The sequence below is a fragment of the Bartonella sp. CL436QHHD genome, from assembly GCF_042195105.1.
Taxonomy (GTDB): domain Bacteria; phylum Pseudomonadota; class Alphaproteobacteria; order Rhizobiales; family Rhizobiaceae; genus Bartonella.
The window spans coordinates 173,014-230,684 of record NZ_JBHINR010000032.1 but is presented as its reverse complement, the minus strand read 5'-3'; the positions used below and the strand labels follow the sequence as shown (position 1 = coordinate 230,684).

Annotated in this window: 43 protein-coding genes (1 of these 43 running past the window's edge); 20 read left to right on the top strand and 23 right to left on the bottom strand. The window is 36.1% G+C overall.

Going from position 1 to position 57,671, the window contains the following annotated elements; all coding sequences use genetic code 11:
• Window positions 1-144 precede the first annotated feature (144 nt).
• Window positions 145-612: a hypothetical protein gene (locus ACFIKN_RS04765; RefSeq protein ID WP_375630635.1), complete on the top strand. Its 468-nt coding sequence runs from the start codon at window positions 145-147 to the stop codon at window positions 610-612.
• A gap of 21 nt (window positions 613-633) precedes the next feature.
• Here the strand turns inward: ACFIKN_RS04765 and ACFIKN_RS04760 are convergent, their stop codons facing one another.
• The 6 genes from ACFIKN_RS04760 to rho form a co-directional block, all read right to left on the bottom strand.
• Window positions 634-1,530, bottom strand: coding sequence for a ParB/RepB/Spo0J family partition protein (locus tag ACFIKN_RS04760; protein ID WP_273790169.1), 897 nt, complete (start codon window positions 1,528-1,530; stop codon window positions 634-636).
• A 40-nt stretch (window positions 1,531-1,570) separates the two neighbouring features.
• Window positions 1,571-2,368, bottom strand: a complete 798-nt coding sequence (locus ACFIKN_RS04755) for a ParA family protein (RefSeq protein WP_273790170.1) — start codon at window positions 2,366-2,368, stop codon at window positions 1,571-1,573.
• Window positions 2,369-2,374: 6 nt separating this feature from the next.
• On the bottom strand, window positions 2,375-3,022 hold the full coding sequence (gene rsmG / locus ACFIKN_RS04750) for a 16S rRNA (guanine(527)-N(7))-methyltransferase RsmG (RefSeq protein WP_375630633.1): 648 nt from the start codon (window positions 3,020-3,022) through the stop codon (window positions 2,375-2,377).
• A complete protein-coding gene (gene mnmG / locus ACFIKN_RS04745) occupies window positions 3,022-4,890 on the bottom strand; it encodes a tRNA uridine-5-carboxymethylaminomethyl(34) synthesis enzyme MnmG (protein ID WP_375657984.1) in 1,869 nt (622 codons plus the stop codon). Before mnmG ends, rsmG begins: the two co-directional genes overlap by 1 nt.
• 106 nt (window positions 4,891-4,996) lie before the next feature.
• Window positions 4,997-6,304, bottom strand: coding sequence for a tRNA uridine-5-carboxymethylaminomethyl(34) synthesis GTPase MnmE (gene mnmE / locus ACFIKN_RS04740; RefSeq protein ID WP_375657983.1), 1,308 nt, complete (start codon window positions 6,302-6,304; stop codon window positions 4,997-4,999).
• A gap of 31 nt (window positions 6,305-6,335) precedes the next feature.
• Entirely contained in the window at window positions 6,336-7,601 is a 1,266-nt protein-coding gene (gene rho, locus ACFIKN_RS04735; RefSeq protein WP_015857121.1) for a transcription termination factor Rho, read from the bottom strand.
• 549 nt (window positions 7,602-8,150) lie between these two features.
• On the opposite strand from rho, the gene ACFIKN_RS04730 reads away from it, so the two are divergent.
• From ACFIKN_RS04730 to polA, 6 genes are all read left to right on the top strand, one after another.
• Entirely contained in the window at window positions 8,151-8,990 is an 840-nt protein-coding gene (locus ACFIKN_RS04730; protein WP_273790174.1) for a pyruvate, water dikinase regulatory protein, read from the top strand.
• The gene (locus ACFIKN_RS04725; protein ID WP_375611343.1) at window positions 8,987-9,583 is read left to right on the top strand and encodes a Maf family nucleotide pyrophosphatase; all 597 of its coding nucleotides are present in this window, start codon (window positions 8,987-8,989) and stop codon (window positions 9,581-9,583) included. Before ACFIKN_RS04730 ends, ACFIKN_RS04725 begins: the two co-directional genes overlap by 4 nt.
• The gene (locus tag ACFIKN_RS04720; RefSeq protein WP_375611344.1) at window positions 9,576-10,448 is read left to right on the top strand and encodes a shikimate dehydrogenase; all 873 of its coding nucleotides are present in this window, start codon (window positions 9,576-9,578) and stop codon (window positions 10,446-10,448) included. Before ACFIKN_RS04725 ends, ACFIKN_RS04720 begins: the two co-directional genes overlap by 8 nt.
• Complete coding sequence (coaE, locus tag ACFIKN_RS04715) at window positions 10,445-11,029, top strand: dephospho-CoA kinase (RefSeq protein WP_273790177.1); 585 nt, start codon at window positions 10,445-10,447, stop codon at window positions 11,027-11,029. Before ACFIKN_RS04720 ends, coaE begins: the two co-directional genes overlap by 4 nt.
• A 4-nt stretch (window positions 11,030-11,033) precedes the next feature.
• The gene (dnaQ, locus tag ACFIKN_RS04710; RefSeq protein WP_273790178.1) at window positions 11,034-11,741 is read left to right on the top strand and encodes a DNA polymerase III subunit epsilon; all 708 of its coding nucleotides are present in this window, start codon (window positions 11,034-11,036) and stop codon (window positions 11,739-11,741) included.
• Window positions 11,742-12,041: 300 nt separating this feature from the next.
• A complete protein-coding gene (polA, locus tag ACFIKN_RS04705; protein WP_375657982.1) occupies window positions 12,042-14,951 on the top strand; it encodes a DNA polymerase I in 2,910 nt (969 codons plus the stop codon).
• A gap of 5 nt (window positions 14,952-14,956) precedes the next feature.
• Here polA and ACFIKN_RS04700 read toward each other — a convergent pair whose 3' ends face one another.
• From ACFIKN_RS04700 to ihfB, 7 genes are all read right to left on the bottom strand, one after another.
• Complete coding sequence (locus ACFIKN_RS04700; protein ID WP_375643022.1) at window positions 14,957-15,820, bottom strand: endonuclease/exonuclease/phosphatase family protein; 864 nt, start codon at window positions 15,818-15,820, stop codon at window positions 14,957-14,959.
• A gap of 112 nt (window positions 15,821-15,932) precedes the next feature.
• Window positions 15,933-16,706, bottom strand: coding sequence for a Bax inhibitor-1/YccA family protein (locus tag ACFIKN_RS04695; protein ID WP_273790181.1), 774 nt, complete (start codon window positions 16,704-16,706; stop codon window positions 15,933-15,935).
• A gap of 1,119 nt (window positions 16,707-17,825) precedes the next feature.
• Complete coding sequence (gene lspA / locus ACFIKN_RS04690; protein ID WP_375630620.1) at window positions 17,826-18,329, bottom strand: signal peptidase II; 504 nt, start codon at window positions 18,327-18,329, stop codon at window positions 17,826-17,828.
• Window positions 18,319-19,173, bottom strand: coding sequence for a TrmH family RNA methyltransferase (locus ACFIKN_RS04685; RefSeq protein ID WP_375630618.1), 855 nt, complete (start codon window positions 19,171-19,173; stop codon window positions 18,319-18,321). The genes lspA and ACFIKN_RS04685 overlap by 11 nt, the downstream gene beginning before the upstream one ends.
• Window positions 19,174-19,175: 2 nt before the next feature.
• Complete coding sequence (locus tag ACFIKN_RS04680; RefSeq protein ID WP_375637260.1) at window positions 19,176-20,108, bottom strand: class I SAM-dependent methyltransferase; 933 nt, start codon at window positions 20,106-20,108, stop codon at window positions 19,176-19,178.
• A 173-nt stretch (window positions 20,109-20,281) separates the two neighbouring features.
• Window positions 20,282-20,578: a lipopolysaccharide assembly protein LapA domain-containing protein gene (locus ACFIKN_RS04675; RefSeq protein WP_273790185.1), complete on the bottom strand. Its 297-nt coding sequence runs from the start codon at window positions 20,576-20,578 to the stop codon at window positions 20,282-20,284.
• Between the two features lie 7 nt (window positions 20,579-20,585).
• Window positions 20,586-20,864, bottom strand: coding sequence for an integration host factor subunit beta (gene ihfB, locus ACFIKN_RS04670; protein WP_273790186.1), 279 nt, complete (start codon window positions 20,862-20,864; stop codon window positions 20,586-20,588).
• Between the two features lie 183 nt (window positions 20,865-21,047).
• Between ihfB and lptC the strand changes: the two genes are divergently transcribed.
• The 6 genes from lptC (at window position 21,048) to rlmN (ending at window position 28,138) form a co-directional block, all read left to right on the top strand.
• Window positions 21,048-21,692: an LPS export ABC transporter periplasmic protein LptC gene (lptC, locus tag ACFIKN_RS04665; protein ID WP_273790187.1), complete on the top strand. Its 645-nt coding sequence runs from the start codon at window positions 21,048-21,050 to the stop codon at window positions 21,690-21,692.
• A 76-nt stretch (window positions 21,693-21,768) separates the two neighbouring features.
• Window positions 21,769-22,368, top strand: a complete 600-nt coding sequence (locus tag ACFIKN_RS04660; protein WP_375643020.1) for an LptA/OstA family protein — start codon at window positions 21,769-21,771, stop codon at window positions 22,366-22,368.
• A gap of 6 nt (window positions 22,369-22,374) precedes the next feature.
• Window positions 22,375-23,169, top strand: a complete 795-nt coding sequence (gene lptB / locus ACFIKN_RS04655) for an LPS export ABC transporter ATP-binding protein (RefSeq protein WP_273790190.1) — start codon at window positions 22,375-22,377, stop codon at window positions 23,167-23,169.
• 891 nt (window positions 23,170-24,060) lie between these two features.
• Window positions 24,061-24,525: a PTS IIA-like nitrogen regulatory protein PtsN gene (ptsN, locus tag ACFIKN_RS04650; RefSeq protein WP_273790191.1), complete on the top strand. Its 465-nt coding sequence runs from the start codon at window positions 24,061-24,063 to the stop codon at window positions 24,523-24,525.
• A 1,840-nt stretch (window positions 24,526-26,365) separates the two neighbouring features.
• Window positions 26,366-26,869: an invasion associated locus B family protein gene (locus ACFIKN_RS04645; protein WP_273790192.1), complete on the top strand. Its 504-nt coding sequence runs from the start codon at window positions 26,366-26,368 to the stop codon at window positions 26,867-26,869.
• A 42-nt stretch (window positions 26,870-26,911) separates the two neighbouring features.
• Window positions 26,912-28,138: a 23S rRNA (adenine(2503)-C(2))-methyltransferase RlmN gene (gene rlmN, locus ACFIKN_RS04640; protein WP_375654291.1), complete on the top strand. Its 1,227-nt coding sequence runs from the start codon at window positions 26,912-26,914 to the stop codon at window positions 28,136-28,138.
• Between the two features lie 779 nt (window positions 28,139-28,917).
• On the opposite strand, the gene ACFIKN_RS04635 is transcribed toward rlmN, so the two are convergent.
• Entirely contained in the window at window positions 28,918-29,559 is a 642-nt protein-coding gene (locus ACFIKN_RS04635) for a LysE family translocator (RefSeq protein WP_375630609.1), read from the bottom strand.
• Between the two features lie 171 nt (window positions 29,560-29,730).
• Between ACFIKN_RS04635 and ACFIKN_RS04630 the strand changes: the two genes are divergently transcribed.
• The 3 genes from ACFIKN_RS04630 to ACFIKN_RS04620 all read left to right on the top strand — a co-directional run bounded on the left by ACFIKN_RS04630 (window position 29,731) and on the right by ACFIKN_RS04620 (window position 34,575).
• Window positions 29,731-30,966 (top strand): argininosuccinate synthase, encoded by a 1,236-nt coding sequence (locus tag ACFIKN_RS04630; protein ID WP_375630607.1) that lies wholly within the window; start codon window positions 29,731-29,733, stop codon window positions 30,964-30,966.
• A gap of 373 nt (window positions 30,967-31,339) precedes the next feature.
• The gene (locus tag ACFIKN_RS04625) at window positions 31,340-33,001 is read left to right on the top strand and encodes a lysine--tRNA ligase (RefSeq protein ID WP_375657981.1); all 1,662 of its coding nucleotides are present in this window, start codon (window positions 31,340-31,342) and stop codon (window positions 32,999-33,001) included.
• Complete coding sequence (locus ACFIKN_RS04620; RefSeq protein ID WP_375643015.1) at window positions 33,001-34,575, top strand: peptide chain release factor 3; 1,575 nt, start codon at window positions 33,001-33,003, stop codon at window positions 34,573-34,575. Before ACFIKN_RS04625 ends, ACFIKN_RS04620 begins: the two co-directional genes overlap by 1 nt.
• A 510-nt stretch (window positions 34,576-35,085) precedes the next feature.
• On the opposite strand, the gene ACFIKN_RS04615 is transcribed toward ACFIKN_RS04620, so the two are convergent.
• Window positions 35,086-35,238 (bottom strand): hypothetical protein, encoded by a 153-nt coding sequence (locus ACFIKN_RS04615; protein WP_375637353.1) that lies wholly within the window; start codon window positions 35,236-35,238, stop codon window positions 35,086-35,088.
• Window positions 35,239-35,556: 318 nt separating this feature from the next.
• On the opposite strand from ACFIKN_RS04615, the gene addB reads away from it, so the two are divergent.
• The 3 genes from addB to trxA all read left to right on the top strand — a co-directional run bounded on the left by addB (window position 35,557) and on the right by trxA (window position 42,656).
• Window positions 35,557-38,676, top strand: a complete 3,120-nt coding sequence (gene addB, locus ACFIKN_RS04610; protein WP_375657980.1) for a double-strand break repair protein AddB — start codon at window positions 35,557-35,559, stop codon at window positions 38,674-38,676.
• A 2-nt stretch (window positions 38,677-38,678) separates the two neighbouring features.
• On the top strand, window positions 38,679-42,155 hold the full coding sequence (gene addA / locus ACFIKN_RS04605) for a double-strand break repair helicase AddA (RefSeq protein ID WP_375657979.1): 3,477 nt from the start codon (window positions 38,679-38,681) through the stop codon (window positions 42,153-42,155).
• A 177-nt stretch (window positions 42,156-42,332) separates the two neighbouring features.
• Window positions 42,333-42,656, top strand: a complete 324-nt coding sequence (gene trxA, locus ACFIKN_RS04600) for a thioredoxin (protein ID WP_273790200.1) — start codon at window positions 42,333-42,335, stop codon at window positions 42,654-42,656.
• A gap of 689 nt (window positions 42,657-43,345) precedes the next feature.
• Here trxA and tsaE read toward each other — a convergent pair.
• From tsaE to accD, 6 genes are all read right to left on the bottom strand, one after another.
• Window positions 43,346-43,816: a tRNA (adenosine(37)-N6)-threonylcarbamoyltransferase complex ATPase subunit type 1 TsaE gene (gene tsaE, locus ACFIKN_RS04595; protein WP_273790201.1), complete on the bottom strand. Its 471-nt coding sequence runs from the start codon at window positions 43,814-43,816 to the stop codon at window positions 43,346-43,348.
• A gap of 51 nt (window positions 43,817-43,867) precedes the next feature.
• Window positions 43,868-46,333: a PAS-domain containing protein gene (locus ACFIKN_RS04590; protein WP_375657978.1), complete on the bottom strand. Its 2,466-nt coding sequence runs from the start codon at window positions 46,331-46,333 to the stop codon at window positions 43,868-43,870.
• Window positions 46,334-46,367: 34 nt separating this feature from the next.
• Window positions 46,368-47,765 (bottom strand): adenosylhomocysteinase, encoded by a 1,398-nt coding sequence (ahcY, locus tag ACFIKN_RS04585; RefSeq protein ID WP_375630596.1) that lies wholly within the window; start codon window positions 47,763-47,765, stop codon window positions 46,368-46,370.
• A 713-nt stretch (window positions 47,766-48,478) separates the two neighbouring features.
• Window positions 48,479-49,477, bottom strand: a complete 999-nt coding sequence (locus tag ACFIKN_RS04580) for a complex I NDUFA9 subunit family protein (protein ID WP_375657977.1) — start codon at window positions 49,475-49,477, stop codon at window positions 48,479-48,481.
• A gap of 43 nt (window positions 49,478-49,520) precedes the next feature.
• On the bottom strand, window positions 49,521-50,840 hold the full coding sequence (locus tag ACFIKN_RS04575) for a folylpolyglutamate synthase/dihydrofolate synthase family protein (RefSeq protein ID WP_273790205.1): 1,320 nt from the start codon (window positions 50,838-50,840) through the stop codon (window positions 49,521-49,523).
• Window positions 50,841-50,844: 4 nt separating this feature from the next.
• The gene (accD, locus tag ACFIKN_RS04570) at window positions 50,845-51,765 is read right to left on the bottom strand and encodes an acetyl-CoA carboxylase, carboxyltransferase subunit beta (protein ID WP_375630594.1); all 921 of its coding nucleotides are present in this window, start codon (window positions 51,763-51,765) and stop codon (window positions 50,845-50,847) included.
• A gap of 974 nt (window positions 51,766-52,739) precedes the next feature.
• Between accD and ACFIKN_RS04565 the strand changes: the two genes are divergently transcribed.
• Window positions 52,740-53,459, top strand: a complete 720-nt coding sequence (locus tag ACFIKN_RS04565) for a sulfate transporter family protein (RefSeq protein WP_375630592.1) — start codon at window positions 52,740-52,742, stop codon at window positions 53,457-53,459.
• A 1,856-nt stretch (window positions 53,460-55,315) separates the two neighbouring features.
• On the opposite strand, the gene coaBC is transcribed toward ACFIKN_RS04565, so the two are convergent.
• Together coaBC and ubiB are read right to left on the bottom strand one after the other, a co-directional pair.
• Window positions 55,316-56,737 carry a bifunctional phosphopantothenoylcysteine decarboxylase/phosphopantothenate--cysteine ligase CoaBC gene (gene coaBC, locus ACFIKN_RS04560; RefSeq protein ID WP_375657976.1) on the bottom strand — a complete coding sequence of 474 codons (1,422 nt, stop codon included), beginning with the start codon at window positions 56,735-56,737 and terminating at the stop codon, window positions 55,316-55,318.
• A gap of 68 nt (window positions 56,738-56,805) precedes the next feature.
• Window positions 56,806-57,671 carry the 3' portion of a 2-polyprenylphenol 6-hydroxylase gene (gene ubiB / locus ACFIKN_RS04555; protein WP_273790209.1) on the bottom strand. The gene runs 721 nt beyond the window's last position, so the window shows 866 of its 1,587 coding nt (coding positions 722-1,587); its start codon lies beyond the right edge, outside the window; the stop codon is at window positions 56,806-56,808.

Here is a 57,671-nt window from a genome sequence, read left to right as displayed (position 1 = left end):
GTGCATTAAAAAATCACCGTATTTTTATCATTCCTAATAATTGTTTTTATTTCGATTATATTTACAAATGTTTTTCTAAAAATAAAGAATAACAGACGGAAAAGTATTTATTGAAATTCAAAAAAGAAAGGATAATTTTTAGTCATGTTTAAACTTCTATTGTGTTTTTTCTTCATTTTTCCTTTTGTATCATACGCTCAAGAAAAAAAACAAGAAATAGATGATCCTTCTTTTATACCGACTTTCATTGCAAATTATCCCTTAACAGAAGATATTCTTTTAAAGCTGGAAAAAATCAAAGCAGAATGTAGAAATTTATCTTCAGAACCAGAACAAACAAATACAAAAAGTGATATCAATACTTATGATGATCATATTGAAAAATATGCTGCCTATATTTCTAATAATCCAAAACTTGTGAATATTTTAAAAGAAAATAATATCACACCAAAAGATTTTGTTGTTGCTCACCTAGCACTTAAAGCGACATTATATGTACTTACTGATGAGGAAAATTATACTTATGAAAAAAACTCTTTACCTTCAAGAAATCTAGAATTTGTTAAAGAACATATGTATAGAATAATCCAAATTTTAAGAGATAACTGTTAAAAATCTTTTTAGAACAATTGATTAACTTTGTAAACGCCGACAAATTTCATCTAATTGTTCTAATGAAGAGTAATGTATTTTTAAATCGCCACCTTTTTTACCATGTCGAATAATAACTTTCATTCCTATCACATCTGCAAGTAATTTTTCTAAAGATTTTGTTTCAGCATCTTTTTCCGTATTGGTACGCTTTTTAGTTTTAGGATTGGCTTTCTCATATGCAAGTATTTCTGTTTGACGTACTGAAAGCCCTTCACGAATAATTTTCTCAGCTAAATTTTGTGGATCATCAACGGTTATAAGACAACGTGCATGACCAGCAGAAAGTTGTCCATCCGTTAAGAATTGTTGTACTCTTTCTGGAAGTTTTAATAAACGAAGCGTATTTGCAACATGACTACGACTTTTTCCAATAACTTGTGCTAAATCTACTTGTGTATAATCATGCTCATTCAAAAGCATCTCATATCCTTTTGCTTCTTCGATAGGATTAAGATCTGCCCGCTGAACATTTTCAATAATAGCCAATTCCAAAGCGGTTTTATCGTCCACATCACGAATAATAACGGGTAATTGACTTAAATTTGCACGTTGTGCTGCACGCCAGCGCCGTTCACCCGCAATCAATTCAAACCGATGAGGATGATCTCTTAAAGGCCTTACAATAACCGGTTGAACCACACCGTGTTGACGAATTGATTGTGCCAAATTATCAAGCTCTGTTTCAGTAAAATGACGCCGAGGATTGTGAGGATTACATGAAATAGATTCAATAGAAATAAATCGCTCAGAAATACTACCGGATTCATTTAATTTATCAAAGCTTGATGAACGTGCAATATTGTTGTTTAAATTGATATCTCCAATCAATGCAGCTAATCCACGTCCTAGTCTTTTTTTTGAGAGATCATCATTCATAATTTTTCTCTTTGAATTTTTAGATTATTTTTTTATATTTTTAAGCAGCAGCGCGTGCTTGTTTTTCACGTTGTATCATTTCTGATGCTAGACGCAAATAAGCTTGGCTTCCAGCACATTTGAGATCATAAAGCAATACAGGTTTTCCAAAAGAAGGTGCTTCTGATACTCTTACATTTCGTGGAATAACAGTACGATAAACTTTATCTCCCATAAAAGAACGTACATCTTCAACAACTTGATTTGAAAGGTTATTACGTCCATCATACATTGTTAGAACAATACCTTGGATTTCTAAAGATGGATTAAGTACGGATCGCACTTGTTTTACTGTTTCAAGTAATTGACTTAAACCTTCAAGTGCTAAAAATTCACACTGCATAGGTACCAAAACAGAATCCGCGGCCCCCATAGCATTAAGTGTTAAAAGATTAAGGGAGGGAGGACAATCAATTAAAATATAATTGAATTTTTTTTCCATTTCCGGATCATCATAGAGAGCTTTACGTAAGCGTTGTATGCGATCTTTTGATGAAGAAATTTCCATTTCCACACCTAAGAGATCAAGTGTAGAGGGAACTATATAAAGATTGGGTACAGCTGTCTTTAAAGCCGCCTGTGTAATTGAAACGCCCGAAACCAAAACATCATAAGACGATAAAGGACGGCTATTACGATCAATCCCCAAACCAGTACTTGCATTACCTTGTGGATCAACATCCATAATAAGAACATTTTCACCAATGGCTGCTAAAGCTGTTGCAAGATTAATTGCTGTGGTTGTTTTTCCGACTCCACCCTTTTGGTTTGCAATAGCGATAATTCGTGTTTCGCTCATTTTGCTCTACCCTCTATATGATCGAATATGAGAAATTTCCAAAATAACAGAATTTTCATCAACTTTACTTTTATGTTTTAACAGATCAAAGTGCCAATTGGCAGAGGCATTTTTTATTTCTGTAGCGTAATCCCGACCTTTTTGCAAAAGAGCTATAGTTTTTTCTGTTAATAAAGGAAAAATAAGTTGTAAAAGAGTATTAAGCGGCGCTAATCCCCGTGCCGTTATAATATCAGACATGGGAATTTTTTGATATATATCTTCAATCCTAGCGTGATAAACCGTTGCTGGAAGATTAAGTTGAGCAATAACTGTTCGCAAAAAAGCAACTTTTTTCCCATTACTTTCAACAAGATTAATATGTCCTTCTTTTTTTTCTTTCAAAAAGATAGCAATCACAATTGCAGGAAAACCTCCTCCTGATCCTAAATCACACCAATGTAAAGAATGAGCATACAAAGGAAAAATTTGTGCTGAATCTAGAATATGTCGTGTCCATAGATCTGGTATTGTTGTAGCAGATATCAAATTAATATGCGCATTCCATTGAAGTATTAAAGACTCAAACTGAATTAAATTTTCCATTGTTTCACGTGAAACAGAAGGAACAATATTTAATAATTGTTGATATTTTTTTTCTATAGAAAAATCCATTAAGCTGTTTTAGCCTTTTCACGTCGTTGACGTTGAATATATGTAATAATAAGAGATAAAGCAGCGGGTGTCATGCCATCAATTTTTTGTGCATCAGCAATTGAACGCGGCGATACTTCTTTAATTTTTGATTTAAGTTCATTTGAAAGACCTGAAATTGCCTGAATATCAAGAGAAGAAGGAATTTCTAAACGCTCATCTCTCTGAAGAGAAGCAATATCTTGTGCTTGTTTATCTAAATAAACCGCATATTGTGCTTCAATTTCTAAAGATTCTGCTGTTTTAGAATCAATTTTTTGTAATTGTGGCCAAAAATCTGAAAGACGCTCTAAGGTCATATGAGGATAAGCAAGAAAATCATAAGCCGAACGCCGAATTCCATCATGATTAACATGTAATCCATGAGCAGAAGCTTCATTAGGTGTAAAAAAAATATTTTGACATATTGATCGTGCTTGATCAAGCCGTTGTTGTTTTTTCTGATAACATTCCCAACGTATTTTACTCACAATACCCCATTTTTGTGCCAAAGGTGTTAAACGCGTATCAGCATTATCAGATCGTAAAGATAAACGAAATTCGGCACGTGATGTAAACATCCTATAAGGTTCACAAACACCACGTGAAACCAAATCATCAACCATAACACCAATATAAGCCGTAGATCGACTTATAAGTATTTCATCTAATTTACCTACTTTACGTGCAGCATTTAATCCAGCTAAAAGTCCTTGTGCTGCTGCTTCCTCATATCCTGTTGTACCATTAATTTGTCCTGCTAAAAATAAACCTGGTAAAGAGCGTAATTCTAAGCTTCTCGTTAATTGTTGTGGATTAACAAAATCATATTCAATAGCATAACCAGGTTGCAAAACTATAGCATTTTCCAATCCTTCAATGGTTTTCAATAGAGAAATTTGCACATCTTCAGGAAGAGAAGTAGAAAGACCATTTGGATAAACGGTATCATCATTTAATCCTTCTGGTTCTAGAAAAATCTGATGTCCATCACGTTCTCCAAATTTAACAATTTTATCTTCAACAGAAGGACAATAACGTGGTCCTAACCCTTCAATATTTCCAGAATATAAAGCAGAACGATAAATATTCTCGCGAATAATTTGATGTGTTTTCTCATTTGTACGTGTTATTGCACATTCAATTTGTGGTTGTTCAATTTTCTCTGTTAAAAGAGAAAAGGGAATGGGATTTTCATCTGCTTGTTGTTTTGGAAGATAATCCCAAGCAATTGTTTTTTTACTCAAACGAGCAGGGGTTCCTGTTTTTAATCGACCAAGTTTTATATGATAATTTTTTAAACGTTTAGCAAGTTTTACACTTGACTGATCCCCCATACGTCCAGCAGCCCATGTTTTATCACCAATATGAATAAAGCCATTTAAAAATGTCCCTGTTGTTAAAACAACAGCACCAGATAAAATTATTCCTTGTTTTTTTAAAATAACACCTGATACACAATTATCTTTAACAACCAGATCAATAACTTCATCCTCAATAAGAGTAAGATTTTCTTGTTCTTTTAATAATTTTTGAATTTCTTTTTTATAAAGTTGTCTATCTGCCTGTGTTCGTGGTCCTCTTACTGCCGGTCCTTTACGTCTATTAAGTAGTCTAAACTGAATTCCAGCAGCATCTGCTGCTCTTCCCATGAGACCATCTAATGCATCTATTTCACGAACTAGATGCCCTTTTCCAAGTCCACCAATAGCAGGATTACACGACATTGTTCCCAATACTGATATTTTATGTGTAACAAGCGCTGTTTTGGCTCCTACACGCGCTGAAGCTGAAGCTGCCTCACAGCCAGCATGACCACCACCAACAATAACAACATCATATGATTGCATTTAATTCATTCCGTAGAAAATATTCTAAGGTTTCACGTGAAACAATATATAAATTACATAATCTTTATAATCTGTCTATGAAATAATCAATGTTTCACGTGAATCATTATTTACCAACACAAAATTCTGAAAAAATAATATCAAGCAAATCTTCAACATCAATATCTCCTGTAATTTTACCAAGAAAATCACTTGCACAACGGAGATGTTCTGCACGTAAACTGAGATCAAGAGAATGATAATTAAGAGAAAATTCAATCTCTTTAACAGCCTCCTTTAACAATTGAAGTTGTCTTTTACGTGCTGGAACAATATTTCCAATTTCAGAAGCACGATGATGACAAAATGATTCAAGTTCTTTTATAAAATAATCAAAATTTAAACCAGTTAATGCGGAAACTTGTATAGACCAACGCTGATCATTTTTTTCATAAAGATCAAGCTTATTGCCAACACACCATATTTCAGCCGATGTTTCTGGTAAATCAACCTGCTTAGGATTTCCTATATCATAAACCAAAATAACCAAATCAGCTTCCATAACATGCTGTTTAGCAACTTCTATTCCCATCTGTTCTATTTTATTTTCTGTTTTTCTAAAACCAGCAGTATCCGTTAAAAAAATAGGTAAACCACCAAGAATAATTCTCATTTCTAAAGCATCACGGGTTGTTCCTGCTTCTTCCGTTACAATAGCAACAGATCTTCCTGAAAGACGATTCATAATGCTTGATTTTCCAGAATTAGGAGCACCAGCAATAACAATTTTTAATCCATCACGTAAAATACTCGCACGCTCTCCTTCAGTAATATATTCTCGAAGAGAGGTACAAAGATCTTCAATATCTTTCCAAACTTTATCAGATATTGCGTTGGGAATATCTGCTTCATCAACAAAATCAAGTTCTGCCTCAATAAAAGCACGCGCCTTCATAAGCTTATGACGCCAATCACGATAAAGCGTCGTTAAATGTCCACTTGTACCCATAACAGCTAAACGCCGTTGGCTTTCCGTTTCTGCTTCTATTAAATCAGCAAGACCTTCTGCTTGAACAAGATCTAATTTTCCTTCCATAAAAGCGCGACGTGAAAATTCACCTGCCTCTGCAATACGGCATCCAGAAAATGTCGACAATTCATCGAGAAAACGATTAACGACGGCTTTTCCTCCATGTAAATGGAATTCTGCACAATCTTCCCCCGTAAAACTATGAGGAGCAGGAAAAAAAACAGTTAAACCAGAATCTAAAAAACTACCATCACGAGCAGTAAGATTTCCATAATGCATAAAACGTGCTTTAGGTAAACGACCACAAAGCGTTTTAACTATATCTACAACATGAGGACCAGAAAGCCGAATGACTGCAACCCCTGAAGGTAACAATCCACTCGAAACAGCAAAGATTGTATCCACAGGTTTTATCCTAATAAAAACTTTAATGACTCTACGTATTCATTGAATCAAAAAATTCACTATTGTTTTTTGTTTGCTTTAATTTATCAATCAAAAATTCAATTGCATCTGTTACATTCATAGATGCTAAAATACGACGAAGAACAAAAATTTTGTGTAAATCTTGTCGTTCTACCAGAAGTTCTTCCTTACGCGTTCCTGACTTTAAAATATCCATAGCAGGGAAAATACGCTTATCAGCAACTTTTCGATCAAGAACAATTTCCGAATTACCTGTTCCTTTAAATTCTTCAAAAATAACCTCATCCATACGACTTCCTGTATCAATCAAAGCCGTTGCAATAATGGTTAAAGATCCGCCTTCTTCAATATTACGTGCTGCACCAAAAAAACGTTTTGGACGCTGGAGAGCATTTGCATCCACACCACCTGTTAAAACTTTACCCGAAGAAGGAACAACTGTATTATATGCACGCCCAAGACGTGTAATAGAATCGAGAAGAATAACAACATCACGCCCATATTCAACGAGACGTTTGGCTTTTTCAATGACCATTTCTGCCACTTGTACGTGACGTATTGCTGGTTCATCAAAAGTAGAAGAAACCACTTCTCCTTTCACTGAACGCTGCATATCAGTAACTTCTTCTGGTCGTTCATCGATTAAAAGAACAATGAGATAACATTCAGGATGATTAGTGGTAATAGAATGAGCAATATTTTGAAGTAAAACTGTTTTTCCCGTCCGAGGAGGAGCTACAATTAACCCTCTTTGTCCTTTTCCCAATGGAGATATCAAATCAATCACGCGTGATGACATATCTTTCTCTGTAGGATCTTGTATTTCCATTTGGAAACGTTCATTTGAATAAAGAGGAGTAAGATTATCAAAGTGAATTTTATAACGAATCTTTTCAGGTTTTTCAAAATTAATTGTATTAATTTTAAGGAGAGCAAAATAACGTTCTCCCTCTTTTGGACTGCGTATAGGGCCTTCAATTGTATCACCTGTCTTTAAAGAAAACGACTGTATTTGTGCAGGTGAAAGATAAATATCATCAGGACCAGGAAGATAATTAGCATCAGCAGATCTCAAGAATCCAAATCCGTCTTGTAAAACTTCAACAACACCCTCTCCTATAATTTCTACATCTTGTAGAGCAAGTTTTTTCAAGATAGCAAACATTAATTCTTGTTTGCGCATAAGGGAGGCATTTTCAACTTCTAATGTTTCAGCAAAAGAAACAAGCTCAACGGGATTTTTGCTTTTAAGTTCTTGTAGTTTCATTTTTTGCATGAAATATGCTCTTTGTAATGGAGAAGATTGTTCTAAATAATTTATGGAAATTTATGAGTGAAATATTATTAAGAAAAAAATATTCTACACTCAATTTTTTTAATCTGCAAGTACCATTTATATGAAATTTATTCCTGTAATATTAAGTAATTATATGAAAAACTTGAAAAAATATAAAATCCAAATAGTATTTAATTATTTTAATAACAAAAATGTAAGTTAAATTTATAGCATTAATGAAATGCTATTCAAAAGTATTTTTACAGAAATTTATATTAATAAATTTATATTAAAGAAAGGATTATTCTTATTTATAACTGTGTTTAGTGTGGATTATTATTTATCCTCAATTTTATCCACAAAAGGAAGTGAAAAAAGAATAAAAATAACACTATCTTAAAGATATTATCCCCTCTTTTTTTATAAGAGGGATTAAATTATCACAAGCATTTAATTTGTGCATAAAAAAGGAGAATTTTTCCTAAATTTTAGTTTTATAAAAAATGGTGAAGATATATACACATGTCTTAACAAGGAGTTAAAATTTTTGTGACAAAAGAAAAAAAATTCTTTCATTTACACATGCTTTCTGATGCAACGGGAGAAACATTAATCTCTGTTGGAAGAGCTGTAGCATCGCAATATGCAATGAGTCAGGCAACAGAGCATATCTATCCTATGATTCGTAATAGAATACAGTTACAAAAAGCTCTTGATGAAATACAACAAGAACCAGGTATTGTTCTTTACACAATGATTGATGAAGAATTTAAACTTCTCCTTCAAAAAATGTGTAAAAAAATAAAAGTTCCCTGTATTGATATATTACATCCTGTTTTAAATGCTTTTCAGTCTTACCTTGGAATGCCAACACATTTACGTGCGAGCGCACAACATGATCTTAATGCGGATTATTTTCGCCGTATTGAGGCACTGGATTTTACAATAGAGCATGATGATGGACAGTCTTCCAGTAGCTTATCCGAAGCAGATGTGATTCTTGTGGGAATTTCAAGAACCTCTAAAACGCCAACAAGTATCTATTTAGCAAATCGCGGAATAAAAACGGCTAATATTCCTCTTATTCCTAATATTGATTTGCCAGAATCCCTTTTAGAGGCAAAAAATTCTTTAATTATTGGTTTAATTGCTTCAGCTGAAAGAATCTCACATATCCGCCAAAATCGAGATTTGGGAGAAAGTTTTGCTCTTGATAATTATACAAATCGTATCAACATAGCTGAAGAATTAATCTATGCAAAACGCATTTGCGAACGTTTTGGTTGGCCTATTATTGATGTCACAAGACGTTCTATTGAAGAAACTGCTGCTGCAATATTTGAACTGTTATCACGATTTCGTGAAGGAAATGAGAGAAAATTCTCATGAACGCAGATACGTTAATATTAGCATCTCTTAGTTTTTATCGTGCAAAATTATTAAAAAAAGCAGGCTTAAATTTTTCCATTGAAGGAGCTTCTTTTGATGAAAGAGAAGTAGAAAAAAAAGCAAAAGAAAAAACACCTAAAGAACTCAGCTGTTTTCTTGCGAGCGCAAAAGCAAAAAATGTTTCAGATCGTTTTCCTGATGCTTTCGTTATTGGTTGTGATCAAGTTCTTGATTTTGAAGGTCAAGTTTTTCACAAAGCAACAAATATTAAAGAAGCACATCAACGTTTATGTGAATTATCAGGAAAAACCCATTCTCTTCATAGTGCGGTAGCTTTATTTAAAAATGGTCAAAAAATTTGGGTTGAAGCTTTTAGTGCACATATGTCCGTTCGTTTACTCTCATCAGAATTTATTGAACGTTATTTAGCACGCGTAGGAAAAGATGTTTTAAACAGCGTGGGAGTATATCAAATTGAAGGAGAAGGAATTCATCTCTTTGAAAAAATTGAAGGAGATTTTTTTACCATTGTTGGTTTACCTTTACTGCCTCTGCTCATAAAACTGCGTCACTTAGGAATTATTGATGGTTGACTTAACAATAAAAAAAACAAATTATCCGCGTGCTTTTGTTGTTGGTTCTCCAATTCATCATTCAAAATCGCCAAAAATTCACAATTTTTGGCTTAAACAATATGGTTTACAAGGAGAATATATTGCACAAGAAGTAACATCTGAAGAATTCAGTCATTTTATTGCGTCTTTACAAAAAATAGGCTTTTGTGGAGGAAATGTTACTTTGCCTTATAAACAGGAAGCTTTTCGTTTAGCAGATTATAAAGATGAGAGAGCAACAATGATTGGTGCTGTTAATACACTTTGGTATGAAGGAGATAAGCTTTGTGCCACGAATAGTGATGCCTATGGTTTTAGCGCTAATCTTGATGATTTTGCATCTGATTGGGGAGGGGAAACAGCTCTTGTTTTTGGAGCAGGTGGTGCCGCACGCGCTATCATATATGCCTTAAAAAAACGCGGATTTGAACAGATTTATTTGATTAACCGTACAAAACAACGCGCTGATAATTTAGCTCAGCATTTTGGAAAAATCATTAAAGTTTACGATTGGCATAAAATCCATGAAATACTTCATCAAGTTGATTTGATTGTTAATACAACCTCTATTGGCATAAAAAGTCCAGAAGAAAAAAGTGATTCTTTTTTTTGCGATTTTCATAAAGCAAAAAAAACGGCGTTAGTAACAGATATTATTTATACACCATTGATAACTCCTTTTTTACAACAGGCAAAGGCTTGTGATCTCAAGACGGTTGATGGACTTGGGATGCTTCTACATCAGGCTGTTATAGGGTTTGAACAGTGGTTTGGAATAAGACCACAGGTAACAAAAGCTTTACGGACAGCTATTTTAGAGGATATGAGTGAAAAAAGAGAATGAAGATCATAGGATTAACGGGATCAATTGCTATGGGAAAATCAACAGTTGCTGATTTTTTCAAGCAAGCGGGTATTTCTGTTTTTAGTGCTGATGAAGCAGTAAAACAGCTTTATAAAAGTGAGCCAGCTTTGTCATTCATAGAGCGTATTTTTCCTGGTGTTGTTGAAAACGGTGAAGTTAACCGTTTGAAACTTTCTGAAATTTTGATTGATGATAAAGAAAAATTACAAACATTAGAAAAAATAATTCATCCTTTGGTGCAAGAAAAAGAAAGGGAATTTATTGATATAGCGCGTGAACAAGGGAAAAAATTCGTTATTCTTGATATTCCACTTTTGTTTGAAAAAAATGGTGAAAGTCGTGTGGATAGCGTTATTGTTGTTTCTGCTCCACCAGAAATACAAAAAGAACGTGTCATGATTCGCCAAGGTATGAATGAGAAAAAATTTGCCTTTATCAATGCTCAACAAATGCCAGATGAAAAAAAACGAGAACGTGCTGATTTTATTATTGATACAGGGAAAGATTTAGAGAATACACGTCAACAGGTTTTTGATGTAATAAAAAAACTAAAGAATTGAAGTTATGCGGGAAATTATTTTTGATACAGAAACAACAGGTTTAGATAAAGAAAAAGATCGCATAATCGAAATTGGTTGTGTAGAAATGGTTGATCGTTATCTCACAGGACGCCAATTTCATGTTTATTTAAACCCTGAAGGCGTTATTATTCCTGATGAAGTTGTAGCAATTCACGGATTAACCAATGAACGCCTAAAAAACGAGAAAAGTTTTAGTGATATTGTTGATGAGTTTTTAGAATTTATCAAAGACGCGACAATGATTGCGCATAATGCGAGTTTTGATATTGGTTTTATTAATGCAGAATTAAAACGTGTCAACAAACCGCTTATCAGTGTTGATAATATTCTTGATACACTGGCTATGGCGCGGCGTAAATTTCCTATGGGTCCTAATTCTCTTGATATTTTATGCAAACGTTTTGGAATTGATAACAGCCATCGTGTTCTTCATGGTGCTTTGCTTGATGCAGAGATTCTAGCCGATGTTTATATTGAGCTTATCGGTGGAAAACAAGGTGTATTGGGTTTTGATAACAGAAGGGGTGTTGATGAACATATCCAGAATGATAAAGATACATCTTATGCCGTTAAAATTCGCCCACAGGCTTTACCTTCAAGATTGAGTACGCAAGAAAAAAAGTTACACGCTGATTTTATCTACAAAATGGGTGAAAAAGCTCTGTGGAATAATTTCAAAATTCATGAATAACATCATCTTTTCTCTAAAAAAGTCACGATTGAAATTAAAGAATATCGATGTCAAAAAAAACGGTCGTTGTGGGGAGGGGAACACCACAACGACCCTGTCGCTACATCGTACCTCAGCTATCATAGGAGGAGCAAAATGAAAGCTATTAATCCTGTAACAGCAAAGAAAAGCTCTAGGTACTTAATATAAAGTGCAACGACTTCATGTCTTATGAAAAGAAAAAATGGCTTTTTAGAGGCAAAGTGAAAAAATATATAAGGACAAATTGTTTTTTTTAGCTGAAATGGAGAAAAAATTGTAATGAAAGCAACAGATCATCTTTTTTTGGTTGACGGATCAGGCTATGTTTTTCGTGCTTATTATGCTTTGCCGCCTTTAAAACGTAAAAAGGATGGACTTCCTGTAGGAGCAGTAGCTGGTTTTTGCAATATGTTATGGAAATTACTATGTGATGCTCGTAATACAGCTACGGGTGTTGTTCCAACACATTTTGCTGTTATTTTTGATTATTCATCTGATACTTTTCGGAAACAAATTTATCCTGAATATAAAGCGAATCGCGCTGAACCTCCTGAAGATCTAATTCCTCAATTCGCGCTAATACGCCAAGCAACGAAGGCTTTTAATTTGCCTTGTATTGAAAAGGAAGGCTTTGAAGCGGATGATTTAATTGCTACCTATGCAAAATTTGCAACAAAGGTTGGGGCAAAAACAACCATTATTTCTTCTGATAAGGATCTTATGCAACTCGTAAATACGCATGTATCTTTGTATGATGGAATGAAAGATAAGCATATAGGTATCTCAGAAGTTATAGAAAAATGGGGTGTTGCGCCTGAAAAAATGATTGATTTACAAGCATTAATTGGAGATTCAACAGATAATGTACCGGGTATTCCAGGCATTGGTCCAAAAACTGCAGCTCAGTTGTTAAATGAATTTGGTTCTCTTGATCTTTTATTGCAGCGCGTAACAGAAATTAAACAAACAAAACGGCGTGAAAACATTCAAGCTTATAGAGAACAAGTTAAAATGTCTCGTGAACTTGTCAGGCTTAAAACAGATGTTCCTATAGATAATGATTTAGATGATTTTGTTTTGGAGCCACAAGATGGTCCACGTTTAATTGCTTTTTTGAAAGCGATGGAGTTTTCAACATTAACGCGTCGCGTGGCAGAGGCAACGTCATGCGATGCAGCTGTTATTGACGCACTTGATATAGATGTTGAATGGGAAAAACTAAGCCCCAGGCATGATTCTGAGATCAAGAATACTGAGCACGCATCTCTTCATAGTTTTTCTGAAAATTCTCCACAAGTTTTTGCACAAAAACGTAAAGATCAAGCGCTGACTCAAAAAATTACAAGAGCTGCTTATACAACAATTCTTGATGAGAAAATTTTAAAAGAGTGGTTATCACAAGCACAAGAGCAGGGTTTTTTCGCTTTTGATACTAAAACAACATCTCTTGATCCGATGCAAGCAAAGCTTGTTGGTTTTTCACTTGCATTACAGCCGGAAAAAGCAGCTTATATACCTCTTGAACATTTTGATGAAGGAGAAGAGGACCTTTTGAGGGGCGGGCGCATTGCCTCACAGATTGAGGCCCGAAAAGCTTTAGCACTTTTAAAACCGATATTAGAAGATTCAGCGGTGTTAAAAATTGGTCATAATATAAAATATGATTGGTTGGTGATGAAGCAATACGACATTATGATAAGCTCTTTTGACGACACCATGCTTTTATCATATGCTTTTGATGCTGGAACTTTAACCCATAATATGGATGATTTGTCTGAACGTTGGCTTGAGCATAAACCAATTGCCTATAAAGATTTAACGCATAACGGAAAAAAAATTACTTCTTTTGCACAAGTAGATTTAAAACAAGCAACCCTTTATGCGGCGGAAGATGCTGATATAAAGCTACGCCTTTGGCAAGTATTGAAACCACAACTTGTTGCTCGTGGGATGACAAAAATTTATGAGCGTCTTGATCGACCCCTTGTAAAAGTTCTTGCAAGAATGGAAGAACGGGGGATTCTTATTGATAGGCAGATTTTATTGCGTCTTTCTGGAGAGTTGGCACAAGCTGCTTTGATTCTAGAAGAGGAAATTTATAAACAAGCTGATGAAAAGTTTAATATTGCTTCGCCAAAGCAATTAGGGGATATCCTTTTTGGCAAAATGGGATTGCCTGGAGGCGCCAAAACTAAGGGTGGACAATGGTCAACTTCTGCACAGACCTTAGAAGAGTTGGCTGCTGAAGGTCATATTTTACCGCGTAAAATTATTGAGTGGCGTCAACTTGCAAAGCTAAAATCTACCTATACAGATGCCTTGCCTTCTTATATTTTTTCAAAAACAGGGCGAGTTCACACGAATTATTCTTTGGCAATAACATCAACAGGTCGGTTATCATCATCAGAGCCAAATTTGCAAAATATTCCAGTGCGAACTGCTGAAGGGCGTAAAATCCGAACAGCTTTTATTGCTCCCAAAGGACGTGTGTTACTTTCTGCTGATTATAGTCAGATTGAGTTGCGCATTCTTGCACATATTGCGGATATAAAAGCATTAAAAGAAGCTTTTGCTAAAGGGCATGATATTCACGCTATAACGGCATCACAAATGTTTGGTGTTGCGATAGAAGGAATGCATTCAGATATACGACGGCGTGCAAAAGCGATTAATTTTGGTATTATTTATGGTATTTCAGCTTTTGGATTAGCTAATCAATTGGGAATTTCACGCCAAGAAGCGGGTCGTTATATTCAACTGTATTTTGAAAGATTTCCAGGAATTAAAGATTATATGGAGAAAACTAAAATCTTTGCACGTGAAAATGGTTATGTAGAAACAATCTTTGGACGTCGTATCCATTATCCAGAAATAAAAGCAAAGAATGTAAAAATTCGTTCTCTTAATGAGCGAGCAGCTATCAATGCTCCAATTCAAGGTTCTGCGGCCGATATTATTCGCCGCGCTATGATACATATGGAAGATGCTTTAAAAGAAGAAAAACTATCAGCAAAAATGTTGCTGCAAGTGCATGATGAACTGATTTTTGAAGTACCAGAAGAAGAAAGTAAAAAAACCATGACTGTTGTTAAAAATGTTATGGAAAATGCTACAATACCGGTTCTATCTTTATCTGTACCGCTTGAAGTAAAAGTCATGACGGCTCAAAATTGGGATGAGGCACATTAATTTTTTTATTTATTTTTAAGAATGTTGATTGCGTTAGAAAGATTAAGATAGGCTTTGATAGGCAAATGATCTGAAGCAATGCGTGCAAGCGGTGAATGATGATTTTCAATACTTGTTACCAATTGGTGGGGAAAAGAAAAAACTCTATCAAGGGCTAAAAAAGGAAAGCGAGAGGGAAAGCTTGGTACAACTTCAAAAGTGCTATCAAAATAGGGAGAAAAATGATTTAAAGATGAGCCTTTTCCCATCCGCCATTCATTAAAATCTCCTATAAGGAGTGTAGGCATAAGGGGGCGTTTTTGGAAAATTTCAAGGAGCATTTTTGTTTGTTGTTTACGAGAGTAACGTAATAAGCCAAAATGAGCCGCAATAATACGAATAGGGCCTGCTTCCATTTCCAACTCTACAACTACAGCCCCACGTGGTTCAATACTAGGAAGAGTGACTTGTAAAGTATCACGTACATATCCCTTTCGCAAAAAAAGAGCATTCCCATGCCAACCATGGCCATGAGGTGACATAGTATTAAGAGGTACAGGAATCAAACCGGTTTCAGCTTTTAATAGCTGAAGATTAATCAAACCAATGCGTTCCCCAAAACGTTTATCTGCTTCTTGAAGAGCAAGAATATCAACTTGTAATTCAGTAATAACACGGACAATTCTTGTAGGATTAAAAATTTTATCAACACCTACACATTTATGCACATTATAGGAAGCAACGGTCAGATCATAATTACTATTTTGATTGATGATGTTTGATTGATGATGAGAGCGGCTGTGAATTGCATTAAAAAGGGAGCTGTGGAGTTTTTGTTGGATAAAACCGGTAAACCAAGGGAATTTTTGCTTATAAGGTATTTTTGTCATTTTACGAAAAGAATAGTCCCTAAGAGGCCAAGGGTAAAGACTTACACTAAAAACAAAAGAACCTTGTCTCTTTTAGAAACAAGGTTCTTTAATTAAGTTATGATTTTTGCAATCAATCACGGTTTGAGCCAAGAAACTGTAGCAAGAAGACAAACATATTGATGAAATCAAGATAAAGATTCAACGCGCCCATAATAACTTTACGTCCTCTGGTATCGCTTTCATCTCCTTCATAATACATCAACTTAATGCTCTGGGTATCGTAGGCTGTTAAACCAGCAAAGATAAAAACACCAATCACAGAGATAGCAAACTGCAAAGCGCTTGATCCAAGAAAAATGTTCACAATCATGGAGAGAAACAAGCCGATCAATCCGATGAATAAGAAGGAACCGATTGCTGTGAGATCACGCTTTGTTGTGTATCCATAAAGTGAAAGAGCTCCAAAAGTTGCGGCGGAAATGACAAAGGTTTGCACAACACTTTCTGTCGTATAGCGCAAAACGATTGAAGACAGTGAAAGACCAACCAGAGCAGCATAACCAAAAAAGAGACTACGAGCAGCATTTGTGCTCAATGTATTAATTTTAAAACTGAGGAATAAGACTGCTATGAGTGGTGCAAACATAACAATATAAGAGAATGGCGATGTATAAAATGTTACTCCAAGTGGTGTTAGATAAACACTGCTATTGATTTGAGCTGCTGCTTGGCTCATATCTGTTGTCGTTGCTAATGATACAATTGCATAAGCGGCAGCAGCTGTAATAAGCAAACCAATGGCCATTGCATTGTAGACACCCAACATATAGTCGCGTAATCCCTGATCAATTGATGCATCGGCATGAGAAGCAGGTGCCGAACGTAAATCTTTAAAATTAGCCATAATATAAAATCCTTTAGCATATGTTCTGTCAGGTATAGGGCTTTAAAAGTGTCTCTGTCATTACACAGATAAGCTTGGTATAAGCCTTAATTGGGCAAATACAAAAACCCTTAAGAATCACTGACAGAATTCCAGCATATATGCTCTTATTATGGAGATTTATTTAAAAATTACAAGAGATTTATATGAAGAAGGAACCTTACAAATTGGTAAGGAAATAGTTCATTTTAATAAAAAATATTTCCATTTTTTGCCATATTTTTGCAAGATAAAAAGACTATACTTAAAAACTTTTCTATTTTCACAGAAACTATGTAATACAATCCCTTATAAAATATTCACTATTTTTGCGTTTATGAGAAGAGCGGCAAGTATCATCACACTATTTTCAACCTCCAATATTGCATCTGTTTTGCACGGTTATAAGAGCTATCGAATTGGATTTTTATATAATATATTGATATGTAATGATAAATTGTCTTTTTGAATGCTAAATGATACTCTAAATATCGCAAGCTTCTCTGGTTTCAAATCTGTTTATATTAATCAAGATTATTAACTTGCTTGTGTCTTGCAAGAGACATGGTTTTTATGGATTCAACATGAACAGATTCCAAATAAAAGAGATTTAGGCTATTAAGGGCTTTTATTCAATATGAAAAAAGGTAATTTATATTTATAATCAATATGTTGCTTTAACAAGACACCATTGAAAATAGTTGAAAAAATGTTTTTTATTAAACAATATATAAAATAAAAAAGGAGAGTTTTTAAATGAAGCACTTAAGAAAGGCTCTGTAAAAGCGATATCTGTAAAAACTAAAAAACATACGAAAAGCAATTGTTCTAATTAAATAAATGGAACTTTAAATGCTGTGAAATATCTCCTCAAAAATTATGATGTAGGACACATGGATAAAAAATATTGATTTCTATTTGAGTTCATTTCTTTTGCACTAACTAAGTGTAGAAATGTGAAGTTGAAAAGAAAGTAAGATCTTATCGTCCCATGAAGAGAAACACGTGAAATGACGAGCAACAAGAATTGATTAAGAGAAATCAATGCGTAATCAGACTTGTGATGATCAAAGCTCTCTGTTTTCTAAGGCAATGAACATATCAATGAGGAGATGTACTATTGGAATGACGCCTTCCTTTCATCCAAGTACGCAATTCTTCAATAAGGATGGCAATAACACCGAGAGTGATAAAACTATCTGCAAGGTTGAAAATAGCAAAATAAAAAATATCATCAATATGAAAAAGTATATAATCAGTGACATGATGAAAGCGAATACGATCAATGAGATTGCCGATGGCTCCTCCAATAATAAAAATAAGGCCAAAGCGCATTAAATACTTATTATATTCAGTATTTTTCCATAACCATAGAAGGAAGATAATCACAATGATCGTGATGGCGATGATTCCCCACTGAGAAAAGGAAGAAAAAAACGAAAATGCGATGCCAGAATTGCGCACATGATAAAGGGAAAGAAAAGGAATAAGCGAAATTTCTGTTCCTAAAGGCATATTGTGCATAACCCAGTATTTGACAGCTTGATCAAGTACTACTGTAAAAGCCAAGCCCAAGAGAAGAAAAGGGAGTGATTTACGAATCATGTTTTTCCTCACATGGTTCCAGTATTAAATAGGGGCGACGGATTTCATAAAGCATAACAGCTGTTGCTACAGCTAGATTAAGCGAGTCTGCTCGTCCGCTTTGTGGAATACGCGTAAGTTTATCACACCGATTCGTAAGAAGATCTGATAATCCCTGTTTTTCATTCCCCATTAAAAGGATAATAGGGCCATTTTTGAAGTCAAGTGTGCGATAATCCAGAGATCCTTTGAGGTGTGTTCCAACGATCATACCTTTAAAGTGAGAAGACCAGTTTAAAAAGGCGCTTTCATCAAAACGATAAAGTGGTACAGAGAAAATAGATCCCATGGTTGCACGGACCGTTTCAGGCGAGAAAGGGTCTGTTGTTTCACCAATTAAAATAACACCTTTAGCACCTACAGCATCAGCGGTTCGAATAATGGTACCAAGGTTTCCAGGATCACGCACACGATCAAGCGCGATGTAAACATCTTTAATCTGTCCTTTTATCATTTCAAAAGAGTGCCATTTTTGCTTGAAAATACCAATAACTGTTTGTGGGTTATCGCGTCGGGTAAGTGATTCCATAACTTTTTGTGAGGCTTTAATAACAAAACCACCGTTGGCTACAGCACGTGCGGCAGTATTTTCGATAGTAGCATTACCGATTTTACTTTTAGAAAAAATAAGCGTCTGTATTGTCCAGCCAAGATTGAGAGCATCAATGACCAATTTCAATCCTTCTGCCATGAAAAGACCTTCTCTATTACGGTTTTTCTTTTGGCTAAGTGCTTTAAGATCTTTTATGATGGGGTTGCTAAGAGAGGTAATTTCTTTCACTCTACCAGTTTTGGGTCTACACATATTCAAGCAATCCAACGGCTAAAAAGAGAAGTAGAAAGAGCACGTCCTGCAACTTCTTCACGCAAAATGAGTTCTCCTGATTCGACTGTACCACCAAGATTTACAAATGCATCACGCATTAAAGCATGAAGTGCAAAGAAGGAAGCACGAATAGAATAAGCTGTAAGGACAACAGAGAGCGGTTTATCAGAGAGAAGTTTACGACAATTTGTGATCATGGCGGGTAAATGATCAAACAGTTGCCAAATTTCACCATGGGGTCCACGCCCATAAGCAGGGGGATCAAGAAGAATCATATCATAGCTTTTTTTACGACGCAGTTCACGCTCGACAAATTTCATAGCATCATCGCAAATCCAGCGAATAGAATGATCTGGTAATCCTGCTCTTTCTTGATTAGCTTTTGCCCACGCAATGGCTTTTTTAGAAGCATCAACATGGGTAACATTCGCACCCGCTCGTGCTCCAATCAAAGAGGCAATACCTGTATAGCCAAAAAGATTCAACAATTTTATAGGGCGTTTGGCTTGAACAATTTGTTCTTCCATAGAGCGCCAATGGGCATCTTGTTCAGGAAAAACCCCCACATGACGAAAGGAAGTAAAACGGCCTAGAAAAGACAATCCATTCCAAGCAAGAGCCCATGTTTCATCAAGTGGCTTTTTAGGAAAATGCCAACGCCCAACCCCTTCTTCATCAAGGTTTCCTGTGAAAATAGCATCAACATCAGCCCATTGTTGTTGAGGTAAAGCGGGTTTCCATAGTGCTTGACCTTCTGGTCGAATAATGCGGTAAGCTCCATAACGTTCTAATTTTTGTCCATGACCAGAATCAATGAGAGCATAGTTTTCGCTTATACCCGTTTCTAAAATAAGGGGCAACTTTTCCTGCGGATATCTATTGTTATGGGAGGATTGAAAGTATTGTGCGGGCATGTTTTGTATCACGGTATATGAGGTATAAAAAGATATTATAAAGCTCTTAAATGTTTCGTAAAAGTGCAAAAAAGCTAAAGTCAATTAAAACATGTATAAAAAAAGAAAAAGAGCACTTTTAACTCTGTACTGAATATAAAATACTAAAGAGAAAAGATTTCATTTAAATACCATTACACCAGATTTGTGATAGATGTTTTCAATTTTTCAATCTCGGCTTTACTTTTTTTGAGAGCTTTTTTGTATTTGTGATAGGAAAACCAACTTATCAGATTTCCTAATAAAATACCAAAACCAAAGAAAATAAAGAGCCATATAAAGAGGGGAGCATGATAAGTAAAACTTTCAGGATTTGCTCGAAAAGGATCAAGGGTTAACGGAACCATTTGACGATTAGCCACGATAAAAACAATCAAAACCGCTGCGAGAATCACACCGATACTTGTTAGAAGAATACGTTTAATTATCATAAGTTTCTCACTGATTAAGACGGTCGCGTAAATCCTTGCCAGTTTTAAAAAAAGGAATCCACTTTTCTTCAACAGAAACAGCTTCACCTGTTCGTGGATTACGTCCATTACGGGCTGAACGGCTTTTTACAGAAAAAGCTCCAAATCCACGAAGTTCAACGCGATTGCCATTTGCAAGTGCTGTTGCAATTTCCTCAAAAATAGCGTTTACAATATTCTCCACATCCCGTTGAAAAAGATGCGGGTTATGACGAGCGATAATTTGCACAAGCTCTGATTTTACCACAATAGCCTCACTTTCACACAAAAAAATTTTGTAATTGTGCACTCCATGCATAATACAATATATAAACGGATAAAAGCAAAATAAAATCAAGAAAAAACAAATTGCAAGAAACAAAATTTGAAAATACCTTCTATAAAGGTTATACAGATTAAAAATGCGGAGTATTTAAGAGATCAGGAGAGTATGTCCGTACACAATCATTATGAAGCCTTTTCAACGCAATCATCTTGTGGAGATGTTTTAAAAAAAGCATCCCGTCATTCGCGTCGCATTAGCATATTAAAAATCTTTTTACCTCTCTTAGCGTTGATTTCAGCGCTGGTTTTTTGCTGGTTTACGTTTTTCTTGGTTCCCATTACTTCTGATTCTATGCCTTTGAACAATGGAGAAAGTGGCGTGATGAATTTGACGATGCTCAATCCAAAATTAGAAGGGTATACGCGTGCTCATGAACCTTATTGGCTTAAAGCAGAAAAGGCATTTCAAGACCATACACACGCTGGAATGATTGGGTTGCAAAACATTACAGCTAGAGCATTTATGGGCCAACAAAGACAGATTTTTCTCGCAGCACAAGGGGGGGTTTACGATAACATTAATGGTTTTTTACAGTTGGACAAGCCATTCACCATTACGACGAATGATGGGATGATGGTACAATTTATGTCAGCTAGTATTAACTTATCCGAGGGACAGTTAAAAACAGATCAACGTGTTAATATTCAGCAAGCCGGTTTTCATCTTGCCGCAAACGCCTTACAAATTCGAGAAAAAGGAAAAAACATGTATTTCCATGGTGGAGTGCATTTAGTGCTTCAAAAGCAATAACGCAATATCAATACAAATCTTTAAAGGATATTTATAAAGAGAAGTATGTGTATATACAAACAAAAGAATTGAAATAATGAAATCGTACAAAAGATGGATAGGTGTGATGTTGGCTTTTAGCATGGGAATGTTAGGAGGAGGAGCAGTTTTAGGATATGCTGAAGTGGCCCATTTTGGAATAAGTCTATCAAGCGATAAAGAACCAGTAGAACTTCATGCAGATTCTTTGGAAATACGTGATAAAGAAGGGATAGCGCTTTTTAAGGGTGATGTTTCAGTGGTGCAAGGTGAACGTCTTTTAAGAACGGCAGAATTAGTTGTTTACTACGATAAAGCATATAAAGAAATTGATAAAAATCAGGAAAATACAAAGGCATCATCTGTTTCTTTATTTGGTTCGTCGAGTATACAAAAAATGGAAGCTTTAGGAAAAGTTTATATAAAAATTGCTACGCAAGTTGCTACGGGTGATAAAGGCGTTTTTGATGGAAAGTCAAAAATGATGAGTTTGACGGGGAATCATGTTGTGTTAACTGATGGTGACAATGTGGCAACGGGGTGCAAACTAACGGCAAATATGGAAAGCGGAAAGGCTTTTTTAGAAGGTTGTGAAACACCTAAGAAAAAAGGTCGTGTTTCTATTATTTTAAAACAAAATCAAAAGAATGGTCATTAAGATTTCATGTTTGGAATCAAAATAAAAAAACAGACCGATAGGTATAATCTTGAAAGTGAAGCTTCAAAAAACCCCTTAAAAGGGACCTTGATTGCCAGTAATTTGATTAAAGTTTATCGAGGAAGGCGAACTGTTAATGGTGTTTCTTTTGGCATTCGTACGGGAGAAGCCGTTGGCATTTTAGGGCCCAATGGGGCAGGTAAAACAACTTGTTTTTATATGGTTACGGGGCTTATAAAATCTGATGGAGGATCCATTAAAATTGATGGATTTGATATTACGCATCTTCCGATGTATCGACGTGCGCGTTTAGGTATTGGATATCTTCCACAGGAAGCGTCTATTTTTCGTGGTCTTTCAGTAGAAAATAACATTAAAGCTGTTTTAGAGGTCGTTGAAAAAGATCGCCTTAAACAGCGTGAAGAGTTAGATAGCCTTTTACATGAATTTAAAATTGATCATTTACGTAAAATGTCTGCACTTTCGTTATCTGGAGGTGAACGTCGGCGACTTGAAATTGCGCGCGCTTTAGCTTCTCGTCCCCATTTTATGTTACTTGATGAACCATTTGCAGGAATTGATCCTATCGCTATTTTCGATATTCAACAACTTATTCGTCATTTAACGAAGCGTGGCATTGGTGTTTTAATAACGGATCATAATGTGCGTGAGACATTAGGGCTTGTCGACCGCGCTTATATTATTCATACAGGGCGGGTGTTAGTTCACGGTTGTCCTAACGATATTATCAACAACGTTGATGTACGCAGAATTTATTTAGGAAATCAGTTTTCTCTTTGATTTTACAGCTTTCACGAGTTTCCATTTAAGTTTAACCAAACATTATTACTGAAAATCTCCTTATTTATGCCAAAACTTCTTTTATGACTATAACCTTAGAATGTTTTTATTGAGTGGTGAAAAAAGCTTCATCATTAAAGAGTTAGTTTGTTTTTTTATAAGTTTAGCTTACTCATGATTGTATCATAGAAAAGATATCACTAGATTAACGTGATAATGAGTGATAAATGAAACTCTCAATAAATGCGTGTGTTATTGAAAGGTAAGAGATGTTTATCATATTTTTCTCTGTAATATATCGATGATGCTGGTTTAGGTATTTTAATAGGAGCGCCGGTTATTCAATAGGAGTTGTCGTATTTTATTGGTTTATATGGCCCTATTAAAAAATAGGAGCTTGACTACAGATATCAGGCTAAATCTATAAATCTTTTAAAATAACCATTAAATCTCTAAAAACCTTTATATTCTTGTTATAAGGCGGTATTCAAGCTATACAGTAATTTTCAAAGTAAAGGTCCATTTTGCTCAGTATGCTTTTCATTTTAATTTAAGGGATCATTTTTAAGAAAAGAAAAACTCTGATAGCGAATTATACATCAATTCTTATGACAAGTTTAATAAATTTATGAATAATGACCTTTTCTAGAGTCGTAAGGAAATTAACTTTATGAACAACTTCATTTCTTTGTTTTCTCATGCCGTTAATGAGGAGCTAAATACTATTTATTGTTGTGTTAAAAGTGATATGACATGTATTGAGTTATCATCCGTTATAAATTGAAAAATAAAAACACATGCGATGTTGCGAAAAGTGAAAGAACATTAAGTATCTATACCGTTTATAGGTTTATTGATGAGCATTTGAGCGTGTAAGAGGAAAATTAAAGTATGAATTTGAGTGAGTTAATAGCACCGGAAGCGATCATTCCGGCTCTTAAGGCTAATTCGAAAAAACAAGTTCTACAAATTTTAGCCGAAAAGGCTTCTAAGCTGACAGGTCTTAGTGAGCATGTAATTTTTGATGTTGTTTTGCAACGCGAGAAGCTTGGTTCAACGGGTTTGGGTGGTGGTATTGCGATTCCTCATGGGAAATTACCTGATATTGATCGGATTGTTGGTATATTTGCACGTCTTGAAAGTCCTGTTGATTTTGAAGCTCTCGATGACGAACCTATAGATCTCGTTTTTCTCCTTTTGGCACCTGAAAATGCTGGTGCAGATCACTTAAAAGCTTTATCTCAGATTGCACGTGTTTTGCGCCATGCTGATGTTGTGCAAAAGTTGCGCAATACGCATAATGCCAATGCGCTTTATGCTTTATTGATTCAAACTTCAGAATCAAATGCAGCTTAAAAGGTATTATGAGCGTATAAATTGCGAGGTATGCACCACAGAGCGTAGGAAATAATATAATTTGCATCTTAAGACTAATAACAAAAGGTTATGTCATGAGATTTAAAAAAAATCATTTCTAAGTGAACCTTCTTTTTAAAGAGCAAGCAACAAAAACGAAGGAGTTGTCCTTTCTTGTTCTCGTATATTAAAGCACCTAATTATTATGTTCATGGATTCTTTTATCCTATTATACTATAAAAACACTATCATTTGAGGTGTGGTGAGATAAATTCTGGAAATCTTCTTGATATATTAAGTGCTTTTAGAGTGCGTGGTAAATATTTTTAAGCAGGATTTGTCTGTAGAGCCTTTAGTTAAGTGAATCACATGAGTGGAAAGGCAAGGGGAACTCGACTCAACAAGAATCCAAACTTCTTATACACCAAATTGGGTTAAAAATCTTCACCCTCTGAGGGTGGGGCAGTAATCAATAGAAAAGTTTATTCGTGCATTGAATTTTTTTGTAAATTAAATTTTGGTACTTAGGGATAATATTATTAAGATTCAAGTAGAAAATAGGGGATATTGTATCCCGTGTGTGTCAATATATTGATTTATAAAGATAATTTACTGTTTTACATGTTGAATGAGAGATCCGAATATCATAAGATTCCCTCATGCCGAACCTATTTATGTTGAATCAATCAAAACCATTCACTTACACGATTACAATCAGGGAAAGCCGTGTGAATAAGATTGTATGAGACAAGGAGTAAAAATGCTTCTTATGAACCGTCTCAAGTGCCAAGGGCTGTAGCAATATTGGAAGCTGGCAAAGTGTGATTAAGTATGATTTAGATGTCAGCTGTTGTATAGAGCTCATACTAAAAAATAATTTTGTACGGTAAGAATGAAAACTATACCTTTAGGTTGGGTGAAAGAGTTTTTATGCATAAGAAGATTTATTCAAGTGTCTTTAATTGATTAAAATGTTGTTTAAAAACGGTAATGTTAGAACTTCTATAGAAAAAAGTTTTATATTTCTTGTTATAAATTACTTAGAAATAAGATAAGAGAACTTGTCAAAAAATTCTTAAAACGTTTTTGGTAACAGGAAGAAAGGAATTGTCTAATACATTTAAAATAATATGTTTAAGCTATTATAAGCTACTAGAATCACTTTAGAACTTAAAAATTGGAGATGAAATATATAGGAAGAGTTAATAGGAGCAAAAGAAACAAAGTTACATGTAGTTGTTGAGACAAAATCTAGTACTTTATGTTTCATGACCAATGTAGTGATAATAGTCTATTACTTTTTTAAGATATTTTGAAGATTATGAAAAGGCGATATGGGAACGATGTTGAATACGAAGTATGAATGCACTATAATGGATAAAAGGTGAGGTATTTACGAACATAAATGTATTGAATGTGTGAAGTCGAGAAGTGATATTCGCAAGGCTGTGAAATTTTTGGGGAGCTCAGGGTATGTTTGCAAAATTTTGCAGCAGATTTCTTGTGATATTAAAGAGTATAGTTTATTTCTTAACAGAGTGGTGGTGTATTTTCATTTCGTTTTGAAGTTCTATTGCTTAAAGAAAGCGTTTTTTATACAAAAACGAAATGAGTAGCATAAAATAAAAATGTTATTTTTTAATGTGGTTATTGAATAAGAAGTTTATATTTTGGTAACACCTAAAAGGTCACAATGAAATGTAGAGATCTATTTTGATTGGTGTGAAAATATTTTGCTTATTGGAAGAATTAGGACAGTGATACATGAGTATCGAGGTTTTTTTGAATTTTTCCAATGAAGAGAATCTTGTTAGAGACTAAAGAAGTGAGCTAAATAAAGATGTTTGAAAAGACTGTTATTGCTGCATCTGTAATGGTTCTGGTTACAGCTGGGGCAGCATGTGCACAAACGCCAAATCGTTTAAATCAATTTGAAGCATGGGGGGTCTATTCTTATAAATCGCCCCAAAATACGATTTGCTATGTGTTATCGGTACCTTTGAAGGCTCTTCCAACGACGGTTAATCATGGTGATAATTTTTTCTTAATTACCAAGCGTTCTCATTCACCTGTTTCGTTCGAACCGCAGTTTATGGCTGGTTATACGCTTCAAGAAGGATCGAGAGTGACAGTGACCATTGGAAATAAGGACTTTAATTTTTTCACGAAGGATTCCTCAGCTTGGTTGGCGTCATCAGAGCTAGAAAAGCAGCTTGTTTCTGCTATACGTGCTGGAAACAATATGACAGTGCAAGCGATATCAAAAAGAGGAACGCATACCACCTATACTTATTCCTTAAAAGGGGTCACTGCTGCATTAAACGCAGCTCAAAAGTGCCATTAAGGTTTCGATAACTTCTAAAATAGTGATGTGAATTGGAAAGCAATGGCCATTTCCTATGACCTTAGACCAGTTGGTTCATGTTTTGCACGAAAAACAGATAATGTGGTCGTGAAGGAGAGTTCTAAGCTCTCTTTAATTGGTTTGTCGCAAGATGAAATGATACAAGCTTTAAAGACAGTTGGTGTACCAGAGCATCAAACGCGTATGCGTATGCGTCAGCTTTGGCATTGGCTTTATGTGCGTGGTGTTTCAAATTTTGATGAGATGCTGAATATTTCTAAAGCAATGCAAGAAACACTTAAGTGTCATTTTTCCATTATGCGTCCAGAAATTGTTGGAGAACAAATATCAAAAGACGGTACACGTAAATGGCTTTTACGTTTTCCTGCACGTGGAGCTGGAAGACCTGTTGAAATTGAAACGGTTTATATCCCTGAAGAAGGACGCGGTACTTTATGTCTTTCATCGCAAGTAGGGTGTACGTTAACCTGCTCTTTTTGCCATACGGGAACGCAGATGCTTGTTCGTAATCTGACCGCAGAAGAGATTTTGGCACAACTATTGGTTGCACGTGATTGTTTGGGTGATTTTCCTGATAAGAATACCCCTGATGGAGCAATTGTTCCCATTGAAGGACGAAAAATTACCAATATTGTTATGATGGGAATGGGAGAACCTCTTTATAATTTTGAAGCTGTTAAAAAAGCTTTATTGATTGCCTCTGATGGCGATGGCCTTTCTTTATCAAAACGTCGAATTACGCTTTCAACTAGTGGGGTTGTTCCTGGAATTATTCGAACCGGAGAAGAAATTGGTGTTATGTTAGCAATTTCACTCCACGCAGTACACGATACACTAAGGGATATGCTTGTTCCCATTAATAAAAAATATCCGCTTGCTTTACTAATGGAGGCTTGCCGTAATTATCCTGGTCTTTCCAATGCAAAACGAATCACATTTGAATATGTTATGCTGAAAGATATCAATGATAGTTTAGATGATGCTAAGCGATTGATTCAGTTATTGAAAGGGATTCCTGCTAAGATTAATTTAATCCCTTTTAATCCGTGGCCAGGGAGTAATTATCAGTGTTCTGATTGGGAGCAAATCGAGCGTTTTGCTGATGTCGTTAATCAAGCGGGCTATGCTTCTCCTATTCGGATACCGCGTGGACGCGATATTTTAGCTGCATGTGGACAGCTTAAATCAGCTTCAGAGCGCTTACGTAAATCTGAACGGTTACGACTTGAAAATGCCATTGGTCATTAGTTAACGCAATTTTCAGCGATATCGAGGCCTATGCTTTTTTTCAGTAAATCATCATATAATAGCATGTGTGAGACAGAGATTAAGATAGATAAGTGCTAGACGAACAGTCTCAGCTTTTATATGCTAAATGGGGTAAGATATTGTCTATAGTCTGTTTGCATAATCTCTGAAATAAGAAGGAAGCCTAATTTAGAGGGAATATGAGGTCTTAAGGATTGTAACTAATTTCTACCTTATTATCATACTCTTTAATTCGGTTTTATGTCTTTTAAAAGCATTTACGGTAATATCTTTTAAAAAGTGGAGATTGTGCACTGCCTCATGCTTTTGTTTATTACGTTCTTTAATAAGATCACGCTACACAAGCAAAACAGAGGATCTAAAATATAAATACCATTGTGTTGTCCATTGATATGTTTTTTAGGTATCTCTGAGTGCACTCTTCATATCACGACAATGCCTGTGAAGAATATAACAAAAAGGCTCTGTGAAATGTACTGTACTCCTACACCTTTATGTTTAATAAAGGTGTAAGTTGATACCACCATTCTATTTTTTAGCTCCCAATGTTGTAAACAGCTTTTGGCACTTAAGATGGTTCATAAGAGGTATTTTTATTCTTTTCTTAGACAGTTTTTATCCATACGAAAACTCCAGCTTCGCTTGTGATGTACAAAGGAAAGGTATTGTTTTATTCAACATAAACGGGTTTGAAATGAAAAAATCTTATAATATTTGTTTTTTTATTTAAATTAAAAGCGATACATTACACTTATAAATCAATGTTTTGTAACGATAAGGAGATGAAGGGCAAAGCTGGTAAAAGTACCAGCAATAAGCCAGTCGAGAAAGCGAATATAAAGAGGGTTCTTCTTGAGAGTTTTGGTAAGTTTATGCGCTGTAAAAACGATTGCAATTGTAATAGGAAAAGAAATAGGAATATAAGAGAGTCCTAAAAAGAGTAACTTTTGTGTTGCCATAGGATCATTCGCATTGATAAATTGCGGTAAGAATGTCGCGTTAAAGAGTATAACTTTAGGATTGAGAAGATTGATTCCAATACCAGCAAGATAGTTACGTTTAGCGCTTTGAGATTTAGAAGATGTCTGTTCAAAGGAAAAAGTGGGGTTTCTCCGTAACGCTTGAAAGGAAAACCATAAAAGATAAAAGGCGCCAACAATTTTCAGAAGAACAAAAGTATGTGGTGCAGCAAAAATAAGCGCTGATAAGCCAAGTGCTACAGCGGTAACCTGAATGGCAAACCCTGTTGCACTACCCAAGGCGCACATAATTCCAGCTTTTTTGCTTTGTGTAATGGTTCGTCCTACAGAAAGCATCATATCTGGTCCTGGAATAAGTGCTAAAATCAACGATGCTAAAGCAAATTGTACAACAATAGACCACTCCGGTAGAAATGACACGTAAATCTCCTTTTATTTTTAAGCAGTATTCATTATTTATACTTTGAGGCACCTTTATTTACGCTTTTTGCGTCTTTTTAATGTTGCTTAAAAAGAATTTATTTTTATATTTCTTGCATCGTTTTGATTTCTGCGTAGAAATAAAAAAAGTAGCTCATATAGAACGTTAAAATGAAAAAGTGGCAAAATATTAGAAAAGTTGTTTTGGCTTATTCAGGTGGATTGGATACGTCAATTATTCTTAAATGGTTGCAAAGTACGCTAGGCGTTGAAGTTGTAACTTTTACAGCAGATTTGGGGCAGGGGGAAGAGCTGGAACTTGCTCGTCGTAAAGCTGAAATGCTAGGTGTTAAAGAAATTTATATTGAAGATTTGCGTGAAGAATTTGTGCGTGATTTTGTTTTTCCGATGTTTCGAGCCAATACCATTTATGAGGGGACTTATCTTTTAGGAACATCAATTGCACGTCCACTTATTTCAAAACGCCTTATTGAAATTGCTAAGGAAACAGGGGCTGATGCCATTGCTCATGGGGCAACAGGAAAAGGCAATGATCAGGTACGCTTTGAGCTTTCCGCTTATGCGCTTAATCCTGATATAAAGATTATTGCTCCATGGCGTGATTGGGATTTTAAGAGTCGGACAGATCTCTTTGAATTTGCTCGTATTCATCAAATTCCTGTAGAAAAGGATAAGCAAGGTGAAGCGCCTTTTTCAGTGGATGCAAATTTATTGCATTCTTCATCAGAAGGAAAGATTTTAGAAGATCCAGCACTTCCTGCTCCTGAATATGTCCATATGCGTACTCTTTCGCCGGAAGATGCTCCAGATCAAGCAACCAGAATTACTCTTGGCTTTAAAAAAGGCGATGCTGTTTCAATCAATGGAAAAAATTTATCTCCTGCAACTTTACTTGCAGAATTAAATCATTATGGGCGCGATAATGGTATTGGTCGGTTAGATTTGGTAGAAAATCGCTTTGTGGGTATGAAATCGCGGGGTATTTATGAAACACCAGGTGGAACCATTCTTTTGACGGCTCACAGAGCGATAGAATCTTTAACACTAGATCGTGGTGCAGCTCATTTGAAAGATGAATTGATGCCACGTTATGCAGAACTCATTTATTATGGATTTTGGTTTTCGCCGGAACGTAAGATGTTGCAGGCAGCTATTGATTTATCTCAAGAACATGTTGAAGGTGAAGTCACGTTAAAGCTTTATAAGGGGAATGTAATTATTGAAGGGCGCCAAAGTAAAAAATCACTTTATTCTAGTGAGTTGGTAACTTTCGAGGATGATCAAGGTGTTTATGATCAAAGAGATGCAACTGGTTTTATTAAATTAAATGCTCTACGTTTGCGTACATTAGCAATGCGTCATCAAGGTGATAAAGAAAAGAAATAGAAAATTACGGTGACAAGTGTAATATGGATTAGTGCTTTTGTATGAAATGCCTAGTTTAAGCATTTTTCTGTTGGTTTTTACCGTTCTTTCGTTCAATACTAGAAGCTTATCTTCTGCGCTAATAAATATAATAAGCAAAACCCATGATAATAATAGCAATGAAGGCTTCGATAATCAAAACAAGTCAATTTTGCTTTATAATATTGAATGTTTTTGATTTTTATCAGAACAAAACATGTTTATAACGAGGGCGGTTTTTGTATTGTGACTTAAGAGTATAAAGAAATTTTCATCTTTTTGCTTGCTATTATTGACGAATAAATTCAAGAACCATACACCCTATTTTGAAAGAGTGTAATTTTTAGGATAAATAATGATGCGTGATCAGTGTGATACCCTCAACCTTACGCCTGAATTAAAAGATGCAGCTTCTCAATCGAGAACTTGGCCATTTGAAGAAGCACGTAAGATTATCAAACGGTATGAAAAAACGGGTTATCCAGACAATGTGATATTTGAAACAGGTTATGGCCCTTCTGGTTTACCGCATATTGGAACTTTTGGGGAAGTTGCACGTACAACCATGGTGCGTCATGCATTTCATATTCTCACGGAGAATAAAGTAAAAACAAAATTACTTTGTTTTTCTGATGATATGGATGGTTTGCGCAAGGTTCCTGAGAATGTGCCTGATCGCGAAAGGATGGAACATTATCTTGGTCAACCGTTGAGTCGTGTACCCGACCCTTTTGGAGATGATTATCCTTCTTTTGGGGCAGCGAATAATGCGCGGTTACGGGCTTTCCTTGATCGTTTTGGTTTTGATTATGAATTTGCAAGTGCTACGGATTATTACAATTCTGGTCGTTTTGATGAAACACTTTTGAAAATCCTTGCCTGTTATGACAAGGTTATGGCAATTATTTTACCAACATTAGGTGAAGAACGGCAAGCGACCTATTCACTCTTTCTACCGATTTCTCCCTTTTCTGGAAAAGTATTACAGGTACCGATGATTGCGCGTAATGTTGAAAAAGGTACAGTCACTTATATTGAGCCAGAAACAGGAGAAACTATAGAAACAGAGGTTACGGGGGGCAAAGTTAAGTGTCAGTGGAAGGTAGATTGGGCAATGCGTTGGACAGCACTTAGCATTGATTATGAAATGGCCGGAAAAGACCTTATCGATTCCACAAATCTTTCTTCTAAAATTTGTAAAGTATTAGGTGGAAAGCCCCCAGAAGGATTCAACTATGAGCTCTTTTTAGATGAGAAAGGGCAGAAAATTTCCAAATCCAAGGGAAATGGCTTAACCATTGATGAATGGCTTACTTATGCCCCAACAGAGAGTTTAGGGCTTTATATGTTTTCAAAACCTAAAACAGCAAAAAGGCTTTATTTTGATGTTATTCCTAAAGCTGTAGATGAATACTATGCGCATCTTTCAGCCTATGGTCGCCAAGAATGGAAAGAGCGTCTGAATAATCCTGTATGGCATATTCATAATGGTTGTCCGCCGCAGGTTGATTTGCCTGTATCCTTTGCGATGCTCCTAAATTTGGTAAGTGCTTCAAATGCGGAGAATGCAGAAGTTCTTTGGGGTTTTATTTCTCGTTACGCTAAAGGAGCAAATGCACAAACTTATCCAGAACTTGATCAATTGGTGAAGTTTGCTATTAAATATTTTGATGTTTTTGTTAAACCAAACAAGAAATTTCGTATACCAGATGATAGCGAACGAGAAACATTAGCACAAATTGATGAAAAATTAGCTCATTTACCTGAAACTGTTGATGGCAACATATTACAAAATATGCTTCTTGATGTTGCACGATTAACGGAACGTTATCAAGATCATAGCAAAAAAAGCCCTGAAGGTGGGCCTGGTGTTTCTAATGTTTTTTTTCAAATGTTGTATGAAGTCCTTCTTGGACAAGAGCGAGGTCCACGATGGGGATCATTTATAGCGCTTTATGGGATTAATGAAATGCGTGCACTGATTGCTGAAACACTTGCACGGCCGACGGAGGAATAATGGAACGAAGAGTGCAGGAAGTAAAGCGACGCCGTACATTTGCAATTATTGCTCACCCAGATGCGGGGAAAACAACATTAACAGAAAAGCTTTTATTGTTTGGTGGTGCTATTCAACTTGCAGGAGAAGTAAAAGCCAAAAAAGATCGTATTCAAACCCGTTCTGATTGGATGAATATTGAGCGTGATCGTGGTATTTCCGTTGTGACTTCGGTGATGACGTTTGAATATGAAAATCATATTTTTAATCTCCTAGATACCCCAGGACATGAGGACTTTGCGGATGATACGTATCGCACTCTCACAGCTGTTGATAGTGCTATCATGGTATTGGATGGGGCCCGCGGGATTGAGCCTAGAACATTAAAATTGTTTGAAGTGTGTCGGATGCGGGATATTCCTATTGTTACGTTTATCAATAAAATGGATCGTGAGGCACGTGATCCTATAGAGCTTTTAGATGAAATTGAAGAAAAGCTTGCTCTTGATACCGCGCCTATAACATGGCCAATTGGGTCGGGTAAAGATTTTGTTGGTACCTATGACCTTCATCATAATCGTTTTCGTCAAAAAGATGATGAGATAATACAGCAGATAGTTTCAAATCCCAGAGAGGTTGTCCATTTACTCCCTGAATATCAACGTTCAACTTTTATTGAAGGGGTAGAACTTGCTCAAAGTGTTTGCAAGAATTTTGATCTGCAAGCTTTCCGTGAAGGTCATATGACACCGGTTTATTTTGGTTCAGCTTTGCGAAATTTTGGAGTTCGTGATTTGATCAATGCGCTTATAGATTTTGGTCAAAGTCCTCGTGATCAAAGTGCAGATCAGCGCAATGTCATAGCAACTGAACCTAAAATGACGGGGTTTGTTTTTAAAATTCAAGCAAATATGGATCCTAATCATCGTGATCGTATTGCATTTTTTCGGGTATGTTCGGGAACGCTTGAACGTGGTATGAAAACAAAGTTGGTTCGAACAGGAAAACCGATGACACTTTCGGCTCCACAATTTTTCTTTGCGCGTTCGCGCCAAATTGCTGATCAAGCCTATGCTGGTGATATCGTAGGGATCCCTAATCATGGAACATTGCGTATCGGCGATACTTTGACTGAAGGAGAAGATATCCTCTTTAAGGGAGTACCAAATTTTGCACCAGAGATTTTGCGTCGTGTTTGTTTAGGCGATCCAATGAAAGCAAAAAAGCTCAAAGAAGCTTTGCAACAAATGGCTGAAGAAGGGGTTGTACAATTGTTTATTCCTGATGATGGGTCGCCTTCTCTCATTGGTGTTATTGGTGCTTTGCAAATTGATGTCTTAAAAGAACGATTAAAAATAGAATATTCTTTGCCAGTGAATTTTGAGTCTGCGCGCTTTAATTTATGCCGTTGGATTTCAGCGCAGAGCAAAGATGAGTTGCAAAAGTTTCTCAGCAATCACCGCTCTGCTATTGCGTATGATTTAGAAGGTGATCCAGTTTTTTTAGCGGAGAACCATTTTTCATTGAATTATGAGGCAGAAAGAGCTCCTAAAATAAAATTTTCTGCTTTTAAAGATTATCAAGTACGCTCTTAAAATAAAGAAAAATCTTTTCTACAATAATTTGATTTATAATGATAATTTATCGTTTTTTATATGGGAACAATCAAAATCATTTGTTTAAAAATCATAAGTAGGATTGGTGTGTGCGTAAAACACTTGAAGCAAGAAATACAATACCTCTTATAGATCTTCTCTATAGCCAAGAGCTTTCAAAATATTGGGTGAGGGTAAAAATGATGATGGTGGTTATAGCGTTATGATGTAATGATGGTGGTGTGTGATGTATCTCATCCCATTCACGGAAGTTTACGTTATACTATTCATTTATATTATTTACGGGATGACATGACGAGGTAAGATCAAGTACAATGAAAAATGTCCCTTTAAAAACAAACATATAAAATTGCAACATAATGATATTTTTGGGCATTCTATTTTGCATAAGGGATGTAATTCTAGCAAGATAGAGGCTTGCACGATAAAATTTCGCAAAACTCTCTCCCTCAAAGTAATCTGTTTTCGCTGTGAAATGTGGAAATATTATTATTTTTTTCCAAGCTTTTTATGGGATTCTAAAATATTATTTATGAAACTGATTTTTAAGTTTTGCAATATCATGATATCTATTTTTTTCTGAAAGTGATGGAGTATGTAAAGGATATTTTTAGATTGAACTGTATAAAAAATACGGTAAATTTATTTATTATTAAAAGAGTTACAGCGCACTGGTACCTCTAGAACCTTTTAAAACTTTAATATTTATTTTTATATTACCTATTTGAGTTAGAGAATAAACTGTAGCCAATTCTACGTTGAAAAATATCAGAAAAATTTTATATATTTTTTCGCGATGACTTAAGACATATAATTTATTTCGATATTTTTTAAATCTAAACTAAAAAATCTGCTTTATAAACATAGCTTTTCAGTTTTTCCTTGTATAAATATTGTATACAGTCAAAATAATACAAATAATCAATAAGCTGAAATTTGTTATCCCAAATATGAGATCATATGACCTATAAACCGCATGTCTTTTCTATTTCTCCGGGAACTGCTTTTTTGCCTCACTTTGTTGATGCACTACTTTCTGGTAGCCTTATTGATAATTTCGCTTCAAGTGGAGACATTCAAACTGCCCTTGCCGATAGCCTTATTTATGTTCCGACACGTCGTGCTGCTCGCGCTTTGCGTTTAGCCTTTGTTGAAAGAAGTGATACACAATCAACATTTTTGCCAACCATTCGTGCTCTAGGAGATGTCGATGAAGACAGTTTTCTTTTTGTTGAAAATCATACCAGCGCTCTCGATCCACCTATTGGAGAAAGCGAACGTCTTTTACTTTTAGCGCGCCTTATCCGTCCATGGCGTGAAAATTTGCCTGCGCATCTGCGTGCCATGTTTGGTACAGAAGATGTACTTATTCCGGCTCATAGTGCTGATGCGATTTGGCTTGCGCAAGATTTAGCACATTTGATGGACGAAATTGAAGCAGAAGGAGCAGATTGGTCAGAACTTAAAAATATTGCACCTGATATGGTCGCTGAATGGTGGCAAATAACGCTCGATTTCTTGACTATTGTTACGCAAAATTGGCCAAAAATCTTGAAAGAAAAACAACGAAGTAATCCCGCTGAATGGCGTAATCAAGTACTCACAATGCATGCAGAGACTTTACGATGCATGCTGCCTGATAAACCGATCATTGCAGCTGGTGTGTCAGGTTCTATGCCCGCAGTTTCTCATCTTTTAAAGGTTATATCTTCTCTGCCCAAAGGGGCTGTTGTTCTTCCTGGTCTTGATCTTCATATGGATGAAGAACAATGGAATGCACTAAGCACAAGCAATAAAGAAAAAACAGCTTGTGATTTTTTTGATCCTGCAGAAAATGTTTTTAGCCATCCTCAATATCATTTAAAAAAACTTCTAACTCTCATGGAGTGTCAACGTCATCATGTTTGCGAAATTGGCCAACAGAGTAGCATAAAGAAAAAACGAATGGCTCTTTTATCAGAAGCACTCCGACCAGCTTCTACAACAGACAAATGGGTACAAATTGTCCGTGATGATTATGAGAATCTTTGTGTAGATTGGTCATTTATTGAAGCTATAAATGAACGTGAAGAAGCTCTTGCGATAGCTGTTACCTTACGCAAAGCTATTGAAGAACCCAAAAAAACTGCAGCCCTTATTACAAATGACCGTAATTTAGCACGCCGTGTTGCTGTGGAATTACAGCGATTTGGAATTGAAGCAAATGATTCAGGCGGAATACCACTTGCACAAACATTGCCTGTAACTCTCTTACGACTTATTTTAGAAAATGTATTGCAAGCTGATGATCCCATTGCTTTTCTTTCTCTTCTTAAACATCCCCTTACAACACTCCAACAAAACCGTCATCGTTTACGGGAAATGGCAGAAAATTTTGAACTTTTTGTTCTTCGAGGGAATACAGGGCGCATCAATCTTTGCGAGTGTGATCAATTTCTCGAAAAATGGATTGATACATCCTTTCATAATAGTTCTGAAGTCAACACCCTTGATCAGCAGAAATGTGAAGAAGCACGTCTCCTTTGTCATCTTTTGAAAAAAGCTGTTGAACCTTTAACATCTCTTATGAAACAAGAGAAAGAATGCACCATCAATGAGGCTGCAATAGCAACTGTTGAGGTTTTTGAAAATTTTGGTCGCAATGAGGATAATTCTCTTGCACATCTTTATCAACACGAAGCAGGACAAGCCCTATCAAATTTTTTGCGTGAATTGGTCAGTGATCAATCGGGATTAACATTTCATCTTTGTGAATGGCCCGCTATGTTTTCTGCCATAGTAGCAACCCGTTCCGTCGCACCTTCGCCTGGAGGACATCCACGTTTATTCATCTGGGGTACTTTGGAATCGCGTTTGCAAACGGTTGATACAGTGGTCATCGGCGGTCTTAATGAAGGGTCATGGCCGATATCAACCCGAAATGATGCTTTTTTATCGCGACCGATGAAAATGATGTTAACTCTGGAACCACCAGAGCAGCGTATTGGTATTTCTGCGCATGATTTTCAATGGGCGATGGGAATGGAAAAAGTGGTGATGAGTCGCGCATTGCGCGTTAATCATACGCCTTCCATTCCTTCACGCTGGCTACAACGCATGGAAACAGTTGTAGGAAAACAGGTTTGGGAACAAATCCGTGAACGAGGTGAAATACTACGCCATTGGGCAAAGATGCTTGATCATACAAGCATAACTTCTGAGGTGGAACGTCCTTGCCCTGCTCCGCCTCTTGATATACGCCCGCGTCATTTTTCAGTTACTGAAATAGAAACATTGCGATATGATCCCTATGCTATTTATGCTAAAAAAATCTTAAGGCTCAAACCACTTAAAGAACTTATTCATGATCCTAGCGCTTCAGAACGAGGAACACTTTATCACGCTATTCTTGCAGCTTTTTGCACACAAATGAAAAATCCAAATGCTGCAAATGCACTCAATGTACTGCTTGCTATTGGGCGTAAAGAGTTTGATAAATTCAATTTTCCACCCGATATTGAAGTAATTTGGTGGAATAGTTTTGAAAACCTTGCTCCACGCTTTATTCAATGGGAACAAAGTTTAGGACTGCGAGAGCGATATTCGGAAGTGGTATCACAAAAAATTCCTATAGGAACAACAGGAGTAACCCTTTCAGGACGTGCTGATCGTCTTGATGTTTTGCCAGATAAAACGGTTGAAATTCTAGATTTCAAAACCGGAACCCCTCCTTCATCAAAACAAGTTCGTGAATTATTATTTCCGCAATTGGCTTTAGAAACAGCTTTACTCATACAAGGGGGCTTCCCAGATTTTCAAGATTTTACCCCCTCAAATTTATTTTACATTCCTCTTAACAAAAAAGGTGAAATTAAATCCCAATCAATTCTTTTAAAGAAAAAAGACGGAAAAACTCATCTAAGTGCTGTTGATCTTGCTGACAATGCATGGGAAAATCTTATCGCACTCATAACTTATTATCAAAATCCACAACAAGGTTATCTCTCACATGCTGTCCCTATGTCAAAACGATATGAAGGTGACTACGACCATTTGGCTCGGTTGTGGGAATGGTCAAGTGGTTTTCATAAAGAAGAGTAATCATGACGTTTTTTTCTATTCCTGAAGCCGCTCTTGATGCACAAGCAACAGCAACACATCCCCAAAAAAACGTGTGGGTTTCTGCAAATGCTGGATCTGGAAAAACCCACGTTTTAAGTGAACGTGTTATCCGTTTGCTTTTAAACGGTACGCCTCCAGCACGTATTTTATGCCTTACTTATACAAGAGCTGCTGCTGCTGTTATGCAATCGCGAATTTTTCGCACGCTTTCCAGTTGGAATGAGCTCGATGATGCACAGCTGCAAGAAACCTTAACACGGTTTGAAAAAAAGCCTGTTAATGCGCAAAAACTAACTTATGCACGACAACTCTTCGCGCGTGCTCTCGAAACGCCTGGTGGCTTAAAAATTCAAACGATTCATGCTTTTTGTGAAGCTCTCTTACATCAATTTATGTTAGAAGCCAATATTGCAGGGCATTTTGAACTTCCCGATGATATCGGTCGAAAAAAATTACGACAAGAATCCCGTCGTCAACTTTTAGCCCGTCGTGATGTACAACCTGCTTTGCAACAGTTACTTCAAGTTATTAGCGAACATACTTTTAACCAATTGCTCTATGAAGCAGTTGAAAAGCAACATAAATTGTCTGATTTTTTATCTTCTCTTTTATCTGAAAATGGAGAAGAAAAATTGCGCGCGCTTTTTAACTTAGCGCCCAATGAAACAAATCAATATCTGCTGGAACAAATTAAACAAACAGCGCGCCTTCCTCTTTATGCTCTTAAGCATTGTGAAATCAATGGTAGTCAAAGCTTTAAGGATATGGTGGAAAAACTTTCCCAATTAGAAAAGGTGCATGATGAGAAAAATATTCTCAATATTATTTCTGATATTTATTTTACAATCAAAGGTGAGCCGCGTAATTTTTCAAATTTATCTCGTAAAAAATCAGACGAAATTTGGCCTTTTATTCAACAAATGCTTGAAGATAAACAAAACAAGCTTTCTGTTCTTTTAGAAAAATATCAATGCGCAAAGGTTGCCACTCTCAATATGGCTGCTTTTCAGCTTTGTGCTATTTATCTCAAAATTTATAAGAATCTAAAAAAGTCCAATGGCTTCTTAGACTTTGATGATCTTATTGAGCGTACACTTCATTTGTTACAGCGCAAAGGTGCAAGCCAATGGGTGCACTATAAACTTGATCAGGGACTTGATCATATTCTACTTGATGAAGCACAAGACACCAACCCTGAGCAATGGCAAATTATTCAACTGTTGGCACAGGAATTTTTTTCAGGGTATAGCCAACGAACAAACATACGCACTCTTTTTGCTGTTGGAGATGAAAAGCAATCTATTTATTCTTTTCAAGGCGCTGCTCCAGAAAATTTTGCTGCAAATGGACGAATTATTCAAAAAAAAGTGCAGCAAACAAATCAGCAATTTGAAAAAATACAACTGCATTATTCTTTTCGCTCTACAGCAGATGTTCTTAAAAGTGTTGATCTTGTTTTTGAAACACCAGAAAACTATAAAGGACTTTCGGCAGAAAATACAAAAACGGTGCATGAAGCTATTCGTATTCATAGTCCCGGTGAAGTTGTTATATGGGATGCCATTTCCAAAGAAACGAGTGACTTTCCTCAAGATTGGCATACAACTGTTAATCATTTAGATACACCTGAAGTGCGTTTAGCAGAAAAAATTGCTGAAACGATTGCCGACTGGTTACAAAAAGGCGAAATGCTTCCAGCAAAAGGACGCTTAATACGTGCAAGTGATATTATGATCTTGGTCCGTAAACGTGATCAATTTGTCTCAGCTCTTTCCCGTGCTCTTAAACACCGTAATATTCCCGTAGCAGGAGCTGATCGTTTACAGCTTACCAAACATATTAGTATCCGTGATTTAATGGCGCTTGCACGTTTTGTTTTACAGCCACAAGATGATCTTTCTCTTGCTTGTGTTTTAAAAAGCCCACTTTTTGCTCTTAGTGAAGAGGAACTCTATCAGCTTGCAGCACACCGCACCGGCTCTCTTTGGCAAAGCTTATTTACGCACGCATCATCGCAGGCATCTTTTAAAGATGCTTTTGAAAGGCTAAACCATTATCGCGCTTTAGTGGATAAAATACCGGTTTTCGAGTTTTATAGCCATATTTTGAATAATGATAAGGGAAGACAAAAAATTCTGTCTCGTTTAGGATCTGAAGCAAATGATGTGCTCGATGCTTTTATGGATTATACGCTCACTATTCAAAAAACAGGATTACCAGGATTACAAGCTTTTTTAGAAACATTAAGTGCAAGCGAACCAGAAATTAAACGTGAATTTGAACAAAGTAATGAAGAAATTCGCATTATGACTGTTCATGCTGCAAAAGGACTAGAGGCTGCTGTTGTGTTTTTAGTCGATCCAGGTAGTGCGATTTGGCATCCTCAGCATGCGCCTCACTTGCTTAAAGTTCCTTTAAACAATGCACAATGGAATGGAAAACAAGCCTTTATTTGGCATCCCAATGAAAAGTTTGATACAAAACTCTCTAAACAAGCAATTTCATATTTAAAAGAGCGTGCAGAAGAAGAATATAGGCGTCTTCTTTATGTAGGAATGACACGTGCTGAAGATCGCTTGTTTATTTGTGGATATAAAGGCCCGAAAACGCCATCTCATACATGGTTACAACTCGTAAAAAAAGCCCTCGAACCGCATGCCCTTGCTATAAAAGATTCTTCGGAAGATATTGCAGCTTGGCGTTATTGCATTACACCTGCTTCTTCTGCTTCTATAAACTCAAAAGTCCCTTGTGCTGAATGCCAAACCTTACCACCTTTACCTGCTTTTTTCTCCCATAAAATACCAGAAGAACCAGTGCTACCAAAACCGTTGAGACCCTCTGTTGCTAGTCTTTCCATTGAGGCTGATACCGATATTTCTTCTAATTCAAAATATCATAGCGTCTCGCCTGTTTTGGGAGAAAAAAATACCAACAGGGCTTTTTCCATTGAATATGGTAATCTCGTTCACCGATTGTTACAATACTTACCCGATTGTCCCCCACAAAAACGTCGAGATTATGCTCGAAACTATCTCAATATCAAAGCCTCTCATTGGGATGAAAGCCAAAGAGAAGATGCTCTTCGCCATGTTTGGAAAATATTAGATCATGTTTACCTCAAGCCCCTTTTCTCTGAGCATTCACGTGCTGAGGTCTCCTTAATGGGTATTGTGAAAATTCGTGGAAAAGAACAAGCAATTTCTGGTCAAATTGACCGTCTTTACATCACGCAAAACAGCATTATCTTTGCCGATTTTAAAACAGGAACCCCACCAGAAAATGAAGCTGCTATTGCTTCCCATCACTGGTTGCAAATGGCTCTTTACCGAAAATTGTTGCAAGCTATTCATCCCGATAAAGATATCCAGGCTCTGCTTATCTACAGTAAAGAAGCCAAAATTTTTAAACTTCCTCCAGAAAAACTTGAGGCATTTCTTAGTGAAGTTGCTTTATAAGCTACTCTTTTCCTTGCAAATCATCTTTACACTTTATTTACTTTCATAAAATCGCCCAAACAAACACAATGCACAATCTCTAGTGTAAAAAAGTCCTTTAATAATTTATCTTTGCAATAACTTGATATGAATTGTTATTATACCAATCTATAAAAAGTGAATATAAAGGATAAATCAATGACGTGTATAAAAGTTGATAAGGACAATTTCGAAAGTGAAGTTCTAACCTCTTCCACCCCTGTTGTGGTTGATTTTTGGGCAGAATGGTGTGGCCCTTGCAAAGTGATTGCTCCAATGTTGGATGAGATTTCAATAGAAATGCAAAATCAAGTTAAAATTGCTAAGGTAAATATTGATGAAAATCCGGAACTGGCTACCCAATACGGAGTACGTTCTATCCCTACATTATTAATGTTTAAAAATGGAAATATTTCATCGAATATGGTTGGCGCTACCTCTAAAGGACGTCTTTCTGAATGGATAAAAGATGGGCTTAGTTAATTCCACATATAATCACTATAAAGGAGAGAAGTTTTGTCTCTCCTTTTGACTTTTTAAAATATTCTTTTTTGCATTATATTATAATGAAAAGACAATAAAAATCAAAATTTTAAATGAATTTAAGAATTCGTGCTTTTATGCATGATTCAATTGACCATTTTTATAAAAAATTGCTTTGTATGAAGAATATAGGCAATTCTTTCCTTATAGGCGCGTTAAAAATATTGGGTGAATGATAATTTCATAAAGGTATTTTTTCTTAGATAAGACTATTGAGATAGATAGTGCTTTCAACACATAAAAGGAGATTTTAAGCAAAAACTTTGCAAATTACTTTTCTGAAGCTCACAATTTTTAAGCAGAAAGAAACAAGCAATTCACTACAGGTTATAGAATGCTCTTCTAAAGGGTTACCACTTCAATTTAAAATTCTCTTATACTATTCTCTAGAATCAAAATTGTAGGTATCAGATTCTCTAAAATAAATTGATGAATTCCTATAAATTAACGGCTGTCCTTTGCAATTTATGTCATTGTTATATGAAAGAGTCAGCACTTCGTTTTATCTTCCATGGTCGGTGCCTCCATGAAGCCTTCTTTATGTTGTTCATCATCTCAAATTTCATAGGTATATCCTGAGATATTACCAACTAAAAAAATGATGATGCCCATGATTATATCTATGTTTTTTAAAATGTACGAATTGTAAAAGACTGTTGCAAACATTCAATGGAATGTTGTGCTGATTTAACTGTTACATGACGCCCATGTTCTTTATAGTGTAAGGTGAGTGCAAAAGTGGCAAGCTCTAAAAGAGCTGTATTTCTTTCTGGCCATTCAACAAGTAAAATATTTTTCTCACGAGCTTCATGAAGCCCTAATTCATCAATTTCTTCTGCCATAGAAAGGCGATAAAGATCAGCATGAATAATTTCAAACTTTGGAAGTTGATAGCTTTGCACAAGAGTAAAAGTAGGGCTTGGAACATCCATAGTGTTATCGTTTGCAAGTGTTTGGATGATTGTACGTGCAATGGTTGACTTTCCAGTTCCAAGATCCCCTTGCAGCGTTACAAGATCTCCTGGCTTTAAAGAAAGAGCTAAATTTTGTGCAAAAAGCTTTGTTGCCTCTTCATTTTCAAGAAAAAAACTAAAATTCATTAAAAGTTCCATGAAATGGATGAAAAATTTTTGTTATCATAAAAGTTAAAATTAAAAAATCTTATCTCCTTTGGAGAGTGGGAAAAAACATTTAACTGTTGTTCCTTTTCCAGAACCGGTAAGAATTTCAACATGTCCACCGTGTAGTTCAACGAAACTTTTCACAAGGGAAAGGCCAAGACCCGCTCCCGCACGCCCACCATGGTGTGAATGGGAAGAAAAACGTTTAAAAATACGATCAAGGACGTCTTCTGGGATGTCAGAGCCCTGATTGTGAACGCTAAAGACAATGTTATCATCTTGTTCATCGACGCAAAATTCAATAGTACTCGCCTCCGTTGCAAAATTAATAGCATTGCTCAGTACATTCACAAAAATTTGATGCAAGCGTTTTTCATCAGCAGAAATAGAATTTAAGGAAGGGGAAATTTGTTGTAAAAGCGTAATATGACGTTCATTAAGGCGATCTTCTACGCGTGCTACTGCTTGTATCATAGCATCGGCAATGTTAACCAATTTTATGTCCAACTCCATAATGCCTGCATCAAGGGTAGCAAGATCAAGAATATCGTTAACAATATTTAAAAGAGTTCCTGATTCTGAATGAATGTGTTCAAGATATTCTTGTTGACGTTCATTGATAGAGCCGAAAATTTGATCACGTAAAATATCGGAAAATCCAATAATATTTGTGAGAGGTGTGCGCAATTCATAAGAAACATGTTGGACAAATTCATTACGCAAACGATCAGCACTTTCTAATGCTTCATTTTTTTCTTGAAGAGCACGAGCAACATGGACAGTATCCGTAACATTCACAAAAGTAAGCATCGTTTGTCCATTAGGAAGAGGGACCAGAGTATAGTCAATAATCATATCATTTTTAAGATCTATACGACCTGAAAATGTTTCACGTTTTTCAGCAAAACCGGTAATGAACTTGGTAAACTGATCCCATTCTGTCCCCAAGGTTAAGGCTGAACAATGGCTTTGTAACTGTGTAATATGGGTTCCTTCTACCAGTAAATTATAAGGAAGAGACCACAATTTCGACAAGGCAGGATTCGATAAGCGAAGGCGTCCATCAGTACCAAAAACGACCACGCCTTCAGAAAGTTTATCAAGTGTTTCACCTTGTATTTTAATAAGTGTATTATAACGGCGCTCAAGATCAATTTTTTCTGTAAGGTTTTCGTAAAGCCAAGTGACACCTCCTTGTGGATGAGGGTTCGAGACAACACGCACCGTACGCCCATCTGGAAGATTCCAAATTTGTTGGTTTGATTCTGTTTGCCAATAGGCTTTTAAAAGTTCTTCTTTCCATGCGCGCCAATCAGGGTGTTCAGCAATGAGCCCCTTTTCACGTAAACGTTCAAGAAACAATGTATGGCTTGGTTCACTTTCTAAAAAAGAACTCTCCAACGGCCATAAAATTTTGAAAGCATGATTACAGAATTTTAATTTTTGGTTTGTATCAAAAATGGCTACAGCTGTTGAAATTTGGTCAAGTGTTTCACAATGGCTTTGAAGAACATATCTTAATTCATGAGCAAGATTTTCATATGCGCTGTCATCACGTGCAAAAGCTGCCATTCCTTCAGCTGTTGTAATACGTGTGAGATGAAAACGGTGCCGTTCTCCACCAATAACCGTATGAACATGTTCTTGAAAAATTGTTTCTGTTTCATCTGTTTTGCGTTGTGTATTTTCATTGAAAAGATCCCCCACGTCATCACTGTCTTCAGGAAAGTCTGTCATTTCTCTAAAGGCGCGATTGATAAAACAAACTTTTCCTTCACAATCTTTTATCCATACGGGCTCTTGAATAAGATCAAGAAGATTACGCTGCATTCTCAGTTCAGTAAGAAGGCGGGCTATATCTTTCTGTAAACGAGCATTTTCACTCTGTTGTTTTGAGATATCTTGAAAACGAGCAATAGCGACTGTTCCTGCGACGACTCCTGTAACTTGTAGCAGTACATTGTTTGTGGTGGTGATAGAAAGATCAAAAGGGTGACATTTACAACGTAGTTGAGTCAATGCATAATCAAGTTCTCGCAGAGAATTTTCTTCAACCCAGAGCTCAAAACGCTGAAAATCTTTCTGATCGATTCCTATTTTTTGCAATGCAGAAAGAGCACCAACAACACGGGGTAAGGTTGTTGGATTTTCCCAAATAAGAAGGAATTGCTCGGTTTCTTTCAGAAGCCATTCATAATATTTAAGTTTTTCAGAAAAATTTGCCTGAAGTATCTTCAAAGGCTTCTGTGCAGTTTTTTTTGCACGCACGGTAACAGCTATGCACGAGAGAAGTGAAGCACAAGAAATTCCTCCACACAGCGCTAAAAGCAGCCATGGACTATTTGGAAAAGTGAAGAAAAATGGTAAATAACCTTCCAATGACTGAGCAACAGCGCATGTTGGAGAAAAAAAGAAAAAAAGGCAAAATATATACGTATAGATTCGGATCTCTTTTTGAGCTTTTTCTTTGGGGTTATAGTCACCAAAGCTGAGCACGGCATCTTTCCCTTTTTTAACCCAAGGAAACGTATTAGTAACGGTAATGGTTTGGTTTATAAGGTCCTTGTGGTGAGACTCCAATATAGGCGGCTTGTTCTTCTGATAAAACACTTAATTTTATTCCTAACCGATCAAGATGTAGACGTGCAACTTTTTCATCAAGATGTTTAGGCAAAACAGTGACTTCATTTGTATAGTGTTCTGCACGGGTAAAAAGTTCAATTTGCGCTAAAACTTGATTAGTAAACGAGGCTGACATGACAAAAGAAGGATGCCCAGTCGCATTCCCGAGGTTTAACAAACGCCCTTCAGAGAGCAAAATGATGCGTTTTCCATCGGGAAAGGTGATCATATCAACTTGTGGTTTTATATTTGTCCATGGCAAATTTCTAAGGGCAGCGACTTGGATTTCGTTATCAAAATGACCAATATTTCCAAGAATACACATATCCTTTACTTGTCGCATATGGTCTAAACGAACAACATCTTTATTGCCTGTTGTCGTGATGATAATATCAGCACTGGAAGCAGCATCATCCAAATTAACAACTTCATAGCCATCCATAGCGGCTTGAAGAGCGCAAATAGGATCAATTTCTGTTACTTTAACACGAGCCCCAGCACCAGAAAGAGATGCTGCTGAACCTTTACCTACATCACCATAACCACAGACAATGGCAATTTTACCGGCGATCATCACGTCTGTTCCACGTCGAATACCATCGACCAATGATTCTTTACATCCATATTTATTATCAAACTTTGATTTAGTGACGCTATCATTAACATTAATAGCAGGAAAAGGTAGAAGTCCTTCTTTTTGTAACTGATAAAGACGGTTTACACCTGTTGTGGTTTCTTCGCTTACACCTTTAATTGCTGCACGCTGTCGTGTAAAAAAACCTGGCGTTGCATCCATACGCTTTTGTATTTGTTTGAAAAAAATTTCTTCTTCTTCTGTTTTGGGATGCGATAAAATATCTTTATTTTGTTCTGCACGACTTCCCATTAAAATATAGTTTGTGGCGTCAGCTCCATCATCTAAAATAAGATTGGAAGGATTACCATCTGGCCATTGGAAGATTGCATCTATATAAGTCCAATATTCTTCCAATGTTTCACCCTTAACGGCAAATACAGGAATGCCAGTTGCGGCGATAGCTGCTGCTGCATGGTCTTGCGTAGAAAAAATATTGCTAGAGCTCCACCGTATATCGGCGCCAATCGCTTTTAATGTTTCAATTAAAACAGCTGTTTGAATTGTCATGTGCAATGAGCCAGAAATACGCGCTCCGCGCAAAGGTTGGCTGGAAGAAAACTCCTTACGACAAGCCATCAAACCAGGCATTTCAGTTTCAGCAATATTAAGTTCTTTACGACCATAAGCGGCAAGTGCAATATCTTTGACAACAAAATCTTGAGCTGCCATTCTTCATTCCTTTAAAATAAGTTTTTCCAAGACGGTAGGAGAAATTAAAAAAAAATGCAAGACAAGAAGAGGACTTCTCTATGTGAAAAAGCTCTTTTAAAATCTCCATAAATTTGTGCAACAAATATGCATTTACGGATCTGAGTAGTGATGTTACTAACAGAATAAGAGATCTTCATGATAAGTCTTATTATATAAACAAAACTCTATCCTTTTCACGTAACTTTAAAGCTTTTAAAAATCTCTAGAGGGAATACCTTTTAAATAATAAAAATGGTGCATTGCTTCACAGTTTTTATATCGATTTTTTATGGGATAATATCGAAAGTAGTATACCCATATTCTACTCATTTATGCGGTTGTTGAAAAAGGAAGTATTACTTTAATCTCATTATTAAGCTTTTTAGCAAAATAATATAATGCAAAGCCATAGGCTATCATGTTTATGAATAGGCAATTCAGAATCGGTTCTTTAGGATTCCAATGTTGCATCTGCTCTTGGATAAAGACAGTTTATAAGAAGTGCTTTTCTCTTGTTTTCAACGATTTTTATCAAAAGATTATAGATATACGATTAAACATTTTTTGTGATACTGAATAGAGTATTTAAAATGTAAAAACATCACTCTATTGAACACTCTGATTTTAAAACTGCTAACAACGAGCGATGAATTATAAATCAAATAATTAACTCAGTTTTAGAAGAATTTATTCTAAACGAATAGGTTTTGGGAAAATTGACCATGTGGACGAAATCGCCAAAGATAACTTGGCAAGAATGCTGCCATTGCTCTGGGGGTAATTCCCACACCTTCTAGAGTATATCCATTCTCTATAGCTTCTTTAGAAACAATGTTATCCATTTGCAAAAAACGTATCTGATTGGCTGTTACGAGTGTTGGTACAAAAGGCAATTTACCGACTGTTCCCAAAATTCCTCCAATCAATAGACCAGCAGAAAGGGGCATGGATAGGATTGTTTTTTTACGGTGAATAATTTTGAGTATATTTTCAAGAGTATTTTGGAAGGTGATAATCTGGGGACCACCAAGATCATAATTTTTTCCCCAAGCAACTTGTCCATCTAAAGCGCGCGCGATAAACTCAGCAACATCACCAACATACACGGGTTGCAATTTGCTTTGCCCACCTCCAAAAAGAGGCATAATTGGTAAAAAACGTGACAAATCTGCCAAGGTGTTAAAGAAACAGTCCTCTGGTCCAAAGATAACGGATGGACGGATAATAATTGCTTGAGGATGCTTGTTATGAATGATTTGTTCACCCATAAGCTTAACACGTGCATAAAGACATGAAGCATTCTCGTTAGCCACAAGTGTTGACATATAGATTAGCGGAATACCAGTTTCTGCTGTTAATTCAGCAACATTGTAAACACCATCAATTTGTGTTTTTTTAAAATTCGATTGATTTGCTTGTTTTAAGCTACCAGGCAAAAACACTGCTGCATCAGCTCCAAGCAATGCGCGTGCAACAGAAGCACGATGCTTGATATCTGTTTTAAGCATTTGGGTTTGTCCTACTTCTCCTATTTGAAGCATGTAATAAGCTTTTTGTGGACAACGAACAGCGATACGAACGCGATACCCCCGCTTAGTCAAAGTTTCAACGACATGTCGTCCTACAAAACCAGATCCGCCAAAAACAGTAATAAGTTTAGGATGTTGATAAAGTGCACAATCAAGTTGCATGATGAAAAAGTCTATCTTTCAAAGTTTTAAAAATGGCTAATTTTTAGCACGGAGGTGTTTTATTGTCACGCAAAATATCGCCCGCAAGATAAAGGGAACCACCAATAAGGACAATTGCCTCTTTATATTCCACCTTAATCTTATGCAAAGCATCTTGTAGATGAGCTTGTGGAGTAGCAAGGATTCCTGCTTTTTGCGCTGATTCAGCTAAGTTTATTGGAGAGATACTTGCATTATTGTTAATCAGCGGTATCGTATATACTTTATCGACAAGGTTTGCTAAGGAACGAAAATAACCGACAGCATCTTTGGTATTGAGCATGCCAGCAATCATAATAATAGGACGATCTGTTTTTTTTCTCCATTGTGCAAGTTCTGCTCCAATAACTTTTCCAGCAGCAGGATTATGACCACCATCTAACCATAAATCGATATTAGGAGACAGTTGATCAACCAAATGTCCCTGGGTAAGATGTTGCATTCGTGCGGGCCAATAAATATTTTTCAAAGCATCATTTATGGCTTGTTCTGAAAGTTGAAAACCTGCTTGAAAGACTGCTTCAAGAGACGCGCCAGCATTAGCAACTTGGTGGTCTCCAATAAGGTTAGGAAGGGGAAGATCCATGAGACCTTGATTGTTTTGAAAAACCATACGTCCATGTTCTTTATAACTTTGATAATCTTGATCAAATAGAGAATAAGATGCTTTATTTTTATTAGCAAGGGGTATTAGAGTAGCAAGAGTTTCTTCATAATTTTGCTTTCCAATGACTACAGGAACGTTTGGTTTGATAATCCCTCCTTTTTGAAAAGCGATTTGAGCAATTGTCTTTCCAAGAAAGATCTCATGATCATAATCAATGGGCATAATAAGTGATACAGCTGGTTTGTTAACGACATTGGTAGCATCAAAATGTCCTCCCAATCCAACTTCTAAAATGACAACATCAGCTGGATGTATACTAAACAGCATAAAGGCAGCGGCTGTAAAAATTTCAAAAATAGTAATCGGCTCTTGACGATTTACTTTTATAATTTCATGGATTGTCTCAGCTAATTGGTTTTCTGTAACAAGTTGACCACCTCCTTTTTGACCTAACCGGCAGCGTTCATTCCAGTTGACGAGATGAGGTGAGCTATAGACATGAACGCGGTAGCCTGCACTTTCCAAAAGAGCACGGCAAATTGCTGAGGCAGATCCTTTGCCATTTGTTCCAGCGATGTGAATAACAGGTGCAAGTTTTAAATGTGGATTACCAAGACGCTCTAAAAGGTGAACAATACGCTCTAAAGAAAGATCAAATTTTTTCGGATAATTTTTTAGTAAATCATCCACCACCCTTTGTATTTGGCTTTGTTGCATAAATTTAAGCTGCTTTTGTTGTAGAAAGCGATGTTTGAGAGTCTGTTGGGGATGGATCGGAAGGGTTAAAAACAGCAGGGCGTTTCATCATCAAGCGTAAAAGACGTGCAATGGTTGTTTTCATGTCTAAACGCGATACAACCATATCAATCATACCATGTTCAAGCAGATACTCACTACTTTGAAAACCTTCTGGTAGGGTTTCGCGTATAGTTTGTTGAATTACACGTGGACCAGCAAAACCAATCATAGCGCCAGGTTCGGCAATGTGAATATCACCAAGCATGGCGTAAGAAGCAGTAACACCACCGGTGGTTGGATTGGTCAGCACAACAATATAGGGAAGTTTTTCTTCTTTCAACATTTCAATCGCTACTGTTGTACGAGGCATTTGCATCAACGAGAGTGTTCCTTCTTGCATGCGTGCACCACCAGAAGCAGCAAAAAGAACCAGCGGGCGCCTTTCAGCAATAGCAGTATCAAAAGCTTTGATAATAGCTTCTCCTGAAGCCATACCGAGTGATCCACCCATAAAGGCAAAATCTTGAACGATTGCAATAATTGGTAAGCCTTCAATCGTACCACGTGCACTTAAAATATTGTCATCAACACCAAGTTTAGAACGATAATCTTTTAACCGGTCAATATAGCGTTTTTCGTCACGAAATTTTAAAGGATCTGTTACAACTTTTGGATTTTCAAGAGTTGTATAAACACCATCATCAAAAAAATGCATGAGACGATTTTTAGCACTGATACGCATATGATGGCCAGAATTGGGAGCTACAAATTGATTAGCTTCCAGATCTTTATGGAAGATCATTTCACCACTGGTAGGATCTTTAATCCATAGATTTTCTGGAATTTCACGGCGCCCCAATATAGAGTTAATTTTAGGACGAACATAATTTGTAATCCAGTTCATCTTTATAACCTTCCTTTAAATATTGTGCATCTTTTGCATGATTTGAAAGAATATAGAACTTAAGCAGTCACATTTGCTTTACCGGTTGAACAAAGGAGTCTATTTAATACTTTTATCAGTGTACGTATAGCTTGTTTTTTAATTTTTAATTTTTCCCATATCATAACAATTATATGCATCATGAAGAGTATTTCCTATAATAAATTTCTCATAAGTTTTAAGAACTTACATTTTTTTATTTTTTACTTTGGTATTAAAATTCACTCCTTGTGTGGTTAACAAACGCCTTATTTTTTAATAAAAATGAATATCCAATTAATCATTCGTATCAACAGTTTTGAAGAAAAGAAACCTTATAGTATAAGGCGCTAACAAGGCTAAAATAATCCATTAAAGATAATGAATACGACAACGCTATATTAGCGAAACGCTAACATCAGAGCAAGGTTTTTTTCAAAAGGTTTCTTTAAAGCGCATGCTTTTTACAATTAAAATTGAATACGCTCAAAATACTCCTATTCCATTGAACTCAATATTGTTTTGAATAAAAACAAGAGGAAAAAGCATGCCGCCAAATAGTAGAAAAGTACAGAGTATTAGGAATTGTGCAAAACAATTAAGCACGTAGCTAAACGAAGTTAAACAACTCTACTGAATAAATAAAAGTAAACAACTTTCCTCCCAAGTAGTTCTTATTACTTAATTTTTTAGATATATCATACAAATGCAATAATCTACACTCTGTACAAAAATATTAAAAATTTCTTCTACAACAGCTGCTTTTTAAATTCTTCTTGGTTTTTAAAATTCAAAATTTCTATTCATTAAAACTTTATTTTAAACAAAGAAGCCCTAGCCGTTTTTTATAATGTTCTTGAAAAAAATCTTGTAGTTCAAAGAAAGAAAAAATTATACAGTACATTCTTTAAATATATTTCTTGTTTTTTTTGCGTCTTTCCTTAGTTTATTAATCTATGATTTTTACTGCTGCTTATCGTGCTTTACAACGTCTTTTGACCTCGCAATATCGTATTATGATACTGAAAGCATTGGGGGTTACTTTTTTCACTCTCACCATTTTATGGTTATGTGTGCACCAACTTTTTGTGTCTTACTTTTGGCCCTGGATTGCTCAATTTCTTCCTGGACTCCCTAGTTGGGCAGGATGGATTGGTTTTAGCATGCTTATCATTTTTAATCTTGGTTTGGCTCTTTTGTTGGCTTTTTTGATTGCACCAATCGCAGCTATGATTGGTGGTTTTTTCATTGACTCTGCTGCTGAAATTATTGAAAAAGAGGATTACCCAAACGAGCCTATTGGACAAGCTTTGCCGTTTCGGCGTTCTCTTATCATTTCCTTTAAATTTGTTATTTTAAGCCTTCTTGGTAATGGAATTGCTTTTATTTTATTCTTCATACCAGGTATTAATTTAATTGCTTTTTATCTTATTAATGGTTATTTGCTCGGTCATGAATATTTCTTGTTTGCTGCTTATCGTTTTCGAACAGAGCAAGATGCACGCGCTTTTTTACATACTCATTACACAACGGTTTTTGGTGCAGGATTATTGATAGCGCTTTTTGTTTCAATTCCAATTCTTAATTTAGCAACACCGCTTTTTGCAGCCGCCTTTATGACATATTTACACAAAATGCTTTCCCAAAAGACCATGGCACGCATTACACAAAAATAGTGTTCCTTGGCTTTAAGGTTAATAAAAATTGCTAGCCAAAGAAAGCATAATATAAAATTTTATACTTTATCTTTTATTAAAGCAATATATTGATTTATAATGATAATTTATTGTTTCACAACATGAGTGAAAAACCTAAATATCATGAGGATTTCTCATTTTAGTCCTATTCATATTAGATCAATTGAAATCGTTTGTTAATATGTCATAAACGGAGGTGGTGTGCAGATAAGAGTACTTTCAAAAAGGCGTGAAATATCTTTTATGAATCCTCTTAATGCAAACATTATCGTCGCATTGAAAACTGAAAAAGAGTATGATGGTGCCGCTTTGTACCTTCTATTTCAGTAAAAATGGATAGCATAATGTATTTTATACCATTCATGGAGAGTGTATACTCTTCATAAGAGTGTTTTGGCAATTATTGAAAGATATCTGTGTAAAACAAGCACGTAGTTATATAGGAGTAACGTAGTAGCGCCGTAGATATTCTGATTTTGGACAACAGAATGATTAATATGATAAAAGTGGAAAAAATAAGCTTAGGCGATTGACCGTCCGATCCCATGGAAGAGCTCTTTCTTAAGAAGAAGCCAAGAATGAGAGACACCACTGATGATTAAAAATGATGAGATTTTAAAAGCTATAAGTGCAATGAAATAAGAATTCATTGAAGCACTTTTCGTACAAGTGGTGCACTGTATCAAATAATTTTTAGATAATAACACCATTAATTTATGAAGAGAATTGATCATTTTCAACTTGAATAAGAATCCAAAATATAGAAATATTCTTTAATTTCAAAGTCTCTATTCAACATCAAAAAATTATTTACTTGCACATTATAGACGAGACCAATGTATGGATACAAGGCTTTCGATAGAGGAATAAAAATGCTTTTCATGAATCATTACAATGTGAGGATATCATGGATAAAATTCTAGTCTTTGTGGTCTTGGTGTGCTGGAGAGAGGACACACACATTTAATCTTAAAGACCGATCACTGAGGAAAATAATAAAGGCGTCAGTTTAGACAGTAGTGCAATGAATTTTGTCTATACTCTTTATAAGCGTCAGTGTGAGATATGCTTTAAATTGCATTGAGATATTATAATATATTGATTTATATATTATTTTTCATAGTAAATAAGAGTTCCAAATAAAGCTGTCATATTTTCTCATTAGCTGCTCTCATCATGAAACAATCAAAATCATTTATTTGCATATCATAAATATGACCAATATGGGGATAAAAACATTGAAGAAAGAAAATGCTTTTTATAAATTTTATCCAGTGCAAGAGCTTTGTCAAAATTGATGGTAGCCAAAGTGAATGATAGCTTGTTTTTTTATAAGCTGGGGAGACAGTGGTGCAAGAGATCCTACTTTTATGAAGGCTAAGGTGATACGGGATTTTTAAAAAAAATATTTCCCAACGCTCGTCACACCCATTTCGCGACAGCGCTTGTGAATGGTATAAGGGCAAAGTTCTCGTGAATAATATAAAACTTATAGGGCATCACTATCTTTACGCTTAATAAAAAGAGCACGCTGGCGCCATCATCCTCAGTGTTGCCCGAGACGGCCCATTATAAGCGTTTTTAGTTCTTTCTTAAACGTTTTGTATTCATACAGCTATCCTTGTTTGCAATGTACAAGAAAATGATTTTTATTGCTTTAACATGAGAGAGATTGGAAATGAGAGAATCTTACGATATTTGGGTTCTAATTTAATATGAACAATGCGAGATTATCATTATAAATCAAAAATATTGTATAACAATCGAGATGAATAGACACCTATTGTCAGTTCTATTTTATAGGTTTTTTTAATATCAACGCGTTTGAAGAGTTATTATTTGCAAAGGGGTATATTTTCCTCATGAGGAGTAGGTGTTTTGGGGGCAAAAAATGATACAATCACGTTTGCTAATTTTTGCGCTACGTGTTGTTTACTCATATGGGGCCATTGTTCAACTTTTTTTCTACTTACGAGATAAACTTGATTTGTATCAGCACCCATGACACCTGTACCATCTAGTTGAAGAGAAATATCATTAGTAAGAATGAAATCAGCTCCTTTTTCAACACATTTTTTTTGCGCATTGGCAATGATATCACATGTTTCTGCAGCAAAACCAATGACCAGTGAGGGGCGGTTTGGAGCGTGTCCAATCGTTGCTAAAATGTCAGGATTTTCGACCATATGAAGGGATGGTGGTATTTTATGAGCATTCTTTTTAATTTTGTGTAAAGACTGCGTTTGACTGCGCCAGTCACAAACAGCGGCAACAAAGATGGCGCCATCAGCAGGCAATGCGGTTTGAACGGCTTGTAACATCTGTTGTGCTGTTTCAACATGAATGGTTTTTACTTCTTGTGGGTCTGCAAGATTAACAGGTCCACAAATAAGTGTTACTTTTGCACCCAAATGCGCAAGAGCGGTTGCGATGGCATGGCCTTGTTTACCTGAAGACCGATTAGCAAGATAACGTACTGGATCAATTGGTTCATGGGTAGGGCCAGAGGTAACGATGAAATGGCGGTCAGAGAGAGGTTTTTCATGCCCATTCAAAAGAGCCTCTATGGTAGCAACAATAGTTAAAGGTTCGCTCATGCGCCCATATCCTATCTCGTCACGTTCAGCCATATTTCCGATTTCTGGTCCGATGATATGAACGCCATCTGCGCGCAGTTGTGCAACATTGCGAATAGTGGCAGGATGCGCCCACATGGACGGATTCATGGCGGGTGCAATTAAGAGTGGACAGCGTGCCGCTAAAAGAATGCAATCAGTCAGATCATCTCCTATGCCATTGGCTATTTTTGCAATGCGATTGGCTGTAGCAGGGGCTAAAATAATAAGGTCAGCATTACGTGCTAATCGGATATGTCCAATATCATGTTCTTCTTCGCGTGAAAATAAATCAGTATATACAGTACCACCGCTTAAAGCTTCAGCGGCTAAAGGCGTAATAAATTTTTGCGCTGCTTTTGTCATTACAACTTTTAAGTGTGCTCCACGTTCTTGTAAACGGCGAATCAAATCAAGTGCTTTATAGGATGCAATACTTCCACCAATAATAAGAAGGAGAGATTTTGATTTCAATGATTTCACTTCAACAGCACTAGCATGAAGGGGTTGTGTGGTGAGAGGAGTGGGATTGCTTAAAAGGCGTCGGACTTCTTCTTCCATAGAAATACCATTTTGCGCGGCGCGTATGCGCAAAGCTTCTTTGGTTTCAGGAGACAGGTTACGAATGGTAATACTGGCCATAAAATACCTCCAAGAAATAAAATGATTGCAATGATTTCATTGTTGATATTTTTAGCATATTAAGGAGATTAGAAAAGATGAAAAAAGTAAAAAGTAAGAAAAGTGCAACAAAGTGCAATGATGAAAAGGCTATAACGACCATAACGGTTTCGATGACTTTGTTCCACAGCAAGTTGTTTGAGGGTAGTAGGAGAAAGATTAAAACCTGTTTTTCTCATTTGATTAAAATCTTCTTCTATCCGTTGGAAATTTTGAACCAATTGTGGTGTTTTGCGTGCCAGCGAAAGGAGAGCTTGTGCTCCTTCACTAAAGTCTTTGGCAACGCCTACGGGTCCTAAATTTTTACTAATCCATTCTTTGACAACGGGTTCAGAAGCTTTCCACATATTAAAAGTGGGGTCTAATGTGCGGGCAACGCCTTCCACAACAACCATCGTTTTTTGCAACAATAAAAGTTCAGGTCGCGTTTGCATGTCAAATAATTCAGTGACTTCAAACAATAAAGTGAGCAATTTAGCCATGGAAATGCTTTGTGCTGATTGTCCGTGAATTGGTTCACCAATAGCGCGGTTGGCTTGCGCAAAGCTTTCAATATTATGGTGTGAAGGAACATAACCTGCCTCAAAATGGGCGCGTGCAACCCGATGGTAATCGCGGGTAATAAAGCCATAAAGGATTTCAGCAAGGAAATGCTTTTCTTTTTTACCAAGCCTTCCTGTAATGCCTAGGTCAACAGCAACAATACATCCTTTTTCATCTACAAATAAATTACCAGGATGCATATCGGCGTGAAAAAAACCATCACGCAATGTATGGCGAAGAAAAGATTGAATAAGCGTAATAGCGAGCGCCTTCAAATCAAAACCTGCTTCTTTAAGTTTGGAAGTTTCGGATATTCTTATACCATCAATCCATTCCATTGTAAGGACATTAC

What these genes read in the sequence shown, in the direction of transcription:
- ACFIKN_RS04765 (WP_375630635.1), top strand. Translation starts at nt 145, where the DNA reads ATGTTTAAACTTCTATTGTGTTTTTTCTTCATTTTTCCTTTTGTATCA.
- ACFIKN_RS04760 (WP_273790169.1), bottom strand. Translation starts at nt 1,530, where the DNA reads ATGAATGATGATCTCTCAAAAAAAAGACTAGGACGTGGATTAGCTGCA.
- ACFIKN_RS04755 (WP_273790170.1), bottom strand. Translation starts at nt 2,368, where the DNA reads ATGAGCGAAACACGAATTATCGCTATTGCAAACCAAAAGGGTGGAGTC.
- rsmG (WP_375630633.1), bottom strand. Translation starts at nt 3,022, where the DNA reads ATGGATTTTTCTATAGAAAAAAAATATCAACAATTATTAAATATTGTT.
- mnmG (WP_375657984.1), bottom strand. Translation starts at nt 4,890, where the DNA reads ATGCAATCATATGATGTTGTTATTGTTGGTGGTGGTCATGCTGGCTGT.
- rho (WP_015857121.1), bottom strand. Translation starts at nt 7,601, where the DNA reads ATGCAAAAAATGAAACTACAAGAACTTAAAAGCAAAAATCCCGTTGAG.
- ACFIKN_RS04725 (WP_375611343.1), top strand. Translation starts at nt 8,987, where the DNA reads ATGAACGCAGATACGTTAATATTAGCATCTCTTAGTTTTTATCGTGCA.
- ACFIKN_RS04720 (WP_375611344.1), top strand. Translation starts at nt 9,576, where the DNA reads ATGGTTGACTTAACAATAAAAAAAACAAATTATCCGCGTGCTTTTGTT.
- coaE (WP_273790177.1), top strand. Translation starts at nt 10,445, where the DNA reads ATGAAGATCATAGGATTAACGGGATCAATTGCTATGGGAAAATCAACA.
- dnaQ (WP_273790178.1), top strand. Translation starts at nt 11,034, where the DNA reads ATGCGGGAAATTATTTTTGATACAGAAACAACAGGTTTAGATAAAGAA.
- polA (WP_375657982.1), top strand. Translation starts at nt 12,042, where the DNA reads ATGAAAGCAACAGATCATCTTTTTTTGGTTGACGGATCAGGCTATGTT.
- ACFIKN_RS04700 (WP_375643022.1), bottom strand. Translation starts at nt 15,820, where the DNA reads ATGACAAAAATACCTTATAAGCAAAAATTCCCTTGGTTTACCGGTTTT.
- ACFIKN_RS04695 (WP_273790181.1), bottom strand. Translation starts at nt 16,706, where the DNA reads ATGGCTAATTTTAAAGATTTACGTTCGGCACCTGCTTCTCATGCCGAT.
- lspA (WP_375630620.1), bottom strand. Translation starts at nt 18,329, where the DNA reads ATGATTCGTAAATCACTCCCTTTTCTTCTCTTGGGCTTGGCTTTTACA.
- ACFIKN_RS04685 (WP_375630618.1), bottom strand. Translation starts at nt 19,173, where the DNA reads ATGTGTAGACCCAAAACTGGTAGAGTGAAAGAAATTACCTCTCTTAGC.
- ACFIKN_RS04680 (WP_375637260.1), bottom strand. Translation starts at nt 20,108, where the DNA reads ATGCCCGCACAATACTTTCAATCCTCCCATAACAATAGATATCCGCAG.
- ACFIKN_RS04675 (WP_273790185.1), bottom strand. Translation starts at nt 20,578, where the DNA reads ATGATAATTAAACGTATTCTTCTAACAAGTATCGGTGTGATTCTCGCA.
- lptC (WP_273790187.1), top strand. Translation starts at nt 21,048, where the DNA reads ATGTCCGTACACAATCATTATGAAGCCTTTTCAACGCAATCATCTTGT.
- ACFIKN_RS04660 (WP_375643020.1), top strand. Translation starts at nt 21,769, where the DNA reads ATGAAATCGTACAAAAGATGGATAGGTGTGATGTTGGCTTTTAGCATG.
- lptB (WP_273790190.1), top strand. Translation starts at nt 22,375, where the DNA reads ATGTTTGGAATCAAAATAAAAAAACAGACCGATAGGTATAATCTTGAA.
- ptsN (WP_273790191.1), top strand. Translation starts at nt 24,061, where the DNA reads ATGAATTTGAGTGAGTTAATAGCACCGGAAGCGATCATTCCGGCTCTT.
- ACFIKN_RS04645 (WP_273790192.1), top strand. Translation starts at nt 26,366, where the DNA reads ATGTTTGAAAAGACTGTTATTGCTGCATCTGTAATGGTTCTGGTTACA.
- rlmN (WP_375654291.1), top strand. Translation starts at nt 26,912, where the DNA reads ATGGCCATTTCCTATGACCTTAGACCAGTTGGTTCATGTTTTGCACGA.
- ACFIKN_RS04630 (WP_375630607.1), top strand. Translation starts at nt 29,731, where the DNA reads ATGAAAAAGTGGCAAAATATTAGAAAAGTTGTTTTGGCTTATTCAGGT.
- ACFIKN_RS04625 (WP_375657981.1), top strand. Translation starts at nt 31,340, where the DNA reads ATGATGCGTGATCAGTGTGATACCCTCAACCTTACGCCTGAATTAAAA.
- ACFIKN_RS04620 (WP_375643015.1), top strand. Translation starts at nt 33,001, where the DNA reads ATGGAACGAAGAGTGCAGGAAGTAAAGCGACGCCGTACATTTGCAATT.
- addB (WP_375657980.1), top strand. Translation starts at nt 35,557, where the DNA reads ATGACCTATAAACCGCATGTCTTTTCTATTTCTCCGGGAACTGCTTTT.
- addA (WP_375657979.1), top strand. Translation starts at nt 38,679, where the DNA reads ATGACGTTTTTTTCTATTCCTGAAGCCGCTCTTGATGCACAAGCAACA.
- trxA (WP_273790200.1), top strand. Translation starts at nt 42,333, where the DNA reads ATGACGTGTATAAAAGTTGATAAGGACAATTTCGAAAGTGAAGTTCTA.
- tsaE (WP_273790201.1), bottom strand. Translation starts at nt 43,816, where the DNA reads ATGAATTTTAGTTTTTTTCTTGAAAATGAAGAGGCAACAAAGCTTTTT.
- ahcY (WP_375630596.1), bottom strand. Translation starts at nt 47,765, where the DNA reads ATGGCAGCTCAAGATTTTGTTGTCAAAGATATTGCACTTGCCGCTTAT.
- ACFIKN_RS04580 (WP_375657977.1), bottom strand. Translation starts at nt 49,477, where the DNA reads ATGCAACTTGATTGTGCACTTTATCAACATCCTAAACTTATTACTGTT.
- ACFIKN_RS04575 (WP_273790205.1), bottom strand. Translation starts at nt 50,840, where the DNA reads ATGCAACAAAGCCAAATACAAAGGGTGGTGGATGATTTACTAAAAAAT.
- accD (WP_375630594.1), bottom strand. Translation starts at nt 51,765, where the DNA reads ATGAACTGGATTACAAATTATGTTCGTCCTAAAATTAACTCTATATTG.
- ACFIKN_RS04565 (WP_375630592.1), top strand. Translation starts at nt 52,740, where the DNA reads ATGATTTTTACTGCTGCTTATCGTGCTTTACAACGTCTTTTGACCTCG.
- coaBC (WP_375657976.1), bottom strand. Translation starts at nt 56,737, where the DNA reads ATGGCCAGTATTACCATTCGTAACCTGTCTCCTGAAACCAAAGAAGCT.